Annotated in this window: 47 protein-coding genes, 1 tRNA gene and 2 pseudogenes; 22 read left to right on the forward strand and 28 right to left on the reverse strand. The window is 60.2% G+C overall.

What is annotated here, in order from left to right:
- Window positions 1-57: 57 nt before the first annotated feature.
- Window positions 58-133, forward strand: a tRNA-Lys gene (locus VGC33_RS08535).
- Window positions 134-489: 356 nt separating this feature from the next.
- Window positions 490-1506, forward strand: a complete 1017-nt coding sequence (locus tag VGC33_RS08540; protein WP_349256811.1) for an alpha/beta hydrolase — start codon at window positions 490-492, stop codon at window positions 1504-1506.
- Window positions 1507-1586: 80 nt separating this feature from the next.
- Here VGC33_RS08540 and VGC33_RS08545 read toward each other — a convergent pair.
- A pseudogene (locus tag VGC33_RS08545) lies at window positions 1587-2366 on the reverse strand (SDR family NAD(P)-dependent oxidoreductase).
- Between VGC33_RS08545 and VGC33_RS08550 the strand changes: the two are divergent.
- Both VGC33_RS08550 and VGC33_RS08555 read left to right on the forward strand, forming a co-directional pair.
- A pseudogene (locus tag VGC33_RS08550) lies at window positions 2365-2442 on the forward strand (LysR family transcriptional regulator); the annotation flags it as partial. The pseudogenes VGC33_RS08545 and VGC33_RS08550 sit on opposite strands and share 2 nt — an antisense overlap.
- A gap of 60 nt (window positions 2443-2502) precedes the next feature.
- Window positions 2503-3138 carry a LysR substrate-binding domain-containing protein gene (locus VGC33_RS08555; protein ID WP_331120372.1) on the forward strand — a complete coding sequence of 212 codons (636 nt, stop codon included), beginning with the start codon at window positions 2503-2505 and terminating at the stop codon, window positions 3136-3138.
- On the opposite strand, the gene VGC33_RS08560 is transcribed toward VGC33_RS08555, so the two are convergent.
- From VGC33_RS08560 to VGC33_RS08625, 14 genes are all read right to left on the reverse strand, one after another.
- Complete coding sequence (locus VGC33_RS08560; protein WP_331120329.1) at window positions 3039-4559, reverse strand: DHA2 family efflux MFS transporter permease subunit; 1521 nt, start codon at window positions 4557-4559, stop codon at window positions 3039-3041. The two genes, VGC33_RS08555 and VGC33_RS08560, sit on opposite strands and share 100 nt — an antisense overlap.
- A 12-nt stretch (window positions 4560-4571) precedes the next feature.
- A complete protein-coding gene (locus VGC33_RS08565) occupies window positions 4572-5792 on the reverse strand; it encodes an HlyD family secretion protein (protein WP_414636913.1) in 1221 nt (406 codons plus the stop codon).
- A gap of 10 nt (window positions 5793-5802) precedes the next feature.
- Window positions 5803-7266 (reverse strand): efflux transporter outer membrane subunit, encoded by a 1464-nt coding sequence (locus VGC33_RS08570; RefSeq protein WP_331120330.1) that lies wholly within the window; start codon window positions 7264-7266, stop codon window positions 5803-5805.
- A 15-nt stretch (window positions 7267-7281) separates the two neighbouring features.
- The gene (locus VGC33_RS08575) at window positions 7282-7728 is read right to left on the reverse strand and encodes a MarR family winged helix-turn-helix transcriptional regulator (RefSeq protein ID WP_331120331.1); all 447 of its coding nucleotides are present in this window, start codon (window positions 7726-7728) and stop codon (window positions 7282-7284) included.
- A gap of 225 nt (window positions 7729-7953) precedes the next feature.
- A complete protein-coding gene (locus VGC33_RS08580; RefSeq protein WP_331120332.1) occupies window positions 7954-8688 on the reverse strand; it encodes a 4'-phosphopantetheinyl transferase family protein in 735 nt (244 codons plus the stop codon).
- A gap of 62 nt (window positions 8689-8750) precedes the next feature.
- Window positions 8751-9596, reverse strand: coding sequence for an ethanolamine ammonia-lyase subunit EutC (eutC, locus tag VGC33_RS08585; RefSeq protein ID WP_331120333.1), 846 nt, complete (start codon window positions 9594-9596; stop codon window positions 8751-8753).
- 10 nt (window positions 9597-9606) lie between these two features.
- Window positions 9607-10983 carry an ethanolamine ammonia-lyase subunit EutB gene (locus VGC33_RS08590; protein WP_331120334.1) on the reverse strand — a complete coding sequence of 459 codons (1377 nt, stop codon included), beginning with the start codon at window positions 10981-10983 and terminating at the stop codon, window positions 9607-9609.
- A gap of 13 nt (window positions 10984-10996) precedes the next feature.
- Window positions 10997-12382: an ethanolamine permease gene (eat, locus tag VGC33_RS08595; protein ID WP_331120335.1), complete on the reverse strand. Its 1386-nt coding sequence runs from the start codon at window positions 12380-12382 to the stop codon at window positions 10997-10999.
- A gap of 238 nt (window positions 12383-12620) precedes the next feature.
- Window positions 12621-14135: an ABC transporter substrate-binding protein gene (locus VGC33_RS08600; RefSeq protein ID WP_331120336.1), complete on the reverse strand. Its 1515-nt coding sequence runs from the start codon at window positions 14133-14135 to the stop codon at window positions 12621-12623.
- Window positions 14136-14147: 12 nt separating this feature from the next.
- Window positions 14148-15158 carry an ABC transporter ATP-binding protein gene (locus tag VGC33_RS08605; RefSeq protein WP_331120337.1) on the reverse strand — a complete coding sequence of 337 codons (1011 nt, stop codon included), beginning with the start codon at window positions 15156-15158 and terminating at the stop codon, window positions 14148-14150.
- Window positions 15152-16147 carry an ABC transporter ATP-binding protein gene (locus VGC33_RS08610; protein WP_331120338.1) on the reverse strand — a complete coding sequence of 332 codons (996 nt, stop codon included), beginning with the start codon at window positions 16145-16147 and terminating at the stop codon, window positions 15152-15154. The genes VGC33_RS08605 and VGC33_RS08610 overlap by 7 nt, the downstream gene beginning before the upstream one ends.
- A complete protein-coding gene (locus tag VGC33_RS08615) occupies window positions 16144-16989 on the reverse strand; it encodes an ABC transporter permease (protein WP_331120339.1) in 846 nt (281 codons plus the stop codon). The genes VGC33_RS08610 and VGC33_RS08615 overlap by 4 nt, the downstream gene beginning before the upstream one ends.
- Window positions 16986-17924, reverse strand: coding sequence for an ABC transporter permease (locus VGC33_RS08620; RefSeq protein WP_331120340.1), 939 nt, complete (start codon window positions 17922-17924; stop codon window positions 16986-16988). Before VGC33_RS08620 ends, VGC33_RS08615 begins: the two co-directional genes overlap by 4 nt.
- Window positions 17925-17929: 5 nt before the next feature.
- The gene (locus VGC33_RS08625) at window positions 17930-18829 is read right to left on the reverse strand and encodes a proline iminopeptidase-family hydrolase (protein WP_331120341.1); all 900 of its coding nucleotides are present in this window, start codon (window positions 18827-18829) and stop codon (window positions 17930-17932) included.
- 254 nt (window positions 18830-19083) lie between these two features.
- Here VGC33_RS08625 and VGC33_RS08630 point away from each other — a divergent pair, with 254 nt between their 5' ends.
- Window positions 19084-19842, forward strand: a complete 759-nt coding sequence (locus VGC33_RS08630; protein WP_331120342.1) for a LuxR family transcriptional regulator — start codon at window positions 19084-19086, stop codon at window positions 19840-19842.
- Window positions 19843-19936: 94 nt separating this feature from the next.
- Window positions 19937-20839, forward strand: coding sequence for a proline iminopeptidase-family hydrolase (locus VGC33_RS08635; RefSeq protein ID WP_331120343.1), 903 nt, complete (start codon window positions 19937-19939; stop codon window positions 20837-20839).
- A 151-nt stretch (window positions 20840-20990) separates the two neighbouring features.
- Here VGC33_RS08635 and VGC33_RS08640 read toward each other — a convergent pair whose 3' ends face one another.
- Entirely contained in the window at window positions 20991-21419 is a 429-nt protein-coding gene (locus tag VGC33_RS08640; protein ID WP_331120344.1) for a hypothetical protein, read from the reverse strand.
- A gap of 117 nt (window positions 21420-21536) precedes the next feature.
- Between VGC33_RS08640 and VGC33_RS08645 the strand changes: the two genes are divergently transcribed.
- The 5 genes from VGC33_RS08645 (at window position 21537) to VGC33_RS08665 (ending at window position 26802) form a co-directional block, all read left to right on the forward strand.
- A complete protein-coding gene (locus VGC33_RS08645) occupies window positions 21537-22568 on the forward strand; it encodes a putative B6 ABC transporter substrate-binding protein (RefSeq protein ID WP_331120345.1) in 1032 nt (343 codons plus the stop codon).
- Between the two features lie 64 nt (window positions 22569-22632).
- Complete coding sequence (locus tag VGC33_RS08650) at window positions 22633-24207, forward strand: putative B6 ABC transporter ATP-binding protein (protein WP_331120346.1); 1575 nt, start codon at window positions 22633-22635, stop codon at window positions 24205-24207.
- Window positions 24204-25301, forward strand: a complete 1098-nt coding sequence (locus VGC33_RS08655; protein WP_331120347.1) for a putative B6 ABC transporter permease subunit 2 — start codon at window positions 24204-24206, stop codon at window positions 25299-25301. The genes VGC33_RS08650 and VGC33_RS08655 overlap by 4 nt, the downstream gene beginning before the upstream one ends.
- A gap of 1 nt (window position 25302) precedes the next feature.
- Entirely contained in the window at window positions 25303-26235 is a 933-nt protein-coding gene (locus VGC33_RS08660; RefSeq protein ID WP_331120348.1) for a putative B6 ABC transporter permease subunit 1, read from the forward strand.
- Window positions 26236-26361: 126 nt separating this feature from the next.
- On the forward strand, window positions 26362-26802 hold the full coding sequence (locus VGC33_RS08665; RefSeq protein WP_331120349.1) for an ImmA/IrrE family metallo-endopeptidase: 441 nt from the start codon (window positions 26362-26364) through the stop codon (window positions 26800-26802).
- A gap of 381 nt (window positions 26803-27183) precedes the next feature.
- Here the strand turns inward: VGC33_RS08665 and VGC33_RS08670 are convergent, their stop codons facing one another.
- The 3 genes from VGC33_RS08670 to zipA form a co-directional block, all read right to left on the reverse strand.
- Complete coding sequence (locus VGC33_RS08670; RefSeq protein WP_331120350.1) at window positions 27184-27402, reverse strand: DUF3820 family protein; 219 nt, start codon at window positions 27400-27402, stop codon at window positions 27184-27186.
- Window positions 27403-27431: 29 nt separating this feature from the next.
- The gene (gene ligA, locus VGC33_RS08675) at window positions 27432-29456 is read right to left on the reverse strand and encodes an NAD-dependent DNA ligase LigA (protein ID WP_331120351.1); all 2025 of its coding nucleotides are present in this window, start codon (window positions 29454-29456) and stop codon (window positions 27432-27434) included.
- Between the two features lie 73 nt (window positions 29457-29529).
- Window positions 29530-30540 (reverse strand): cell division protein ZipA, encoded by a 1011-nt coding sequence (zipA, locus tag VGC33_RS08680; RefSeq protein WP_331120352.1) that lies wholly within the window; start codon window positions 30538-30540, stop codon window positions 29530-29532.
- A 228-nt stretch (window positions 30541-30768) separates the two neighbouring features.
- Here zipA and cysZ point away from each other — a divergent pair, with 228 nt between their 5' ends.
- From cysZ to crr, 5 genes are all read left to right on the forward strand, one after another.
- Window positions 30769-31533 (forward strand): sulfate transporter CysZ, encoded by a 765-nt coding sequence (gene cysZ / locus VGC33_RS08685; protein ID WP_331120353.1) that lies wholly within the window; start codon window positions 30769-30771, stop codon window positions 31531-31533.
- 143 nt (window positions 31534-31676) lie between these two features.
- A complete protein-coding gene (gene cysK, locus VGC33_RS08690; RefSeq protein ID WP_331120354.1) occupies window positions 31677-32645 on the forward strand; it encodes a cysteine synthase A in 969 nt (322 codons plus the stop codon).
- Window positions 32646-33060: 415 nt separating this feature from the next.
- Window positions 33061-33318, forward strand: coding sequence for a phosphocarrier protein Hpr (ptsH, locus tag VGC33_RS08695; RefSeq protein WP_162368145.1), 258 nt, complete (start codon window positions 33061-33063; stop codon window positions 33316-33318).
- 53 nt (window positions 33319-33371) lie between these two features.
- The gene (gene ptsI / locus VGC33_RS08700; RefSeq protein ID WP_331120355.1) at window positions 33372-35099 is read left to right on the forward strand and encodes a phosphoenolpyruvate-protein phosphotransferase PtsI; all 1728 of its coding nucleotides are present in this window, start codon (window positions 33372-33374) and stop codon (window positions 35097-35099) included.
- A 41-nt stretch (window positions 35100-35140) separates the two neighbouring features.
- On the forward strand, window positions 35141-35650 hold the full coding sequence (gene crr / locus VGC33_RS08705) for a PTS glucose transporter subunit IIA (RefSeq protein ID WP_162368143.1): 510 nt from the start codon (window positions 35141-35143) through the stop codon (window positions 35648-35650).
- Between the two features lie 472 nt (window positions 35651-36122).
- Here crr and VGC33_RS08710 read toward each other — a convergent pair whose 3' ends face one another.
- The 8 genes from VGC33_RS08710 to VGC33_RS08745 all read right to left on the reverse strand — a co-directional run bounded on the left by VGC33_RS08710 (window position 36123) and on the right by VGC33_RS08745 (window position 43734).
- Complete coding sequence (locus tag VGC33_RS08710; RefSeq protein WP_331120356.1) at window positions 36123-37439, reverse strand: ATP-binding protein; 1317 nt, start codon at window positions 37437-37439, stop codon at window positions 36123-36125.
- Window positions 37439-38119, reverse strand: a complete 681-nt coding sequence (locus VGC33_RS08715) for a response regulator transcription factor (RefSeq protein ID WP_331120357.1) — start codon at window positions 38117-38119, stop codon at window positions 37439-37441. Before VGC33_RS08715 ends, VGC33_RS08710 begins: the two co-directional genes overlap by 1 nt.
- A gap of 110 nt (window positions 38120-38229) precedes the next feature.
- Window positions 38230-39117, reverse strand: coding sequence for a cysteine synthase CysM (gene cysM / locus VGC33_RS08720; protein WP_331120358.1), 888 nt, complete (start codon window positions 39115-39117; stop codon window positions 38230-38232).
- Between the two features lie 72 nt (window positions 39118-39189).
- On the reverse strand, window positions 39190-40281 hold the full coding sequence (gene cysA, locus VGC33_RS08725; protein WP_331120359.1) for a sulfate/thiosulfate ABC transporter ATP-binding protein CysA: 1092 nt from the start codon (window positions 40279-40281) through the stop codon (window positions 39190-39192).
- Window positions 40278-41147 (reverse strand): sulfate/thiosulfate ABC transporter permease CysW, encoded by an 870-nt coding sequence (cysW, locus tag VGC33_RS08730; protein ID WP_331120360.1) that lies wholly within the window; start codon window positions 41145-41147, stop codon window positions 40278-40280. The genes cysA and cysW overlap by 4 nt, the downstream gene beginning before the upstream one ends.
- The gene (gene cysT, locus VGC33_RS08735; protein ID WP_331120361.1) at window positions 41147-41980 is read right to left on the reverse strand and encodes a sulfate/thiosulfate ABC transporter permease CysT; all 834 of its coding nucleotides are present in this window, start codon (window positions 41978-41980) and stop codon (window positions 41147-41149) included. The genes cysW and cysT overlap by 1 nt, the downstream gene beginning before the upstream one ends.
- Window positions 41980-43002 carry a sulfate ABC transporter substrate-binding protein gene (gene cysP, locus VGC33_RS08740; RefSeq protein WP_331120362.1) on the reverse strand — a complete coding sequence of 341 codons (1023 nt, stop codon included), beginning with the start codon at window positions 43000-43002 and terminating at the stop codon, window positions 41980-41982. Before cysP ends, cysT begins: the two co-directional genes overlap by 1 nt.
- Before the next feature lie 147 nt (window positions 43003-43149).
- Window positions 43150-43734, reverse strand: a complete 585-nt coding sequence (locus tag VGC33_RS08745) for an RpoE-regulated lipoprotein (RefSeq protein ID WP_331120363.1) — start codon at window positions 43732-43734, stop codon at window positions 43150-43152.
- A gap of 313 nt (window positions 43735-44047) precedes the next feature.
- On the opposite strand from VGC33_RS08745, the gene VGC33_RS08750 reads away from it, so the two are divergent.
- Entirely contained in the window at window positions 44048-44440 is a 393-nt protein-coding gene (locus tag VGC33_RS08750) for a YgiW/YdeI family stress tolerance OB fold protein (RefSeq protein WP_331120364.1), read from the forward strand.
- 46 nt (window positions 44441-44486) lie between these two features.
- Here VGC33_RS08750 and VGC33_RS08755 read toward each other — a convergent pair whose 3' ends face one another.
- Window positions 44487-44912 carry a GNAT family acetyltransferase gene (locus VGC33_RS08755; RefSeq protein WP_331120365.1) on the reverse strand — a complete coding sequence of 142 codons (426 nt, stop codon included), beginning with the start codon at window positions 44910-44912 and terminating at the stop codon, window positions 44487-44489.
- Between the two features lie 245 nt (window positions 44913-45157).
- Between VGC33_RS08755 and amiA the strand changes: the two genes are divergently transcribed.
- From amiA to tkt, 5 genes are all read left to right on the forward strand, one after another.
- Window positions 45158-46033 carry an N-acetylmuramoyl-L-alanine amidase AmiA gene (amiA, locus tag VGC33_RS08760; RefSeq protein WP_331120366.1) on the forward strand — a complete coding sequence of 292 codons (876 nt, stop codon included), beginning with the start codon at window positions 45158-45160 and terminating at the stop codon, window positions 46031-46033.
- A gap of 107 nt (window positions 46034-46140) precedes the next feature.
- Window positions 46141-47061 (forward strand): oxygen-dependent coproporphyrinogen oxidase, encoded by a 921-nt coding sequence (hemF, locus tag VGC33_RS08765; protein ID WP_331120367.1) that lies wholly within the window; start codon window positions 46141-46143, stop codon window positions 47059-47061.
- Window positions 47061-47540, forward strand: a complete 480-nt coding sequence (locus VGC33_RS08770) for a YaiI/YqxD family protein (RefSeq protein ID WP_331120368.1) — start codon at window positions 47061-47063, stop codon at window positions 47538-47540. The genes hemF and VGC33_RS08770 overlap by 1 nt, the downstream gene beginning before the upstream one ends.
- A 204-nt stretch (window positions 47541-47744) precedes the next feature.
- Window positions 47745-48695 carry a transaldolase gene (gene tal / locus VGC33_RS08775; protein ID WP_331120369.1) on the forward strand — a complete coding sequence of 317 codons (951 nt, stop codon included), beginning with the start codon at window positions 47745-47747 and terminating at the stop codon, window positions 48693-48695.
- A 15-nt stretch (window positions 48696-48710) separates the two neighbouring features.
- Window positions 48711-50691 (forward strand): transketolase (tkt, locus tag VGC33_RS08780; RefSeq protein WP_331120370.1); only part of this gene is annotated, 1981 nt, incomplete at its 3' end.

A 50691-nucleotide genomic window follows, 5' to 3' on the forward strand; every position in this document is an offset into this window, starting at 1 on the left:
AAGGAGAGGGTCGGCGGTTCGATCCCGTCATCACCCACCATTTCTGATCTTTTAAGTGGGTCGTTAGCTCAGTTGGTAGAGCAGTTGACTTTTAATCAATTGGTCGCAGGTTCGAATCCTGCACGACCCACCACTTTCAAAAAAAACCTCTTTTCCAATGCCAGACTCCATTCAAAATAATCCCCCAATCATACGGCATACGAACCTGCGCAGGGTCGGATCGCGCGTTGTCCAAAAAAAAATATCAATTTCTAATTAAATAGCTTGCTATTTAATATCGAATTAACTAAATTACCCTCTATCCGCCGTCGCTGCATCCGGCGTACCCGCATAGCGAACAGTACGTCCCAGATGTGCTAAAGTTTGCTGGACGGAAATCTGGTTAATTAAATAGTGCGCTATATATTATCAAACTACTTAATTACCATCATGAGGTAACCGAACCATCGCCCCGGCGATAGTATTTTTAATGATGTAAGGAGAAACGCCATGAACACATTTTCCACCCTGTTTACCGCCTCGTTGTTGACCATGGGCATGAGCAGCGCTTTTGCCGCCCCCCAGGCCCCCGCCGCCGATCGCCAGGTGCAAGAGTTCCTTAACGTGCTCAACGGCTCGGGCGCCAAACCCATGGAACAGCTGTCGCCGCAAAACGCGCGCCAGGCATTGGCCAATGCCCAGGCCAACGCCACGCTGCCGCCGGCCGATGTGAGTGAAAAAACCATTAACGTCGATGGCAAGGATATTTCCCTGACCATTGTTAAACCAAACGGCGCCACCGGTACGCTGCCGGTGTTTATGTTCTTTCACGGCGGCGGCTGGATTCTGGGGGACTTCCCCACCCATGAACGTCTGGTCCGTGATTTAGTGGTGGAATCCGGCGCGGCGGCGGTATTTGTCAATTATACCCCTTCCCCCGAGGCGCATTATCCGGTCGCCATCAACCAGGCGTATGACGCCACCCGCTGGGTCGCGGAACATGGCGATGAAATCGGCGTCGACGGTTCACGCCTGGCCGTGGCCGGTAACAGCGTCGGCGGCAATATGGCGACGGTGGTGTCCTTGATGGCAAAAGAGAAAGGCGCGCCGAAAATCCGTTTTGAAGCCCTGTTGTGGCCGGTGACCAACGCTAATTTTGACACCGTATCCTATAAAACCTATGCCAACGGCCATTTCCTGACCCGTAATATGATGAAATGGTTCTGGGATGCCTATACCAAGGACGTCGGCCAGCGCAAGGATATACACGCTTCGCCGCTGATGGCCACCACGTCCCAGTTGAAAGGGCTGCCACCGACCCTGATCCAGACCGCCGAACTGGACGTGCTGCGCGACGAGGGCGAAGCCTACGGGCGTAAGCTGGATGCCGCCGGCGTCGACGTGACCGTCACCCGCTACAACGGCATGATCCATGACTTTGGCTTGCTGAACCCGTTAAGCCAGGTGCCGGCGGTGCGTTCTCAAATCCTGCAGGCCGCCACCGAGCTGAAAACCCATTTGCAATAACCGGCTGATTGATGACAACCAGGGAGCCTTGGCGCTTCCTGGGCACGCCTTTCGCCACCCCGGAGTTGGCAACCGGGTTTTCAACAGAATGTCCCCCGCATAAAAGCGATATACTCCTCCTCGGGCAATTCCCGCCGGGCATGGATAAACCCCCGGCTATCGTCGCCAATCAGATAACGCAAACGATCCGACCCGTCGGTTGCCGCCTGGTGGATGACCTTGGCCACATCCAGCGCACTGATGGTGCTGGCCGCGCCCATGGCGGCAAAGGCGCGCCGCGTCTTGTCGATAAATGGCGCGTAATCGGTTAATTTCCCCTCGTTGGCCCGGCCCTCGGCCTGGCGCACGCTAAAGCGGGTTTCCGTTACCCCGCCGTGCGGAATAACCAGTTTCACGCCGATATTCACGGCCGCAAGCTCATAGGCCAGCGCCTCGGTAAATCTCTCCAGGGCGAATTTACTGGCGCAGTACAGCGAAATCATCGGCAGGGTAAACACACCGGCGCCGGAGCTGAGATTGATAACCCTACCCTGTCCCCGCCGGCGAAAATGTGGCAATAGCGCCCGCGTTACCGCCATTACCCCGAAGACATTGACCGCGAACTGTTACTGGACTTGCGCCTCGCTGACCGCTTCAAACAGGCCGAACTGGCCGTAGCCGGCGTTATTGACCAGCACGTCGATAGCGCCAAAACGCGAGATGCCCGCCGCGATGGCGGTGGCGATGCTGGCCGCGTCCCCGACGTCCAGCCTGGTTATCAGCACATTATCCCGCCCCGCCAGGACCGCGCTCGGCTGTGGATGGCGCTGGGTTGCCACCACATTGTAGCCTTGATCGGCAAAATAACCGGCGGCGCTCAGCCATCGGGTGGCAACGCTGGAAAGCCAGCTTGGGGTACGTCTGTTTAACCGCACCACCCGCAGCGTTTCCTTGTCCCAGGCGGGCGAGCAATTGCTTGATCGGGTACGTCCCGCGCTCACTGAAATCGATGCGGCCATGGAGGGCGTCAACCAATTTCGCCTCACGCCTTCCAGGCGGCTGAGGCTCAATACCTCCGAGGCGGCGGCCAGGATGATCCTGCAACCCATGGTGCTGGAATATCTGCGGCGCTACCCCGATATGACGGTGGAAATCGTGGCCGACAGCCGGCTGGTGGATATCGTTGCCGACGGATTTGACGCCGGCATCCGGCTGGCGGAAAGCGTGCCGCTTGATATGATCGCCGTGCCGTGCTCTGCGCCGCTGCGTTTCCTGGTGGTGGGCGCGCCCGGGTATTTCGCCTTACATGGCCGTCCGGCGGAACCGGGCGAACTGGCGCGGCATCATTGTATCCGCAGCCTGCTTCCCAGCGGCGCGCCGTTGCACTGGCAATTTGAACGTCAGGGCGTAAAAAGGCTTATCAATGTGACCGGCGCGCTGACGCTGGACAATCCGCCCCTGATGATCGACGCCGCTTTGGCCGGCGCCGGTCTGGCCTGGGTAAATGAATCGGCGGCGCCGGGACGCCGCCATAACGCATGCGGGCAAGGGCGTCAGTGTCCCCCGCCGCCGCCCTGGGCGCTGAACGGCGGCTTCGCCAGGAAGATAACCAGGATCAGCGCAAAAAACATCCAGCCCAATAGGGTGAAATAGTCGACGGTGGACAGCATATAGGCCTGTCCTTCCACCAGTTTATCCAGCTGCGCCATGGTGGTCTGGCCGACCCCGCCCATCCTGGCGATATAGTCCTGGGTGTTGGCGCTGTAGGGCGTAATATTTTCCGTTAGCTGGGCGTGGTGGAAAATTTCCCGTCGTTGCCAAATCCAGGTGGTGAGCGAAGAGGCGAAGCTGCCGCCCAATACGCGCAGGAACGTGGCCAGTCCCGAACCGTCGGCAATCTCCCTTGGCGACAGGCTGGACAGCAGAATACTGGTGGTCGGCATAAAAAACAGCGCTACGCCGATACCCATAAAGCCCTGGATCATCGCGATGTGGTAATAATCCACCTGGGTATTAAAATCGGCGCGCATAAAGCAGCTGACGCCTATCACCAGGAAGGATCCGCCCGCCAGCAGCCTGAGATCGAACTTATGGGCGTAACGTCCCACCAGCGGCGACATAAAGACCGGCAGGATGCCAATCGGCGCCGCCGCCAGTCCCGCCCATACCGGCGTATAGCCCAATTGGGTTTGCAGCCACTGCGGCAGCAGCAGGTTGATGCCGAAAAAGCCCGAATACCCCAAGACCAGGGCCAGGGTGCCGAAGGAAAAGTTGCGATAGCGGAACAGCCGCAGGTTAACGATGGGGTGTTTATCGGTGAATTCCCAGATAACCAGCGCTATCAGCGCGATAGTGGCAATCAGCGCGCCGATGATGATAAAGTTGGATCCGAACCAGTCCAGATCGTTACCTTTATCCAGCACCACCTGCAGCAGCCCGACGCCCACCACCAGCAGGCCCAGGCCGATATAATCGATGGGCTGATGCTCCTGCTCCTCCGGGCGCCCCTTTAACTGGGCGAACACCAGCATGGCGGCGAATATCCCAATCGGCACGTTGATAAAAAAGATCCACGGCCAGGTGTAGTTATCGGTAATCCAGCCGCCCGCCAGCGGACCGACGATCGGCGCCACCACCGTCACCATGGCCAGCAGCGACAACGCCATCCCCCGTTTGGCCGGGGGATAGATCGACAGCAGCAGGGTCTGCGCCATGGGATACAGCGGACCGGCGAAGAATCCCTGCAAGGCGCGGAAAATCACCAGTTGCGTCATGCTTTGCGAAATGCCGCACAAAAACGAGGTGATGATAAACAGCAATACCGATGCCAGGAACAGTTTGGTCTGGCCGAAACGGCGCGACATCCAGCCGGTCAGCGGCAGCGCGATGGCGTTGGAAACCGCGAACGAGGTAATAACCCAGGTCCCCTGCTCCGAACTGACGCCCAGGTTGCCGGAAATGGTCGGCAACGCCACGTTGGCAATCGTGGTATCCAGCACCTGCATAAATGTCGCCAGCGACAGTCCGATGGTAGCCAGGACCAGGCTGGGCGGACGAAACGATTGTTCACTCATGGCGACTCCGCATCAATTTTTAACCTGGCCGGCGGCCATGGCCTGCTCGCCATTTTCATGAATAATGCGCGCCACCAGCTTATCGGCTTCCACCAGCTGATGGTCATAGACATCGGTGGCAAACCGCGGCTGCTGTTGAGGATTGACCGCCAGCACCGGTCCGTCCTGGTTATGCAGGTTTACCGTGACGTTGGTGGACAGGCCGATGCGCAGCGGGAACTTATCCAGATGGTCCGGTTCCAGGCGAATACGCACCGGTAAACGCTGGACAATCTTGATCCAGTTGCCGCTGGCGTTTTGCGCCGGCAACAGCGAGAAGGCGCTGCCGGTGCCGACGCCGAGGCTTTCCACCTTGCCGCGGTAGGTGATATCGCCGCCGTACAGGTCGGCGTCAATGTCCACCGGCTGGCCGATACGCATTTTGACCAGTTGGGTTTCCTTGAAATTGGCGTCGATCCAGATTTGATCCAGCGGCACGACCGCCATCAGGGCGCTGCCCGGCTGCACGCGGCTGCCGACCTGCACTGAACGCTTGGCCACATAACCGCTGACCGGCGCCACCATGGTGCTGCGCACGTTGTTAAGATAGGCCTGGCGCAGCTGGGCGGCGGCGGCCTTCACATCGGGATGGGAACTGATGGTGGTGTCGTCCACCAGGGCGAACGTCGTGCTTAACTGCTGCTGGGCCGAGGTCAGCGAGGTCTCCGCCGAGGTCAGCGCGTCGCGTGAATGCGACAGCTCTTCCTGGGATATCGCCCCGTCGCGCGCCAGATTAGCCCGGCGCTGGTAGTCGTCCCGGGCGCGCTGCAGCTGGATCTTGCTTGCCGCCACCATGGCCTTATAGTTATCCACGTTGCTGTATAAACCGCGAACCTGGCGCACCACCTTGGCCAGATTGGCCTCGGCGCTTTCCTGGCCGACGATGGTATCGCTGGGATCAAGACGCACCAATACCTGGCCTTGCCGGACAAAGTCGCCGTCATCGGCGGCGATGGCGGTAACCGTGCCCGACACCTGCGGCGTGATCTGCACCAGGTTGCCGGAGACATAGGCATCATCGGTGGATTCAAAAAACCGGCCGTGCAACCAATAATAGAGGCCGAAAGCAATAGCGGCCACAATAATTATCGCCAGTAAAATCAATAACATCAGTTTACGTTTGCCTGACTTCGCCGGCGGATTGACCGGCGCGGCGTTGTTATCTGTTTGAGCGTTAGTGGAATTCTCAGCCATAAAATAGTTCTCAGTGTGCTTGATTCATGGCCACGTTTTGCGCGGCATCGGAAGAAACGGAAGTATGAAAGCCGCCGCCCATGGCCTGCATCAGCAGGATGGCGGTATCGGTACGATCGGCATTCAACGCGGCCAGTTGGCGCTCGGCCTGGATAAGCTGTTGTTCTACGCTCAGGGCGTCAAGGTAGTTGCCGACGCCCGCGCTGTAGCGCTGCATGGCGTTACCCCATGAATCATTGGCGATATCGCGCGCGCGCATCTGCTGCTGGATTTGAATATCCAGGGAATCCAGACGGGTTATGGCGTCGCCGATGTCTCCCAGCGCCGACACCAGCGCCTGGTTGTATTGCGCCACCGCCAGATCGTAATCGGCATTGCTGCCGGCCAGATCGGCGCGGCGGCGGCCGCCGTCAAAGATGGGCAGCGACAGGGCCGGTCCAATGCTGAAATAGCGCTCCGGCGCGCCAAAGAACGCGTCGCCCACCAGCGATTTGCTGCCGGCGGCGGCGGTCAGGTTAATATTGGGATAAAAGGCGGTACGGCTGACCTTGATATCCTTGGTCGCCGCCTCCACCCGCCAGCGCGCGGCCACCAGATCCGGGCGGCGACCGAGCAGCTGGGCCGGAAGCGTCGGCGGCAGGCTGACGGCGGAGGGCGCAATCAGCTTGGGCCGAGGCAACCCGGCGGCGCGATCCGGCCCTTGTCCCAGCAGGACCGCCAGCCGGATGCCGGCGGCGCGCACCTGCTGCTGGCTATCGGTCAGGCTGGCTTCGGCCGAGGCCTCCAGGCTTTCGGTCTGCTGATACTGGAATTTACTGTCCAGCCCGGCGTTAAGACGCTTGGAGGCCAGATCCAGCATGGTGCGCGTGCGTTCCAGGTCTTTTTGCGCCAGATCGTGCATCGCCCAGGCCTGGCCCAACGTGTTGTAGGCGCGCGCCACATCCGCGGATAACGTCAGCCTGGCGGCCTGGCGATCCACGTCGGCGGCGTTGGCCCGGCCGACCGCGGCTTCCCAGGCGGCGCGCTGCCCGCCCCATAAATCGAAGCTATAGTCGAAGTTCACCGACAGCGTGCGCAGCGTGGCATATCTTTTGCCTTGCCCGGTGGGATCGTCCACCGCGGACATCCGTTCACGCGAGATGCCGGCGTTGGCGTCGAGAGTCGGCATACGGTCGGCCTCGGCCGCCAGGACCGTGGCGCTGGCCTGGCGCGCGCGCGCGTCCGCCACCTGCAGGTCGGGGCTGGAGCGCAAGGCTTGCTGGATAAGCAGGTTAAGCTGCGGGTCGCCAAGGCTGTTCCACCAGTCGGAGGCCGGCCAGCCGGCGCTGGACAGGGTATTGGCCTTTAGGGTGTTCTCGCTGTGCAGGCTTGCGACATCAAGCGTCCGGCCTTCGGTATGTAAACCATTCGGCAGGGCGCACCCCGCCAGGATCAGCGAGCAGAGCAACGGTAATAAACGAATGCGCAACGGCATGGTAAAATGTACTCCTTAAATACCGGCAGGGATGACCAGCTTTTTCAGCAGGCGATCGAGTTCATTGAGTTCGGAGGGAGTCAGGGGCGCCAGTAATTCATTAAATGACTTGAGCGCTATCAGCGGGATCTGCCGGCAGAAGTCATGCCCTTGCTCGGTCAGCGCCAGATGGAACTGACGCCGATCGGTGGTGCTGCGTACCCGCATGATCATTTTCTTGTTTTGCAGCCGGTCGAGCATGCGCGACATGGCGCCGCTGTCCAGGCTGATGCAGCGACAGAGATCCGCCGACGTGGTTAAACCGTCCCGGTTCATCATCAACATGACTTTAAACTGGGCGGCGGTAATCTCGTAAGGCGCAAGGTAAAGTTCCAGGATGCGATCCTTGCACAGGTTCAACCGGTGGATTTGCCGTCCCCAGGCATAGACCTCATCAATATCGTCAGTGGAAAAATGGTCCATGATAATCTTTGCCTAGGCAGCTATTAGGCGGGCGACTATACTGCGGCTAAAGTACGTAAACAACAGTCAACTTTGTAACCAGATGTTTACACATGGAGAAATCAGCCGGCGTAAGCCTTGCGGCATGGACGCAAGCGCACTTTTTGGTAATATTGCCGGTTATCCGCCGGGTAAACCGGGCCGCGCCCGCGCCGGCCGAAATCCATTCCCGGCGCGCATGGCCACCTAGTCGTTACCAATGGCCAGTACCGTCAGCACATCATAGTCAGTGACGGCATAACCGCATTCAAACAGCATGCCCACCGGCAGATCGGGCGTCAGTTCCACCACCAGCTCCAGGGTGATGCGGTTGCCGGCTAAGCGCACCACGCGCGCGTCCAGAAAATCGAAATAACGCCTGACCGAAGGATACAGCGCCTTGAACAGGCTTTCCTTGGCGGAAAACGCCAGCGTCAGGGCGACGGTGAAAGGCAGCGGGAGGGTGGCGAAATACTCATGTTCCCAGGCGCTGATGATACCGGGCCACAGCTCCAGCGTGCGCGGACCGTTAATCAGGGTTTCGATATCGATGCCCAGCCCGGATAACCGGCGATCGGGACGCCGCCAGCCTATACCGACGGCCAGGGTGGCGTGATGGGTCAGCGCGCCCTGCACGTCGTCCGGCCAGCCCGGCGCCCGGTCTTCGCCGGCCAGCAAATCGAAATGCGGATAACCCACATCCTGTAATACCCGTCCGGCGACGATGCGCCCCGCCAGGTACTCCCCGCGCCGTTTTACCGCGGCGCCGGCGATTGACGGCGGCAGCCTGACGCCCTGGGCGGCAAAATCCTCATTCCGGTATAGGGCAATGTCGAAGCGGCAGGACCAGGCCCGCGCCGGCGCAATCAGGGTCAGCAGATCGGCGGGGCCGAACGGTAGCCCTTGGTCCACGGATAAAATACAGGAAACGGGGTCGCTCATATCGTGAAGGTATCCTTATCGGGCCAAACGCTCTGGAAACCGGCGCTGTCCGCTAAGTATAATCATATTTCGCCGCCCAGGCGTTCAGCCTGTTTAAACAATGGCTTAACCAGACCGTATAACGCCGGATTGTCGCTTTCGTCCTTCAGTTCGATGCCCGATAACCTCCGCTGTCCGGCATGCTCCAGCAGCCATGCCAGTTTAAAGGCCGCCTGGGGATAATCCAGCCCTTCGGGGCGGATATTGGAGATACAGTTGCGCTCCGACTCCAGGCGTCGGGTATGGGGCTCCCAGGTAAAATAGATGCCCAAGCTGTCCGGCGAGGATAAACCGGGCCTCTCGCCTATCAGGATAGCCACCGCCCGCGCCCGCAGGCACGCGCCGATATCATCCCCCAGGGCCACCCGCGACTGGTGGGCCAGCACCACCGGCGCCAATTTCAGCCCCAGCAGCGACAGGTAGGGGAGCAACGCCCGGATAAACGGCACCGCCTGGCGATGCACCGCCTTTGAGGACAGGCCGTCGCCGATCACCAGCAGGATATCGGCCTGCTTGTCCGGATAGGCGTTGAGCATGCGCCGGCTATCGTCGCCGAGACGGCGGCCCAGGTCCGGCCGGCAGAGATAGGTTTCCCGGTTTTGCGCCCGGCTTTGCACCCTGAGCGTGGTCATGCCGTCCGCTTCCAGTTGCTGCGCCAGCGATTCGCTGTCAAAGGGAAGATGCACCGCGTCGCGCGCCTGGGCGTGCGCCAGGCCGAATTTCAGCAGTTCACGGGTCGGCAGGCTGGAGCCGGCGCGGCCAAGGGCAATGCGCGCCGCGGTAAATTCCCGCAGGCTTTCCCAAGGGTTGGCATGAACGCTACTGCCTACCGGATATTTGCCGGCCGGGGGCTGAACAGGTTTACTCATGGCTCGATACTCATGTGGAAAAATGTTGCAGCAGAGGATGCTGGCCGGTGGTGTCGCGCAGCATGCCGTCGGCGTTGATAATCTGCATGCGCTGGAGCCAGGCGGAAAATTCCGGCGCATGCTTTAGCCCGAACAGCTCTCGCACATACAAGGCGTCATGGAACGAGGTGCTCTGGTAATTCAGCATGATATCGTCGGCGCCGGGCACGCCCATCATAAAGGTCAATCCGGCGGCGGCCAGCAGGGTCAACAGTGTATCCATGTCGTCCTGATCGGCCTCGGCGTGATTGGTATAGCAGACATCGCACCCCAACGGCACCCCCAACAGCTTGCCGCAAAAATGATCTTCCAGCCCGGCGCGGATGATCTGTTTGCCGTCGTACAGGTATTCCGGTCCGATAAAGCCCACCACGGTATTGATAAGCAAGGGTTTAAAGTGACGCGCGATGGCATAGGCGCGGGCCTCGCAGGTTTGCTGGTCTACCCCATGATGAGCGTCGGCCGACAGACAACTGCCCTGCCCGGTTTCAAAATACATCAGGTTATCACCCAGCGTGCCGCGTTTAAGGCTTAGCGCCGCCTGCCGGGCTTCATCAAGCAGCGCGAGGTTGATGCCGAAGCCGGCGTTGGCCGCCTCGGTGCCGGCGATGGACTGGAATACCAGATCCACCGGCGCGCCGCGCTCAATCAGCTTGATGGTATTGGTGACATGGGTCAGCACGCAGGATTGGGTGGGAATCTCAAAGCTTGCTATCACATCGTCCAGCATATAGTTAAGCTTTTCCAGCAGCGGCAGGCTGTCGCTGGCGGGATTGATGCCGATTACCGCGTCGCCGCTGCCGTACAGCAAACCGTCCAGCATGCTGGCGGCGATGCCTTTAAGGTCGTCGGTGGGATGGTTGGGCTGCAAACGCACGCTCAGATGGCCGGGCAGGCCGATGGTATTGCGAAAGCGGGTAATGACCCGGCATTTCTTCGCCACCAGGATCAGGTCCTGGTTGCGCATGATTTTACTGACCGCCGCGGCCATTTCCGGCATGATGCCCGGCGCGACCTGTGTGAGCCGGGCGCTGTCGGTACGCTCGGACAGCAGCCAGTCGCGAAAATCCCCCACCGTCAGATGTGCTACCGGCGCAAAGGCCGCCGCGTCGTGGCCGTCGATAATCAGCCTCGTCACCTCATCCTCTTCGTAGGGGATGAGCGGCTGCTGCAAAAACGCCTTGAGCGGCAGATCCGCCAGGGCCATGCGCGCCGCCATGCGCTCTTCCGCGCTGCCGGCCGCCACCCCGGCCAGGTAATCACCGGAGCGCGCGGGCGACGCCTTGGCCATCAGCTCGCGCAAATCGGCAAAGCGGTAATTTCGATCACTTAACGTGGCGTGAAACATTCACCCTCCGGGATCAGTCCGTTAGCGTCAGCTGCGGATCCGGCGCCGCCGCGTCGCGGGCATAACGCGTCAGGCGGAAATAGGCATAGCCCAGCAACATCATGACGGCGAAGATCATAAACAGCATTTGGTTGTAATAAATCATCGCCACCAGGCAAATCACCGCCATCACCAGCGCCAGCGCCGGGGCAAACGGATAGAGCGGCGCGCGGAACGGGCGGATAAGCTTCGGTTCCAGGCGGCGCAGTTTAAACAGCGACGCCATGGAGATGATATACATTACAATAGCACCGAATACCGACATGGTGACGATGTTGGCGGTTAATGGCTGGCCGCCGATGATAATCAGGGAATCGGAGAAAATCGCCGCGATGCCCACGGCCCCGCCGGCAATAATCGCCAGATGCGGCGTGCGGAAGCGGCGGTTCACCCTGGCGAGGGGGCTCGGCAGGTAACCGGCGCGCGCCAGCGCGAAAATCTGCCGCGAATAGCCCATGATAATGCCGTGGAACGAGGCAATCAGTCCGAACAGCCCCAGCCAGACCAGCATATGCAGCCAGCCGCTGTTGCCGCCGACGATGATTTTCATCGCCTGCGGCAGCGGGTCGTTGATATTGGCAAGTTTAGTCCAGTCGCCCACCCCGCCGGCGAACACCATCACGCCGAGCGCCAGTACCGTCAGGGTCAGGATGCCGCCGATAAAGGCGCGGGGAATGGTGCGTTGCGGATCCTTGGCTTCCTCCGCCGCCATGGATGCGCCCTCGATGGCCAGGAAAAACCAGATGGCGAACGGGATGGCGGCAAAAATGCCGGAAAACGCGCCGACGCTGAAATGTTCCGCGCCGGACCAGCCGCCGCGGGTAAAGTTGTCCAGTTCAAAACCCGGCGCCACCACCCCCATGAACACCAGCAGTTCAAATATCGCCAGCAGGGTGACCAGCAGTTCGAAAGTAGCGGCGATGCTGACGCCGAGGATATTGAGCGTCATGAATACCAGATAGGCCGCCAGGGCCACCCAGCGCGGCTCCAGCGCCGGGAACTGGACGTTAAGATAGGCGCCGATGGCCATGGCGATCGCCGGCGGGGCAAAGACAAACTCCACCAGGGTGGCGAAACCGGCGATAAAACCGCCGGTGGGACCAAACGCGCGATGGGCATAGGCAAAGGGACCGCCCGCATGGGGTATGGAGGTGGTCAGCTCGGTAAAACTGAAGATGAAGGCGCAGTACATGGCCGCCACCGCCACCGCCGTCACCAGAAAGCCTAGCGTGCCCGCCTGTGCCCAGCCATAGCTCCAGCCGAAATACTCGCCGGAAATCACCAGTCCCACGGCGATTCCCCACAAATGGAAGCTCCCCAACGTACGTTTCAATACCGGTGCCACTTTAGTATTTTGCATGACGGTGCCCTATGCGGTGTAAGTATTTGTAAAGGTGCAAAGGTCATACCACATCGGCAGGTCGGGATAAAAAGCCGCTATGCTGCTGATTAAGCGGGCAATGTGGAACAGGAAGCCGCGGTCGGGACCGGACATCTACCGCGGGGCGTCACTTTTTGGTGCAAGCGCTTACGCGTTGACCTGCCGCTGACGCCTGCCGGTGCAGGGGGCGCGCCGGCGCGGGCCCCCTGCCCTTCGGCTAGAGCTTATCGGTATCCTCAAGGGCGAAACGTCCCAGCGGATTTTGATAGAAGCCCTTGATATTCTTACGGCTGACGTTGCGATAGGGACTGTAATATAAATCGATCCAGTTCACGTCCGCCTTGGCCATTTTTTGCAGGTCGATATACATCTGCTGGCGTTTGCCGACGTTCATTTCCACGCGCGCGGCGGCCACCAGATCCTTGACCTTATCGTTATGATAACGGGTCATATAGTTCATGTTGGCGTCATGGCCCAGTACGAAGGTGGTTTTCTGATCCGGGTCGAGAATATCGTTGGTCCAGTACATCACCGAAATATCATATTCGCCCGCCACCAGCATATCCCAGCTCTGGCTCGGGTCGACCTTTTGCAGGTTAACCGTCACCCCGGCCTTGGCCAGCTGCTGTTGCAGCAATATGGCGATCTGCTCATCCACCTCATCGCCGGCGTTGACCACATAATTCAATTTCAGGTCCGACGCGCCGGCGGCCTTCAGCATCTCTTTGGCTTTCACGGGATCGTACGGACGCTGTAGATTATCCGCATAATGGAACAGCGCGCCCTCGGGAATATACGAGTTGGCTATATGACCGAAACCGAAGGTGACGGTGTCGACAATGGCCTTTTTATCGATGGCGAAATCCAGCGCCTGGCGCACCTCGACCTTGGCCAACGCGCCGTGTTCGTGGTTAATCAGCAGATGATCCTCGCGGGTGGAACGATCCAGATGGACGTCCAGGTTAGGGTCTTTCTGCAACGCGCTGATACGCGAGAACGGCACCGACAGCGCGGCGTCCAGCTCTCCCGCCTGCACTTTCAGCATGCGCGTATTGTCGTCCGGCAGCGTCAGCCATTCCACGCCGTCCAGCTTGACGCGATCCGCCTGCCAGTAAAAGGGGTTTTTTACCAGCACCACCTTCTCGCCACGGGTCCAGGACTTGACGCTAAACGCGCCCGACCCCACCGGTTTTTCGGCAAACGCCTCTTCGCCCATGGCTTTCACCACTTTTTCCGGCAACACCGATACGTTGGGCAACGCCAGTTGCGACAGGAACGGCGCCGACGGCGTTTTCAGCGTCACCACCAGGGTATGGGGGTCGGTGGCTTCGGCTTTAGCGATAACGCTATAAGAGTCGCGCCATAGGGATCCCTCGTTATCGCGGATGCGCAGCAGGCTGAACACCGCATCCTGGGCGGTCACCGGCGATCCGTCGGAAAATTTGGCGTCGCGCATCTTAAAGGTATAGACCTTGCCGTCGGGAGAAATTTCCCAGCTTTCCGCCAGCCCCGGCTCCAGCCGGGTGCCGTTTTTATCCACCCGCACCAGCACGTCGAAGACATTGGAAAAGACCCAGTTATCGGCGTTTTGCGCCGACTTGATCGGGTCGAAGGTGGTGGAATCCTCGCGCCGGCCGATGCTTAATACCCCGGCGGCTTCGGCGATTTGGCCGGCGGCGCTGAGCGCCAGAAAGACCGCGGCGGCGACAACGTTAAAATGCTTAGGCTTCATGGTTAACATACCTCATTGAAAAGGAAGGTCGGCTTCGCCGGTATTTCTGTCGAGCACACAGGCAAAAGCATGGTCGGCAACATGCCGGGTATCAGGGGTGGAACCGGTACGGCAAGAGGGTCGGGCATAACGGCAGCGGGGATGAAAAGCGCACCCCGGCGCAATGGCAATCGGGCTGGGCGGTTCGCCGGCCAGCGGCTCGGCGGGCAGCGGCAGGTCGGGATTGATTTGCGGGATCGCCGCCATAAGCGAGGCGGTATAGGGATGGCGCGGCAGGCGGAACACCGATTCCACCGGACCTTCCTCGACAATGCGCCCCAGGTACATTACCGCGACCCGATCGCACAGGCGGCGGACAATGGCCAAATCGTGGGCGATAAACAGTATCGCCAGCCCCATGCGCTCACGCAGATCCATCAGCAGGTTGATAATCTGTCCCTGTATGGAAACATCCAGCGCGGCCACGCATTCATCCGCCACCATCAGCCGCGGCTCCAGCGCCAGCGCGCGGGCGATGCCGGCCCGCTGGCACTGCCCGCCGCTCAGGGCGCCCGGCCGCTTATCCGCCTGCGCCGGGCGCAACCCCACCAGCGTGAGCAACTCGGCCACCCGGGCCGCTATCGCCGCCGGCGGCACTTTGCGATGCACGCGCAGTACTTCGGCGATGGCGGCGCCGATGGTCTGGCGGGGATTGAGCGATGAAAACGGGTCCTGGAAAATCATCGCCGTTTGCCGGCGCAGGCGGGCGATATCGCTCGACAGGCCATGGGTCACGTCGCGGCCGTCAAAACGTACGCTGCCGCCGGTGCTTTTCTCCAATTGCAGGATGGCGCGGCCGAGGGTGCTTTTACCGCTGCCGGACTCGCCCACCAGTCCCAGGGTTTCGCCGGGGTGGATACGCAGCGATACGCCATTCACCGCCTGGACCCGCGGCCGGTTCCAACGCAGCGGGTTGCCGCCCGACAAGGGAAAAGACACCCGCAGTTCATCGACTTCCAGCAATGGATAAGCCTTGGTCACCATGGTCCCTCCCGGTGGGATAACGCGTGAAATGGATAAAAACAGGCCGCGCCGTGGGCGTTATCATCTTGTGCGGTCAACAGGGCGGGCTGCCGCTCGGGGCATGCCTGCCCGGCGCGCGCGCAACGCGGATGGAACCGGCACCCCGGGGCAAAACCATCCGCCGACGGCGGCTGGCCCGCGATGGTCTTCAGCGGGCCGTTGCCGCCGTCGCCCGCCGGCTGGCAATCGATTAAACCCTGGGTATAGGGATGCAGCGGCCGCGCCAATACCTGGCGTTTATCGCCGACCTCACACAGCCTGCCGGCATACATCACCGCGATACGGTCGCAGGTTTGCGCCACCACGCCCAGATCGTGGGTGATCATAACGATGGCCAGTCCCAGGCGGTCGCGCAGATCCATTAACAAGCGCAGGATCTGCACCTGCACCGTCACGTCCAGCGCGGTGGTCGGCTCGTCGGCAATCAGGATCCTGGGTTCGCAGGCCAGCGCCACGGCGATCATCGCCCGCTGGCGCATGCCGCCGGAAAACTCGTGCGGGTAATGGTCCACCCGCCGTTCGGGGTCGGGAATACCCACCTGGCGCAGCAGGTGGACTGCCGCCGCGCGCGCTTCCCGCCGCCCGTCGCCGAAATGGGCGCGGCGGCTTTCGGCTATCTGGCCGCCGACGGTCATCACCGGGTTAAGATGGCTGGCGGGATTCTGGAAAATCATGCCCAACCGATGGCCGCGCACCCGCGTCATCTGCCGTGGGTCAAGGGTCATGATATTGGTCTCGCCCAGCCATGCTTCGCCGCCGGCCAGGGTTAATCCTTCCCCGGGCAACAGCCGCATCAGCGCCCGGCAGGTCACGGTTTTGCCCGAACCGCTTTCGCCCACCAGTCCGAGCATTTCCCCCGCCGCCAGGCTAAAGGAAACATCATCCACCAGGGCGATGCCCTGGCGATTGTTGACGGTCAGGTGGCTGACCCGCAGCACCGGCGCGCTCATGGCCGCTCCCCCAGCGTATCGCCCAGGCCGTCGGCCAGCAGGCTAAAGCCCATCGCCAGCAGCACGATGGCCAGCCCCGGGAAAGCGGTTATCCACCAGGCGCTGGTGATAAAACTCTGCCCTTCGGCGATCATCACCCCCCACTCCGCCACCGGCGGCTGCACGCCAAGGCCGAGATAACTCACCGCCGCGCCGTTTAGCAGCACCAGCACGCAGTCCGACATGGCGAACACGATGGAACCGGTCAGGGCGTTGGGCAACAAATGGGCGAACAGGATGCGTCGGTGGCCAAAGCCCAGGCTGCGCGCCGCCAGCATAAAGTCGCTGTGCTTGAGGATCAGTACCTGGGAACGCACCAGACGGGCGTAGGATACCCAGCCCACCAGCGCCATGGCGATATAAAAGCTGCCCAGCCCCGGTCCGATAATGGCGATGATCGACAGCATCAGCACCAGGAATGGAAACGCCAGCACGATATCGATACAGCGCATGATAAGCGCGTCGACGGGACCGCCGAGATAGCCGGACAGCGCCCCGACGATAGTGCCGATGACAAACGGAAACACCACGCCCATAAGGCAGATCTGCAAATCGACGCGCGCGCCCCAGATGATTCTGGCGAAGATATCGCGGCCAAAGTTATCGGTGCCGAACAGATGCGGCAGGCCAGGAGCCAGCAGGCGCGCATCCGCGTCCTGGTAAAGCGGATCGAAGAACGCGATCCAGGGGGCGAGCGCCGCCAGCGAAAACCAGATGAGCAGGATAACCATCCCGGCGCGCAGCGCCGCGCGCCGCGGTAGCCAGCGCAGGGTAAATCGGCGCGCGGACTGGGCGGACATCATAATGTGACCCTCGGGTCCAGGGCCACCGTCAGCAGATCGGCCAGCAGGTTGACCACAACCGTCGCCAGGGCGAACACCATCACCACGCCCTGCACCACCATATAGTCGCGGCTGAATATCGCCTTGACCAACAACTGCCCCATGCCGGGAATGGCAAAGACGCTTTCTATCACCACCGTGCTGCCGATAAGCCAGCCGATATTCACCGCCAGCAAATTCACCGTCGGCACCAGCGAGTTGGGCATGACATGGCGCCAGAAAATACGGCCCTCCTCCTGGCCGCGCGCCCTGGCGGCGGTCACGTAATCCGCCTTCAGTTCCGCCAGCAGGCTGGCGCGCAGGTTGCGGGTCAGCACCGCCGACAGCGCCAGCGCCACCGTCAGGCAGGGCAGCACCAGATGATGCAGCCTTTCGCTCCACCCGTCGCCATAGCCGGAGACGGGAAACCAGCCCAGGGTGACGCTGAACAGCAGGATCATCATGATGCCCAGCCAGAACGCCGGGAAACCCAGTCCGGCGGTGGAAAGCAGCCGGATAACCATATCGACGGCGCCTCCCCGCATGCGCGCGGCGGCGGCGGCCAGCGGCACGGTGAGCAGCAGCGCCAGCAGCACGCTGCCCGCCACCAGGCACAGCGTGGGTTCGATGCGGGTCATGATAAGTTTCAGGGTATCGATGCGATACACGATGGAGCGGCCCAGCTCGCCGTGCAGCAGGTTGTTGAGAAAATAGCCGTATTGTACCCACAGCGGTTGGTCCAGCGCGTACTGGGCGCGAATGCGCGCAATCGCCGCCGGGGTGCTGCGCACGCCCAGCAGGATGCGGGCCGGATCGCCCGGAATGGCGCGCACCAGCATAAAGGTGATGATGCTGATGCCCAGCAGTACCGGCACCAGTTGCAGCGGACGAAACAGCACGAAACGATAGCGATGCATGGTCCCTACCCCCTGCCGCGTTGACGCTGGCGGTCGAGAAAATCCAGCAGCACCGGATAGTAGGCCTGCGGCTCTTCATAAAACGGCATATGGCTGCTGTTGGGGAACACATGCAGTTCCGCCTGCGGCAGCCCTTGTTTCATGCGCATGGCGCAGGCCGGGGTCAGCTCATCGTGCAGGCCGGTGGTGATAAGGCAGGGCACCCGGATGGCGGGCAAATCCGCCGTGCGATCCCAGTCTTTCAGAAGACCGGTATACAGAAATTCATTCGGCCCCTGCAGGGCGACATACGGCCCCATATTCCAGTCTTCCAGGGAGCGTTTTACCGGCGCCGGCCAGTCGTCCAGCCGGCAGACATGGCGGTAATTAAGCAAGGTGATCGCCGCCTGGTAGGCCGGATGATCCAGGCTACCCATGGCCTCATGCCGTTGCATCATGGCCACGGTTTCATGCCCCAGCGCGGCGCGCAGGCGCTGCAGCTCCTGGATCAAATGGGGCATATCCGCCACGGTATTTTCCAGAATCAGGCTTTTGATTGCCCCGGGATGGTGCAAAGCCACCTCGATGCCCAGCCAGCCGCCCCAGGAATGACCAAGCAGATGCACCCGGTCAAGGCCCATGGCCCGGCGTACGGTGTCCACTTCACCCACATAGCGCTCCATGGTCCATAGTCCGGGCAGATCCGGCCGGTCGGATTTGCCGGTGCCCAACTGATCAAACGCCACCACCCGGTAGCCGTGGTTCTTAAGGCAGGAATGGGCTTCGCGCAGGTAGTCGCAGGGCAGTCCCGGGCCGCCGTTCAGGCACAGCACCGTCTCGTCGCCGTCGCCGAACTCGTATGCCACCACCCGGTAGCCGTCCACCTCGATATCCTGTTGCCGGTCAGGCCCGATCTCACTCCACATACTTCCCCCGGTGCTTTACCGGCGGCCCGCGCTGCGCCGCCATGGTGATGTCTTTACGCTACGCATAAGCCGCGGCGCTGAACAGTTAGTAAAAATGCTAGGTTTCGCCCGCGGGGGCGCAGGTTTGGTGGCATTCAAATTGCATGCCATCAGGTAGCGCCGGCGGACCGTCATGATGGCCGAAAGGGATACGGTAACGTCTGCGCAAAATCCATGCCCGGCGCCTTGGACGCCGGGTAAGAGAAGGAGGGGCGATGAGCATTGTGATAACAGAATTATTGCCGGCGCCGCAGGCCGACTGCGGTCTTGACGACGCCTTTTCCGCCCTGTACCGGCAAAGCGCCCGGCTGGGCATGGAGGCGCTGATTTATGACTACACGCCGGTGCCGCGTTCGCTGGAGGGCGAATTGATTACGCCATCGGTGCTGCGCATGAGCAATGTGCCGCAGGATATGCGACGGTTATGGACCGAAAGCGGCTACTACCAGGTGGACCCGGTACAGCTGTACGCCCTGGGGAGCTGCGCGCCCTTCGTCTGGTCCTATCAGCGTCCGGACACCACTTTGCTGCGCGATATCATTAGTGAACGGCACCAGCCGGTAACCCTCTATATGCGTGATAACAATATGCCCTGCGGCGCCACGGTGCCCCTGCACCTGCCGCAGGGTGGCTTCGCCACCCTGACCGGCATCGTCAGCGGCAGCGGTCGGGAGCGTGATTTATCCCAGACGCTGGCGGAGCTGGGCCTGCTGGCCCATACCTTCCAGGAGCGGGTTTATCCGTTATTCGACCGCCAGATGCTGACCTGCCAGTATGTGCGCCTGAGCAAACGCGAACGGGAGTGCCTGAGCTGGTCGGCCGAGGGCCTGACCGCCAAGGAGATTGCCCGCAAGCTGTCGCGTTCGATTGCCACCGTGACGCTGCATCTCAATTCGGCGGCGCGCAAGCTGGGCGCCAGCAACCGGGTCCAGGCGGTGGTGCGGGCGATGCATTACCGCCTGCTCGACAGCTGAGACGCACGGCGCAATACCTAGCATTTTCTCTAGCTATCCGCCGCCCGGCGCGCTGTTTTACCCTAGGTTATCCTTAACCGACAGGTAACCCCTTATGTACAGCATCACCGAAGGCTACGCGCCGTTTCAGCAATACCAAACCTGGTACCGCGTCTGCGGCGATCTTCACAATGGCCGCACGCCGCTGGTGGTGGCGCACGGCGGCCCGGGCTGCACCCATGATTATGTCGACGCGTTCCGCGATATCGCCCGCGGCGGCCGGGCGGTCATTCATTACGATCAGCTCGGCAACGGCCGTTCCACCCATCTGCCGGAACAGGGGCCGGATTTCTGGCGGGTGCCGCTGTTCCTGGCGGAACTGGATAACCTGCTGGCGCATCTGGGCATCAGCCGAAACTATGCGCTGCTCGGCCAGTCATGGGGCGGCATGCTGACGGCGGAGCATGCCGTGCTGCGCCCTGAAGGCCTCAAGGCCATCATTATCGCCAATTCACCGGCGTCGATGGCGCTGTGGCTCCAGGCGGCGGCCAGGCTGCGCGCCGGGCTGCCGCCCGAGGTACAGCGCTGCCTGCAGGAGCACGAGGCCGCGGGCACCCTGAACAGCGATGCTTATCGCCAGGCCACCCAGGTATTTTACCAGCGGCACGTCTGCCGCCTTACGCCCTGGCCGGAGGAAGTCACGCGCACCTTCGCCGCCATGGACGCCGACCCGACGGTATACCATGCCATGAACGGCCCGACTGAATTCCATGTCATCGGCACCATGAAAGACTGGAGCATTATCGACCGGCTGGCGCAAATCCAGGTGCCGACGCTGCTGATATCCGGGCGCTACGACGAGGCGGCGCCGGAAGTGGTGCAGCCGTTCAAGGATCAGATCGCCGGCGCCGAATGGGTAATATTCGAGCAATCAAGCCATATGCCGCACGTGGAGGAGCGCGACGCCTGCATGCGGACGGTGGAAAGCTTTCTGGACCGGCAACCGACCGTGCTGTAAGGCATCGTCAGGCCATAAACACCATGCTATCGTGGCCCGCGGGCCCGGCGCGACCTGTTCGGGTCATCTGGACAGCGTTGGCGTCGGGCCCGTTTTTTTACCTGGCTGATAAAGCGATCGCCCGATTTCCGGCAAAAACCGGCCCCGGGGATTACAGACCGCTCGGCGCGGTTCGGCACTGCACGGCATCAGCATCAGCGCCGCCGGCGCAGTCGAGCGTCATGGATCGCGGGCTTTCGTCCTTGTGTGTTGATATGACCACGTCATAGCGGGTTTGCCAGGAGCGCCCCGGTTCGCCGCACCAGAAACGCTGAACCGGCATGTGATCCCGCCGGCTGTTGAGGATAAACACCTCGCCGCTGGCGATATTCTTCCACAAGCCGGTGGACAGCGTCGCGCCGGCGGCAACGGTGCCCAACGGCACCGAATACCAGTGGGCGGTGGTGATTTCACAGTCCAAGGGATGATGGCCGGTGTTGTTTACCACCACCAGGAAAGGGGTTAATCCTTGCGTACCGCGTTGATAATTTGTTGATTCCCCTGCGCAGATTGCGGTGGTGAAAAAAAACAAACAGGACAATACTAGCCCCTTTAGTGTCATATAGTGCTCCAGTGAACAGGTGCTACCCGGTAGGGATGCATCAGAAAAGATTTAAACAGCCGTATTGTCAACATTAAAATGTATCGAGGACAGAACATGATGGGAAAAGGTTGGTTAAAACACGCAGCCGCGATATCGGTATTGTCGGTGCTATGTTCCGCGGCCTTTGCCGCCGATATAAAAGCTATCGCCATAGTCACGCCCGAACCCGGCACCGATTTCGGCTGGAACCAACAGGGCATCACCGCCGCCAGGGAGGCCGGTGCCAAAGAGGGGGTCAAGGTCATGGTGGCGGAGAACCTCGGCTACGGCGATATTCGCCCCACGCTGCGCGATCTGACGGAAGACGGGGCGCAGCTTATCATCGCCCACGCCAGCGGCTATAACCAGTCGGGGCCGGAAATCGGCGCCCAGGCCAACGTGCCGGTGGCCATTACCGACAGCCCGTCGTCGTTAAAAGCCGGCAAAGTGGCCGACTATACGGTCAGCGGCCAGGAAGGGGCCTATCTGGCCGGCGCGCTGGCGGCAAAAATGACGCGCAGCGGCACCGTCGGCATCGTGGTGTCCGGCGAACCGCCGGCCTGGAACGCGCAATCCTCGGCGTTTATCCTCGGCGCGCGGGCGACCAGGGGAGATATTAAAATCCGTTATGCGGTCATCGGCCCGGCGGCGTACAGCGATGCCGCGGGCGGTAAACGCGTGACGGCCTCGGTTATCGCCGCCGGCGCCGATATTATTTTCGGCCAGGGCAACGGATCGAGCTTCGGCATGCTCCAGGCGGTGGAAACCACGCCGGCGCCGGACGGCGGCAAAGTCTACTTTATCGATGTGATCGGCGACAAATCCCCCATCGATAAAGGCAACCTGCTCAGTTCAGTCCTATGGAACCTGACGCCGGTCTACACCGCCATGATAGACGATCTCCGGCAGGACAAGTTCGGCTTGCATAACTATAAAACCTCGCTGGCGGACGGCTCGATAAGCCTGCTGAAAACCGCCCATATCCCGGAGGATACCTGGAAGAGCGTCAATGCGGTGCGCGACGACATCATCAGCGGTAAAATCACCGTGCCGGCGGATTACGACGCAAAATCACTGCACGTCCTGCTGGCCGCCGGCGGCAAATAGCCCGGCGCAAGCGGCCAGGGCCTGAGCGCACGCGCGCGCTCCGCTTAACGTTATAGAGAACATGATGAGCCAGAATCCGTCTTCATTGGCCTGCCCGGTGGTGACCGTCAGCCAGGTTACCAAGCGATATCCCGGCGTTATCGCCAATAACCAGGTCGATCTGGCGCTGTGGGCCGGGGAGGTTCACGTGCTGCTCGGGGAAAACGGCGCCGGCAAATCCACCCTGGTCGCCATGCTGTCCGGCCTTCAGCAGCCGGATGAGGGCCATATCGCGGTGGACGGACGCGTGGTATCACTGTCCTCCCCGCGCCGCGCCCACGCGTTGGGCATCGGCACCGTGTTCCAGCACGCCATGATGGTGCCGGGATTGAGCGTGGTGGATAATATCGCCCTCGGCGATCCCTGGTGGCAACGTCCCGCCCGCCGCCGCTATGCCCTACGGGTCAACGATATCGCCCGGGATATCGGCGTTAGGGTCAACCCGTTCGCCCTGGCGGGGTCGCTGTCGCTTGGCGAACTGCAGCAGGCGGAAATCGTGTGTACCCTGCTGCGCGGCAGCCGGGTGTTGATCCTTGACGAAGCCACCGCCATGCTGACGCCCGACAACGCCCACGAACTGGGGCAACTGATGCGCCGGCTGGTGGCGCAGGGGCTGGCGGTGGTCTTTATCACCCATAAGCTTAACGAGGCGCTGGCCTGGGGCGATCGCATCTCGGTGCTGCGGCGCGGGCGCAAAGTGGGCGAAATCGGGCCTGAACGGCTTAAATCACTCACCGCCCGGCAGGCAACCCAAGAGGTGGTTGGATTGATGTTCGACCTTTCCGGGCAGGCAGATGCGGCAACCACCGTTGAACCGGCGCCCGGGACGCGGGTTTCGGCGAGCACAACCGCCGGTGAAACGGTGCTCGAGGCGCAGGCGCTGGCGGTGGACGATCCGCTGATGCCGGTGGCCGGCATCGGGCTTAGGATCCGCGCCGGCGAAATCGTCGGTATCGCCGGCATCGACGGCAACGGGCAGCAACAGCTGGCCGAGGCGCTGGCCGGCCAGCGCCCCCTGGCCGCGGGCCGCATCTATCTCTGCGGCGAATCAATCGAGCATTGCAGTATCGGCCAGCGGCGCAAGCGCGGGCTGCGTTACGTCACCGACGACCGGCTGGGCGAAGGCACCGTCGGCACTTTTCCGGTGTCAGTCAACCTGCTGCTCAAGCAAATAGGCGACGCGCCCTTCTGGCGGCGGGGCATGGTGCGGCCGGCGGCTATCGCGCGGCACGCGCTCGCGCAAATCATCGAATACGATATCCGCACCCCGGCAATCGATACGCCGCTGGGCAAATTATCCGGCGGCAATATTCAAAAGGCGCTGCTGGCGCGCGAACTTGGCGGCCTGGCCAAGGCGGTAATCTTTGCCAAGCCGACCCATGGGCTCGACGTGCAGAACAGTAAATCGATCCGCGGGCGGATACGCCTGGCGGCCGGGGCGGGTCTGGCGGTATTGCTTATCTCCACCGACCTGGACGAGTTGCTTGAGCTGGCGGACCGCATCGCGGTGATGTCCCAGGGCAGGATTGTCGGCATGGTCGACAATACCCCCGCGGCCCGCGGCCGCATCGGCGAACTGATGAGCGGAGCCCCGGCATGAGCGGTCTATCCAATCCTAGCCTGGGGCGATGGCTAACGGCGGACCTGCTGAAAGCCGCCCTGGCGCGCGCCGCGATGTCGGTGGGCCCGGTGGTCATCGCCCTGTGTATCACCGGCGGCCTGCTGCTGGTCATGGGCGTCAATCCGCTGGCGTATTACGGCTTTATCCTGCAAAAAGGGCTGATGACGCCCTCGGGACTGCAGGCGACGCTGACGCGCATGGGCCCCCTATTGCTTATTGCCGCCAGCCTGATGGTGGCGTTTCGCGCCGGTCTATGGAATTTGGGCGGCGACGGCCAGTTTTTACTGGGCGCGGTGATCGCCTCGGCGGTGGCGGCCCCGCTGAACCAGCTCGGCGCGCCATCCTGGCTGACGCTATCGGCGGCGATGGCGGCCGGCGCGGTAATGGGCGGGGTCTGGGCCATATTGCCGGCCATGTTGAAGGCCTGGCGGAATATAAACGAAATCATCACCACCATGATGATGTCGTTTTTAGGCATTTCATTGGCCAACGTGCTGGTAAAACTGGTGTTCGCCGATCCCGCCACCACCGTGCCGGAAACCCGCACCCTGCCCTATGAGCAGCGGTTGCCGCCGCTGTTCGGCACCCATACCTCAAGCGGGCTGCTGATCGGCCTGTTTGCCGTGATCGCGGTGCATTGGCTGATGAACCGCACCGCTTTCGGCCTGCGGCTGCGCACCGTCGGCGCCAATCCGCGCGCGGCGCTGCATGTCGGCCTGCCGGTCGGGGCGCTGACCATCGCGGTATTCGCCTTATCCGCCGCGCTGGCGGGCCTGGCGGGCGCGGTGGAGGTTATCGGCATCGAAGGCAATGTGCGCGCCGATTGGAACCCGGCCTATAGCCTGCTGGTGGTGCCGCTGGTGTTTTTGGCCCGTTTTAACGGTTTCGCCGCCATCGCCTTTGTATTTATATTTTCGGTGTTGTCCATCGGCAGCGAAAGCGCGGCCAGGCGGATGGATGTTCCCAATCATTTTACCCTGGTCACGGTGGCCGTGCTGCTTATCGTGCTCGGCGTGACGGAACGGGTTGCGCAGCGGCGGCAACAGCGCTCCGGCGCGCCAGAAGGCAAATAATATGGATTTACTGACGCAAGGTTTTCTCTCGTCCCTGCTGCTGGGCACGATTATCGCCGGCATGCCGTTGCTGTTAACCGGCCTGGGCGAGCAGTTATCGGAAAAGGCCGGGGTGTTGAATATCGGCCTGGAGGGCATGATGCTTTCCGGCGCCTACCTGGGCTTTTATATCGCCTGGCGAAGCCAGTCCATGGGACTGGGGCTGGTGGGCGGCGCCGCCGGCGGGATTATCGTCGCCGTGCTGATGGCCGCGCTGTGCGTATGGCTGCGCCTGAACCAGATTGTCATCGGCATTGCGCTGACCCTCGGCGCGCAGGGCGCCACCGCGCTGCTGCACTACCTGCAGTTCAGCCGCACCTATCCCCGCCTGGGCGGTATCGATACCCTGGCGCTGCCGCTGCTGTCCCGCATTCCATTTATCGGGCGCATCCTGTTCAACCAGCCGCTGGTGGTCTATCTGGCGGTAGGCTGCGTGGCGCTGTTTGCCGCGCTGTATCGCCATACCAACCTCGGGCTGTATCTCCGGGCCGCCGGCGACAAGCCCGCCGCCCTTGACGCCGCAGGCGTAAGCGTACTGTGGACGCGCACGGCGGCGGTACTGGTCACGGGCGCGCTGGCCGGGTTGGGCGGAGCCTTTATGTCGCAGGTCGGCGCCGGTATTTTTGTCCCCTTCATGACCCAGGGCAACGGCTTTATCGGCATCGTGCTGGCGATGCTGGCGCGCGGCAAGCCGCTGTGGGTACTGGGCGGTGCGTTGTTGTTCGGCGCCTGCCTGTCGTTGACCACCGCCTTGCAGGTGCTGGGCGTGGACATGCCCACCGACGTTATCCAGATGCTGCCTTTTATGGCGGTGATGGTGGTGCTTATCATTTTCGGCCGACGCGCCAGCCTGCCCGACGCGCTGGGAACGGCCTATAACCGGGGCGAGCGTTAATTGATTGAATATAATATACTTATAAACGCATAGAATGCCCGTCTCAGGCCAGGATGGGCGGCCCAAAACACGGGTAATCTATGTTGCGATGAGGATACTTCGCCCAGAGGCGAGCATTATGTCGTTGTGAGCTCTGCCGACATCTGGGGATTGAATATTGCGCCCATTTCGGATTTGTTGTTAGTAATGGAAAACGCCGGGGTGGTCTGTTCCAGATTTGAACAGGGCGGCGCATTAATGGATGGCTATTCTCAATGGAACGAGCGGGAAAAACGGCCCTATGTGATTCTTGCCAGTGATAAAAATAATTTTTTCAGAAGTCGTTTTGATGCTGCCCATGAACTGGGCCATCTGGTGTTACACCGCTATATTGAACGCCTTGACTGCATCAATTTCAAACCGATTGAATCCCAGGCACACAAATTTGCCGCTTGCTTCATGTTACCCGAAGAATCATTTTCTGTAGAGCTGTCTACCCATCCTACTCTTGAGAACTTTATTGCACTCAAAAATCGTTGGGGTATGTCGGCGCAATCTATGATTTGCGTGCAAAAGAACTGCAATTGATCTCACCTGAGGACTATCAGCGGCTATATAAAGGGATCTCCGCCCGAGGTTGGCGTAAAGGAGAACCTTTGGATGATATAAAAAGACCCGAATCAGTGCGCTTAATGCCCCGATGTATAACTCTGCTATTAGAATCAGGAACCTTTACCAAAAGTAGTTTGATTGAAAAGCTCAAGTTCCCTAAGGGGATCTTGAAGAAATTTGCTCATTGCCGAAAGGATTTTTATCAGAACCGGCTTTGCTAAGTTTTAATGCAAAAATTCAACTTAAAAACAGCCTTGGCGTGGCTCAGATGCCATCAGTTCGCTCAAATGTTATCGATATGTTTTCCAAAAAATAACTCTTTTAAACGAAAATACGATGTTTCTGCAATTGACGAGATCATTTTTTTTGCTTTAGCGGCTTGATAAGCCCTTCGAGTCCTTCGATTTTAATGGCAAGCGTTATTGACATCAGTTCCCCCAGCCGGCCCTGGGGGAATTCACCTTTACGGGCAAACCACAGCAGGTAGGGCTCGGGCAGATCGATAAGCGCCCGGCCCTGGTATTTGCCGAACGGCATTTCGGTATTGGCGATGGCCACCAGATCTTCTTTTTCCATGGTTTATTCCTCTTGGGCCGGCCTGTGTTTCATTCGCCCAGCAGACGCATCATTTCCGCCTCGTCAATGACCGGTATATTCAGCTGCTGCGCCTTGGTCAGCTTGGAGCCGGCCGCCCCGCCCGCAATCACCAGATTGGTCTTGGCCGAGACGCTGCCGCTGACCTTGGCGCCGAGCGCCATCAGGCGATCCTTGGCTTCGTCCCTTGAAAGTCCGGTCAAGGAGCCGGTCAGCACGATGGTCTTGCCGGCGAACGGGTTGCCCTCCCCGGCCGGCGCCGACGCCGGCGCCGGCCAGTGTATACCTATGGCGGGGCTGACCAGCTCGGCGATCACGTCCAGGTTATGCTGCTCGTCAAAAAAATTGCGTACATGGGTGGCCACCACTTTGCCGATATCCTGTACGCTCACCAGTTGGTCGATATCAGCGGCGTACAGCGCATCCAGGGTCTTGAATTCCGCCGCCAGATTGGCGGCGGTGGCCTCCCCCACCTCGCGAATGCCCAAGGCATAAAGAAAACGGGCAAAGGTGGTCTGCTTGGCGGTCTCCAGGGCGGTCAGCAGGTTCTGCGCCGATTTTGGCCCCATGCGCTCGAGCCGGGCCAGGATCTCTTTATTCAGGCGGAACAGATCGGCCGGGGTCTTGACCAGCTCGCGCTCGACCAGCTGATCGATGATTTTATCGCCCATGCCGTCGACGTCCAGCGCCCGGCGCGATACAAAATGCTTCAACGCCTCCTTGCGCTGGGCGCCGCAGACCAGGCCGGCGGTACAGCGCACCACCGCTTCCCCTTCCACCCGCTCGACGTCGGAGCCGCACACCGGGCAATGGGTGGGAAAAACGATCGGGCGCGCGTCGCCCGGACGCCGCTCCAGCACCACGCCCACCACCTGCGGGATCACGTCGCCGGCGCGGCGGATAATCACCGTATCACCGATTTTAAGCCCCAGCCGTTCGATTTCGTCGGCATTATGCAACGTGGCGTTGCTGACCATGGCGCCGGACACCAATACCGGCTCAAGGCGCGCCACCGGCGTCACCGCGCCGGTGCGGCCGACCTGGAACTCAACGTCGCGCACCCGGGTCAGCTGTTCCTGCGCCGGGAATTTATAGGCAATGGCCCAGCGCGGCGCGCGGGCGACAAAACCCAGCCGCTGCTGGAGCGCCAGTGAGTCAACCTTGATAACCACGCCGTCGATATCAAAACCCAGCGCGGCGCGTTGTTCCTGGACGTGGCGATAAAACGCCAGCACCTGTTCGGCGCCGGTGCATAGCGTGATACGGTCGCTGACCGGCACGCCCCAGGATTTGAACAGCTGCAGGCGTTGCCAATGGCTGGCGGGCAGTTCCCCGCCTTCCAGCAGGCCGACGCCGTAGGAGAAAAAGGTCAGCGGCCGCCTGGCGGTGATGGCCGGATCCAGTTGGCGCAGCGAGCCGGCGGCGGCGTTGCGGGGGTTGGCGAATACCTTGCCGCCCTCGCGTTTGGCATCGTCGTTTAACCGCTGGAAACCGGCTTCCGACATAAACACTTCGCCGCGGATCTCCAGCCGCTCGGGGATCGGGCCGTTACCGTCCTGTAAGCGCAGGGGTATGGTGCGGATGGTGCGCACGTTGGCGGTAATGTCTTCCCCGGTGGCGCCGTCGCCCCGGGTGGCGGCGCGGGTCAGCCGACCGTTTTCGTACAGCAGGCTGACCGCCAGGCCGTCGAGCTTCAGCTCGCAGCAGAATACCAGGTCGTCATCGTTTTTCAGGCGATCGCGCACCCGCTTGTCAAACGCCAGGAACCCGGCTTCATCAAACACATTATCCAGCGACAGCATCGGCACTTCATGGCGGATCTGGTTAAACGCGGTCAGCGGCGCGCCGCCGACGCGCTGGGTGGGAGAATCGGCGGTAAGCAGATCGGGATGCTGCGTTTCCAGCTCGCGCAGTCGCGCCATCAGCCGATCGTACTCGGCATCCGGCACCTGCGGCTCGTCCATCACATGATAATAATATTCATAGCGACGCAGCAGGACGCGCAGGGCGTCAATTTGTTGATCGATTGGTTCCATTGCCCACCATCAGCGAAAAAAACCCCCCGCAAGCGGGGGGCGGGAAAATCAGGCGCAGCGGCGGCCGTTAGCGTCAGGCGCCGGCATTGACATCAAGTACGTCGCGAATGCGCGCCTTATAGATATCAAGTTTCTGCGGCGTCATCATCCGGCGCTCATCGTCAAGCACTACGCCGCCGCAGTCGTCCGCAATGCGCTGCGCTGACTGCAGCATCAGCTTGAAGTTCTGATGAGCGTCGCCATAGGAAGGCACCATCATGAACATGGAGACGCCAGGCGTGGTGAAAGCCGCCATTTCTTCGGGATCAAAGGATCCGGGTTTGACCATATTCGCCAGGCTGAAGAGCACCGGCCCACTGCCCGCCGGATTCAGGTGGCGATGGAAGATATTCATTTCACCAAACTGGAAGCCGGCCTGCAGCACGCTTTGCAGCAGTTCCTCGCCGCCAATGACGGTGCCGTTATGGGCCGCGACATGCAGCACCAGGACGGTTTCCTTGCGCTTGACCGGTTGGGCGGGCTGCGCCGGCGCGTCCGGCGCCTGTAGTGGGTCTTCGTCGCGCTCTTCCTCGTGGGAACCGAACGAAACGGGAGCCGCCGGCGGTTCGTCAGGCAACACCGCCTGGCGCCGCTTTTTGAAAAACGAGGTTTTCGGCCGCGGCGCCGGGACGGGATCGGTTATCTCCTCCTCCTGCCCGCGGTCGGCATCCTCGTCATCAAGCAGGGGATCGTAATGATTGCCCGCACGGGTTTCCGGCCTGTTGCCGAAACCCGGTTCTTGCGGGGCGCGCGGTCCGCGCGCATGGCCGCCCGGGACACGAATATCGGGCTCCCGCGCGTCATAACGCCCCAAGGCGGGCTCGTCGGTACGGACCTTCGTTACCCTGACTTCGCCCACACCTTCGTCGCGCTCTTCCAGCGGAGGCTCGTCTCGATCCTGGCGGTCTTGTTTCAGTCGTTTAACCGGGCGATCGCGGAAAACCGATGAGCGTTCTTTACGGCTGGTCCACAGGCCGTGTAGTAGCAACGCTATGATAGCGATCGCACCAACAACGATTAATATCAGACGCAAATCCTGCATCATTGCCATCTCAGTTGTTCTAATTCATTGCCACGGCGGCAAACATTTACTCTCTTAACTCTATTGGCCTGCGTAGACAAGTGCAAGTCCGCACGGTACTTTCTGACAATAAAGATAGCATCGGCACAGTTTTTTGCTGTTTTTTCATCCAAAAGTGCTAAAACCACAAACGGCCGGGGTGGCCGTTGCGTCCGTTTCCCTTTTTATCCGTATAAAAAATGGCCGAAAAAAATGATTAACAACACAAAATCCCGTAGCGGTTTCCATTATTTTGTTCGCGGCTGGCATTTAATCACGCTGCCGGGCATCAAACGCTACGTTGTACTGCCGCTTATCATGAACATCGTACTGCTGGGCGGCGCGTTCTGGTGGCTGTATTCCCGCCTGAATATCTGGATCCCCCGGCTGCTGGAACATATCCCCGGCTGGCTGCAATGGCTGGGCTATTTGCTATGGCCGCTCTGCGTCCTGGCGGTGCTGCTGGTGTTCAGCTATTTTTTCAGCACCATCGCCAACTGGATTGCCGCGCCGTTCAGCGGCCTGCTGGCGGAACAGCTTGAAGCGCGGCTTACCGGCCATACCCCGCCCGACGGCGGGATAATGAGCATAATCCGGGATACGCCGCGCATCCTGCGCCGCGAATGGCTTAAACTGGCGTATTACCTGCCGCGGGCGCTGGCGCTGCTGCTGTTGCACCTGATACCGGCCTTCGGCCAGACCGTGGCGCCGTTGCTCTGGTTTTTGTTCGGTGCCTGGATGATGGCCATCCAGTACAGCGATTATCCCTTCGATAACCATAAAGTTCCTTTTGTGACCATGCGCCGCGCATTGGCGCGCCATAAAACCCAGAATATGCAGTTCGGCGCCCTGGTGTATCTCTGTACGGTTATCCCGTTGCTCAACCTGGTGATTATGCCGGTGGCGGTATGCGGCGCCACCGCGATGTGGGTCGACAGGTATCGTGCCGATTTCGCGCTATCGCCGCCGGTGAAGTGACGCCCGGCCCGGAGCGGTATGTTCTTAAAACTTATGTCTTAATAACATATCGATATACTATTCTTTTACTTCCGTCGGCCATGCGAAAGGGTATGCTTTGGTTATCTTTCCCCCTGATTTGCACTTACAGTAAAGGACTGGCCATGAGCAATATTTACGAAGACAATTCCTACACCATCGGCCATACGCCGCTTGTTCGCCTAAACCGCATCGGCAACGGTCGTATTCTGGCGAAAGTGGAATCCCGTAATCCGAGCTTCAGCGTGAAATGCCGCATCGGCGCGAATATGATTTGGGACGCGGAAAAACGCGGCGTGCTGAAACCGGGTGTGGAACTGGTGGAGCCCACCAGCGGCAATACCGGTATCGCCCTGGCCTATGTCGCGGCGGCCCGCGGCTACAAGCTGACCCTGACCATGCCGGAAACCATGAGCACCGAACGCCGTAAATTGCTCAAGGCCCTGGGCGCCAGCCTGGTGCTGACCGAGGGACCAAAAGGCATGAAGGGAGCCATCGCCAAGGCTGAAGAAATCGTGGCCACCGATCCCAAGCGTTTCCTGATGCTGCAGCAGTTCAGCAACCCGGCCAACCCGGCCATCCACGAACAGACCACCGGTCCGGAAATCTGGGAAGACACCGACGGCGACGTTGACGTGTTTATCGCCGGCGTCGGCACCGGCGGCACCCTGACCGGGGTTAGCCGTTATCTGAAAAACACCAAGGGTAAAGCGGTAATTTCGGTGGCGGTTGAACCCACCGACTCACCGGTTATCACCCAGGCGCTGGCCGGTGACGAAATCAAGCCGGGCCCGCATAAAATCCAGGGCATCGGCGCCGGGTTTATCCCGGAAAACCTCGATTTAAGCCTGATTGACCGGGTGGTGAAGATTACCAACGACGAGGCTATTTCCACCGCCCGTCGCCTGATGGAAGAAGAAGGCATCCTTGCCGGTATCTCCTCCGGCGCCGCGGTTGCCGCCGCGCTGAAATTGCAGGAAGATCCGGCTTTCGCCGACAAGACCATCGTCGTGGTGCTGCCCTCCTCCGGCGAACGTTATCTCAGCACCGCGCTGTTTGCCGACGTGTTTACCGAAAAAGAGCTGCAGCAGTAAAATCCATCGTCGCTTATGTGCGCTTCGACCACAAAAAAGCACCCGCTCGGGTGCTTTTTTGTGGAGTAGATCAAACTTTTGCCCCCTGCATAATTGATTTTGTTGGCTCTGTCTTGTATTTAAGCAGACAATTATTTCGATGTATGAAATTAATCAGGCTATTAATTGTTCTGCTAGCTGAATCGATTAACGCCCTATGGATTTTTGCTGAAAAGCGGCATAATGGCAGATGGCGGCACGGCATAACAAAGCCATCACAAGATTTAGCCGGAAATGCTTTTATACCGTTTTTTACTCGCATACATCTTTGTCTTTGTAACATACTCAGGCACGAACCATATAGGCTAAAGTCCATGTTTTACGCTAAACTTTAGCCCCACAACACTGATATCATCTAATAAGTTGGGGAAACATAATGTTCCAGCAAGAAGTTACGATTACCGCACCTAATGGTCTGCACACCCGCCCTGCCGCTCAGTTTGTCAAGGAAGCCAAAGGCTTCGTTTCCGATATCACCGTGAGCTCCAACGGCAAAAGCGCCAGCGCCAAAAGTCTGTTCAAACTGCAAACGCTGGGCCTGACCCAAGGTACCGTGGTCGCTATTATCGCCGAAGGGGAAGACGAGCAAAAAGCTGTGGAACATCTGGTCAAACTGATGGCAGAGCTTGAGTAATCAAGGCCCGTTTTTTTACGTTAACGCGAGTCACGAGTGAGTAAGGTAGGGTTATGATATCAGGCATATTAGCATCACCGGGCATCGCCTTTGGTAAGGCGCTCTTGCTAAAGGAAGATGACATCGTCATCAACCGGAAAAAGATCTCTGCAAGCCAAGTTGAGCAGGAAGTCGAGCGTTTTCTGGCTGGGCGAACCAAAGCATCCGCGCAGCTGGAAGCGATCAAAACCAAAGCTGGCGAAACCTTCGGTGAAGAAAAGGAAGCAATCTTCGAAGGCCATATCATGTTATTGGAAGACGAAGAGCTTGAGCAGGATATCATAGCCCTTATCAAAGAAGACCTGGCCACGGCGGACGCCGCCGTTTACAGCGTTATCGAGACCCAGGCCAAGGCGCTGGAAGAGCTTGACGACGAATATTTGAAGGAACGCGCCACGGACGTGCGCGATATCGGCAAGCGCCTGCTGCGCAATATCCTCGATATGCCGATCATTGATTTAAGCGCCATCGCCGACGAAGTGGTGCTGGTGGCAACCGATTTAACGCCTTCCGAGACGGCCCAGCTCAATCTTGACAAAGTGCTGGGTTTTGTCACCGATCTGGGCGGGCGTACCTCCCATACGTCCATTATGGCCCGCTCTCTCGAGCTGCCGGCCATCGTGGGCACCGGCAACGTGACCAAAAGCGTGGTCAACGGCGATTATCTGATTCTTGATGCCGTTAACAACCAGGTGTACGTCAATCCGACCCCTGATCAAATCGAAGAACTCAAGGCGCTGCACAGCCAGTATGTGCTGGAAAAGACCGAGCTGGCCAAGCTGAAAGACCTGCCGGCCATTACCCTCGACGGCCATCAGGTGGAAGTGTGCGCGAACATAGGCACCGTGCGCGACGTTGCCGGGGCCGAGCGCAACGGCGCCGAAGGCGTGGGCCTTTATCGCACCGAGTTCCTGTTTATGGACCGCGACTCGCTGCCGACCGAGGAAGAACAGTTCCAGGCGTATAAAGCCGTGGCGGAATCCCTGAGCACCGGTTCGATTATCGTGCGCACCATGGATATCGGCGGCGATAAAGATTTGCCATATATGAACCTGCCGAAAGAAGACAATCCGTTCCTGGGCTGGCGCGCCATCCGCATCGGCCTGGATCGCAAGGAAATGCTGCACGCGCAGCTGCGCGCCATCCTGCGCGCGTCGTCCTTCGGTAAGCTGCGCATCATGTACCCGATGATCATCTCGGTGGAAGAGGTGCGTGAGCTGAAGGTGGAACTGGACCTGCTGAAAGCGCAGCTGCGCGAGGAAGGCAAATCGTTCGACGAGGCTATCGAAGTGGGCGTGATGGTGGAAACGCCGGCCGCGGCGACCATTGCCCATCACCTGGCAAAAGAAGTTGATTTCTTTAGTATTGGGACAAACGACTTAACTCAGTATACTCTTGCGGTGGATCGCGGTAACGAGTTAATTTCGCATCTTTATAACCCTATGGCACCGGCGGTGCTGACGCTGATTAAACAGGTTATCGACGCATCTCACGCGGAAGGTAAATGGACTGGTATGTGTGGCGAGCTGGCAGGTGATGAACGTGCTACACTACTGTTATTAGGGATGGGACTGGATGAATTCAGCATGAGTGCTATCTCTATCCCGCGCATCAAGAAAATTATTCGTAATACGAATTTTGGCGATGCAAAGGCGTTAGCAGAGGAAGCTTTAGCTCAGCCGACCGCGGACGAGCTGATGAATCTGATAAACAAATTCATTGAAGAAAAAACGCTCTGCTGATTTCACGACGCTGACCCGCTATAAATGCTTAGGAGAAGATCATGGGTTTGTTCGATAAACTGAAATCTCTGGTTTCCGATGATAAGAAAGACATGGGAAGCATAGAAATTGTTGCACCCCTTTCAGGTGAAATTGTTAACATTGAAGATGTGCCTGACGTTGTTTTTGCCGAAAAGATCGTGGGCGACGGCATTGCCATTAAACCCAGCGGTAACAAAATGGTGGCACCGGTTGACGGCACCATTGGGAAAATTTTTGAAACCAACCATGCTTTTTCCATCGAATCCGATAGCGGGATCGAGCTTTTTGTCCATTTCGGCATCGACACCGTCGAACTGAAGGGCGAAGGCTTCAAGCGTATCGCACAGGAAGGTCAGCGCGTCAAGAAAGGCGACGTGGTGATAGAGTTTGATCTGCCGTTACTGGAAGAGAAAGCCAAATCCACTTTGACTCCGGTCGTGATTTCCAATATGGATGAAATCAAGGAACTGATTAAGCTGACCGGCAGTGTTGTTGTAGGTGAAACACCCATTATTCGTATAAAGAAATAATACCAGGCAACCCAGTCCCCTCCGGGCGCTACGGCGTCCGGCGCAAACGGCACCCAGGCGGGCGCCGTTTCTCTTTGCTAAATCCGCTGTTGCCATGATTTCCCTTTTACACGTTTGCATTGAGACCGGTTATCACGGGTCTACCGCGCCATTGGACTGATGTGGTCTGGCAATATCAAGCCCTGTGGAAGTGAATGTCGCCGCGATGAGGTTTATGCCGCCCACAAGCGCCAACGAAAACCCGCGACAACATAAGCCCCCCGCCAAGGCCGGCCGCTTCACATTTCCATCCAGGATAAAAGACGCGTCCGTTTATGTACTAGCACGCGGCCTATGCAGCAGCCACAGGATAAACATTCCGCAATCACGCCAGGCTGAAACAATTGGCCGGCAAGACAGTTGCTCAATTGGGCAAAAAAAACCTACCTGATTCAACGCCATCTGCACAATCGTCCGTAAACAGGCGTCGCATTTAGGCCCAGCGGGGGATGCGGATGCGGATAATCAGGCCGCCGTTGGCGCCGTTAAATGCCTCCACCTGGCCGTTGTGGACCAGTACCGCCTTGCGGGCAATAGCCAGTCCCAGCCCGTAGCCTTTGCCGTTGAGCGGCGAATTCACCCGCACGAAGGGGTCGAAAATACTGGAGAGTTTGCTCTCCTCCACGCCCGGTCCCTGATCGGCGACGGTGATATCCAACTGGCTATCCACCCGCGCCAGCGTCACGCTGACGCGCTGTCCGTGGGTAGAAAAACGCACGGCGTTGCGAACGATATTTTCCACCGCGCGCCGCAGCATTTCCGCATTGCCTTTTACGGTATAGTCCTCCGGCTGGGCGGCGCTTAGCGCAATCGCCACCCCTGGCACCTGCGCTTCATAGCGCGCGTCGTTGACCACCGCCTCCACCAGTCCGTAGAGATCAAAATAGTCTTCGCCGGGGGATCCCTGGTGCTCGGCGCGGGTTAACGCCAGCAGTTCGCCAATCATCCGGTCCAGCCGGCCGGCCTCATGTTCGATGCGGTCCAGGGACGCATAGACGTTTTTCGGATTCTGGTGCGCCAGGCCGATGGCCAGCTGCAGGCGCGCCAGCGGCGAGCGCAACTCGTGTGAAACGTCATGCAGCAACGCTTCCCGGTCGCTGACCAGGACCTGCAGCCGTTCGGCCATGGCGTCAAAATCTCGGGCCACATCGGTAATTTCGTCGTGGCGCCGCCGCATCACCGGCAGCAGGCGGATACTTAAATCGCCGCGGGACACCCGTTCAAACGCCCGTCGGAGCATCAGCATCGGCCGGGTCAGGTTCCAGGCCAGCAGCATGCTGAACAGCAATCCTCCCGTCAGGCCCAGCCAGAACAGCGGGCTTGGCATATGCAGAATGCTGCTGCGGCGTCCCTGGCGCGATTCATGGCGCAGGCCGACCAGATCGTAGCTGAGCAGATAATGGCGTCCGTCGGCGGCGGTGACCTGCCGGCTATCGATGTCGGGCGGTCCAAAGCGGATGGTGTCGTCCGCCACCGGCCCGGCGTCGTCCGGAACGATGGTGAAAAACTGCCGATCGGCGCCCGACCATCCGGCGCGCAGGGAGTCAAGCGCCGGCATTCCGCCGCTGGCCAGCACCGAGGCGGCGGAGTTGAGCTGCAGATTGGCGATGCGGCGGGCGATGCTTTCCTCCGGCGGTTCATGGTGGCTGCCGTAGAGGGAAAACACCACCCAGAGCAGTTGGGTAATGAGCAGGAAAATCAGCCAGAATCCCAGCAGGATCTTCCAGAACAGACGACCGCGAACCGCCATCAGCGAATCCGGTAACCGATGCTGCGCACGGTTTCAATGCTCAGGGTACTGCCGGGCAAAACGGATAATTTTTGGCGGATATTGCTGATATGCACATCGACGCTGCGATCGTAGGCTTCGCGGCGGCGGCCCAGCCCCTTCTCCGACAGATCGTCCTTCGAGACCACGCGATCGGGCGTGCGCATCAGCAGTTCCAGTAAGTTGAACTCAGAGGCCGTCAGGTCAAACGCCACCCCCTGCCATTGGCTGGCGCGCGTGGCGGGGTTGAGGGTCAGTTCGCCGTAGCGTACCGTCCCCGCCTCTGCCGGCTCGTTGCGCTGCTCGTCAAACCGGCGCATCACGGCGCGCAGCCGCGCCACCAGTTCGCGGGGATAACAGGGTTTGGGCATATAGTCGTCGGCGCCCATTTCCAGCCCGATGACCCGGTCGATATTATCGCCCTTGGCGGTCAGCATGATTATCGGGATGCGGCTGCTTTTGCGCACCTGGCGCAGCACGTCGGTGCCGCTCATATCCGGCAGCATGATATCCAGCACCATGGCGGTATAGTCGCCGGACAACGCGCCGATGATGCCCTCCTTCCCGGTCAGGGCCAGCGACGTGGCAAATCCTTCCGCGCCCAGGTATTCGCTGAGCATCTTGCCCAGTTCCTGATCATCGTCAACCAGCAAAATTTTCATGTTTTTCTCCATAACAACGGCGTCTCGTCTCATCGGGCCTAAGCATGGCATAAATCCGCGCCCGGCAGGCGAATTATCCCCTTATGAAGACCGTTAATCCGGAAAGTCGTTCAGGCCTGGTCGAATACGCCGGTGGAAAGATAGCGATCGCCGCGATCGCAGATAATCGCCACAATCAGGCGGCCCGGCGCCTCACGTGCGATACGCAGCGCGCCGGCCACCGCGCCGCCGGAGCTGACGCCGCAGAAAATCCCCTCCTCGCGCGCCAGTCGGCGCATGGTGGTCTCGGCTTCCTGCTGGCTGATATCCATAATAGCGTCAACCGCTTCGGGGCGGTAGATACCCGGCAGATAGGCCTGCGGCCAGCGGCGGATGCCGGGAATGGCGCTGCCTTCGGCGGGCTGGAGTCCAATCACCCGCACGCCGTCGTTGCGGCTTTTCAGGAACTGGCCGACGCCGGTGATCGTGCCGGTGGTGCCCATGGAAGAGACAAAGTGGGTAATGCCGCCGGCGGTTTGCCGCCAGATTTCCGGACCGGTGGTGGTAAAGTGGGCATATGAATTATCGGGATTATTAAACTGATCCAGCACTTTGCCTTCACCGGCCCGCCCCATCTCCTGCGCCAGGTCGCGCGCGCCTTCCATGCCCGCCTCCCGGCTGACCAGCACCAGCTCGGCGCCATAGGCGCGCATCGCCGCCTGCCGCTCCATGCTCATGTTCTCCGGCATCAACAGCCGCAGCCGATAGCCCTTTATGGCGGCTATCATGGCCAGCGCAATGCCGGTATTGCCGCTGGTGGCTTCGATAAGCCGATCGCCGGGCGCGATTTCGCCGCGCAGCTCCGCTTGCCCGATCATCGCAAGCGCGGCGCGATCCTTGACCGAACCGGCCGGGTTGTTGCCTTCGAGCTTAACCCGGATCTCGCAGCCGGTGTCCGCGCCCATACGGTTTAAGGTTACCAGGGGGGTATTGCCGATGCATTGCTCAAGGGTGGTCACGTTTTTATTCCATAATAAAACAGGCGGCCACCGGGCCGCCTGTTGCGAGAAGTGGGGATGGTAAAGAACTTATCAAGCGCTTTCGGCGAAAGCAACCGGTTGCAGCGCCTTATCGCCCACATACAGGCGGGCGTTTTGCGCGCCGAGGTAATAACGCTCGCCGCGCTGGGGCGGCGTGACGCCCGGGCCGGACAGCACCACGCTAAGCGGCTCCGGGTGCCAGCCGACGGGTTGTACCAGCAATTGCCAATAATGACCGCGCGGGCTGATATCAATCACCTGCACCGGCAGCGGGCAACGGTCGCTGGCCTGCCCGCCGATGTCCATTTCCCAGGGGCGCAGGAACAAGTCCACGTGGCCCTGGTGGATGGGCGCATAATACAGCGGCCAATGGTACTGGCCGATATACAGTTGCGACCCGCGGATTTCGCCGTCCAGCCGGTTTACCTCGCCCATGAACTCCAGCACGAAGCGGGTTGCCGGCTCGCGCCAGACTTCCTGGGGCGTACCGACCTGCTCGATATTGCCCTGGCTCATCACCACCACCCGATCGGCCACTTCCATCGCTTCTTCCTGGTCGTGGGTGACAAACACGCTGGTGAATTTCAGCTCTTCGTGCAGCTGGCGCAGCCAGCGGCGCAGCTCCTTGCGCACCTGGGCATCCAGCGCGCCGAACGGCTCGTCGAGCAGCAGGATTTCAGGTTCCACCGCCAGCGCGCGCGCCAGCGCCACCCGCTGTTTTTGTCCGCCGGACAGCTGGGAAGGGAAACGGTTGGCCAGGTGGCCGAGCTGCACCATCTCAAGCAACTGCGCCACCTTCTGTTTTATGGCGCCGCCGCCGGGACGCGCGCGCCGCGGCAATACCGTCAGGCCGAAGGCGATATTATCGGCAACCGTCATATGGCGGAACAGCGCATAATGCTGGAACACAAAGCCGACGTGGCGATCGCGGGCATGGCGATGGCTGACATCCTGCCCGCCAAAACGCAGGTGGCCGCTGTTATGATGTTCAAGACCGGCGATGATGCGCAGCAGGGTGGTTTTGCCGGAGCCGGACGGCCCCAATAGCGCCACCATCTCGCCGGTGGGGATATCGAGTGAAATATTGTTCAGCACCTTGGTGCTGTCGAAATATTTGCTGATATTGTCGATTTCGATGCTCATAACGGCTCCCCTTGCCGAAGATGCGCCTGCTGGCGCGCCAGGCGCCACTGCAAACCGCTCTTCAGGAATAATGTGACGATAGCCATCAGCGTCAGCAGCGCGGCGGCGGTAAAGGCCCCCACGGTGTTGTAATCCTGATGTAATAATTCAACTTGCAACGGCAAGGTGTAGGTCTCGCCGCGAATCGAGCCGGAGACCACCGACACCGCGCCGAATTCGCCGATGGTGCGCGCGTTGGTCAGTATGACGCCGTATAATAGCGCCCAGCGGATATTGGGCAGCGTCACCCGGCGGAACATTTGCCAGCCGGAGGCGCCGAGCAAAATCGCCGCCTCATCCTCTTCGCTGCCCTGGCTGAGCATCACCGGCACCAGTTCGCGCACCACGAACGGACAGGTAACGAATACCGTCACCAGCACCATGCCCGGCCAGGCGAACATCAACTGGATGTTGTGCGCGTCCATCCAGCCGGCCAGCGGACCGTTCGAGCCGTAGAACAGCAGGTATAACAGGCCGGCCACCACCGGCGAGACGGCAAACGGCACATCCATCAGCGTCAGCAGCAACTGCCGGCCGCGGAAGTTGAAACGCGTCACCAGCCAGGCCATCAGGGTGCCGAACACCACGTTGACCGGCACGGCGATCAACGCCACCAGCACCGTCAGCCAGATGGCGTGCAGCATGTCCGAATCATTCAGGTTGCGCCATACCGGCGCCAACCCGTCCGCCAGGGCGGTGACGAAGATATAGCCCATGGGGATCACCAGGAACAACAGTGAAATCACCATGCCGGTGCCTACCAGTAGCCATTTGACCCAGTCGATGCGCACACGCTCGGCGCCGTTGAAAGTGGAAATATCCGCCATCAATGCCCTCCCAGGCGCCTGCCGAAGCGCGATTGCAAGACGTTAATGGCGAACAGCAACAGCAGCGACGCCGCCAGGATCACCGAGGCGATGGCGCTGGCGGCCGGATAATCGAACTCCTGCAGCCGGATAAAAATCATCAGCGAGGTGACCTCGGTTTTCCAGGCGATATTGCCGGCGATAAAAATCACCGCGCCAAACTCGCCCAGGCTGCGGGTAAACGACAGCGCGGTGCCGGCCAGCAGCGCCGGCGCCACCTCCGGCAACACCACGCGGCGAAACGATTGCCAGCGGCTGGCGCCCAGGGTCTGCGCCGCTTCCTCGTATTCCGGCCCCAGTTCCTCCAGCACCGGCTGCACCGTGCGCACCACGAACGGTATACTGGTAAAGGCCATGGCCACGGTTATGCCCAGCCAGGTGTAGGATACCTTGATGCCGAACTGCGCCAGCCAGGCGCCATAGAAGCCGGTGGTGGAAAACAGCGTCGCCAGGGTCAGGCCCGCCACCGCCGTGGGCAGGGCGAAAGGCAAATCCATCAGGCCGTCGAGCAGCCGGCGGCCGGGAAAGTCATAACGCGTCAGGATCCAGGCCATCAGCATGCCGAACGCGGCGTTGAACAACGAGGCCACGCCCGCCGACAGCAACGTGACCTTATAAGCCGCCAGCAGTTGCGGACTGGAGATCACCTCCCAATACTGCAGCCAGCTCATCTGCGCCAGCTGCATCACCAGCGCGCTTAACGGCAGTAACAAAATCAGGCAGACAAACAGCAAACTGCTGCCCAGGCTCAAGCCGAAGCCGGGCAGCACGCGTTTGCTTTGCAGGGCAAACATCAATGATGTCCCGCCGCGATGAGTTTATCGAGCTCGCCGCCGTTGCCGAAATGGGTGGTCATCACCTGCGGCCAGCCGCCGAACTGGTCTTCCACCCGGAACAGCTTGATGGCCGGGAATTTATCCTTTGCCGCGGTCATGATGGCGTCATTATTGACCCGGTAGTAAAAGTTGGCGATGGTCTGCTGCGCCGCCGGGCTGTAAAGGTAATTCAGATAAGCTTTCGCCGCCTCCAGGGTGCCGTTTTTCTCGACGTTTTTATCTACCCAGGCTACCGGGAACTCCGCCAGGATATTCACCGCCGGCACGATCACGTCATATTTGTCGGCGCCATACTGGTTACGAATATTATTGACCTCCGACTCAAAGGAAATCAGCACGTCACCCTGGCCCCGCTCGGCAAAGGTGGTGGTGGCGCCGCGTCCGCCGGTATCGAATACCTCGACGTTGCCGATGAACTTCTGCATCCAGGCGCGGGTTTTGGCTTCGTCCCCGCCGTCCGCCAGGCTGGCGGCGCCCCAGGCGCCCAGATAGGTATAGCGCCCGTTGCCGGAGGTCTTCGGGTTGGGAAACACCAGCTTCACGTCGTCGCGCACCAGATCGTTCCAGTCATGGATATTTTTGGGGTTGCCCTTGCGCACCAGGAACGCCATGGTTGAATAGAACGGAGAGCTGTTGTTGGGCAGCCGGCTTTGCCAGTCCGCCGGGATAAGATCGCCGCGGTCGTGCAGGATTTGCACGTCGGTGACCTGGTTATAGGTCACCACGTCCGCTTTCAGGCCCTGCAATATCGCCAGCGCCTGTTTGGAGGAGCCGGCGTGGGATTGTTTGATGGTCAGCTTGTCGCCGGGATGCTGCGTTTCCCACTGCTGTTCAAACCCTGGGTTCAGGGCCGCGAACAGCTCGCGCGACACGTCATAGGAGCTGTTGAGCAGTTCGGTCGCGTGCGCCGGCCCGCAGGCCAGCAATACCGCGGCGATGCAACTCTTGACTGCACGGCTTGAAACCAGCGTTCGATTCATGGAATACCTATGTGTTGGTGATAAAACCCGCCTTATGGTGATACAGTTTATTTATAACAGGCCTATAACCTGTAACGGTTTTTTATACCTTTTTCTGCTTTGAGAGCAGGAAAAGCTATAAGCACGCGCATGGTGCATAAAAGCGTATTATCCGGCGTTCCCGGCGTGCCAGACAATCTTGCTGACCTGCCAGCTTTTCAGCGTATCGTCGGAAGGCATCAGCTCGTCGGGACCATGCCAGGTACCGGAAAACACATAACTGACATGGCTGCTCTGCGGCGCGGCGCACACCACCTGGTCCTCGCCGGCGCCCCGCGCGCAGGCGCCGAAGGCTTTGGGATACAGGCTGCTGAACGGCGTGCCGATTTTGACGCCCCAGGCGCTGGCGACGGCGCTGTCGGTCACTTCCACGCGTTCGACCTTGCCCGCCTGCGGGCCGTAAAACGTCATCATGACCCGGTCGTCTTTCAACGCCTGGTAAAACGCGACGATGCCGCCGTTGCGCGTCTCCATGCCGCCGCGCAGACGGTAACCGCCGCCCAGGGCACTATCCAGCGCTTCGTGATCAAGGGGCGTGGCGGCGGTCACCTTGCCGACGCCGCTATCGCCGACGGTGGTGCTCCCGCCGAACCAGTTGAACGGTGACAGGCTGGACCAGGAGACATTGGACAGGGTCGAACAGCCCGCCAAAAGAATGGGAAGCCCGATAATCAACGGGCGCAGCTGCTTCATGTATAACTCCTTAACAAAAAATTCCGCTAAGCGTTTGCGGTATTGGCTACCTCAAGCGTCTTAAAGTGCCATTAATCGGGTTTTGTGACAAACCCCCGTGGTTGATCCGGCGGCATGGCGCCCGGTCGTTATGGGCTGGCGCGCCAAACGGCGCGTTAATGTCTGATTTACCGGACCCGTTATGGCTTCAGGCTCGCAATTCACGCGCCCTGTGCCATGCTTTACTCTTGATGGTAAAAATACATTATCAGGATTTTACCCGGCCCGCGCCGCCGTTTCCGGCGCATGGGCCGATGTAAAAGGAGAACTCGGGATGAAAAAGATGACGATTGCCGCGCTTTTTGCTTTATGCAGCCTGCCGGCGCTGGCCGAAACCGGCGGTTTCCACGGCGACGAGCCGCCGCCGCCCCCGGACAAGCAGCAAAGCGGCTTTAAAGGCTCAAGCGATGCCAAACAGGTCACCATCAAGCAGGCCAAGGGGATGAAAGACAATACCTGGGTTACCCTGCAGGGCAATATCGAGAAGAAGCTGGGCGGGGATAACTATTTGTTCCGCGACCATACCGGCAGTATCGAGCTTGAAATCGACAAGGATAAATGGAATGGGCAGGATGTCTCTCCCAAGGATTTAGTGGTTATCAGCGGCAAGCTGGATAAAGACCATCACAGCATTAACGTGGATGTGGAACATCTCCTGAAACAATAAGCCGCCTGGGGCCGGTATATGCCCGCCGGCCCCTTCCCCGCCGCGCTCAGTACTCCTGATCCTCGATAAGCCGCTTGCCCAGGGTCACGCTTTCGACCAGTTCGTATTCCAGCTTCTCGTACATGCCGATCACCGCCTCGTTATCCTCGCGCACCATCAGGTGCACCTTCGGGCAGCCGCGCGCGATAAGCTTTTTCTCCAGGCGGCTTATCAGCGCGTTGGCAATGCCGCGGCCGCGAAAATCAGGATGCACGCCGAGATAATAGGCCGAGCCGCGATGGCCGTCGTAGCCGCCCATGATTGAGCCGACCACTTCTCCCGCCACTTCGGCCACCATAAACAGATCGGCGCCGCACTGCATCTTGCGCTCGATATCCATTTCAGGATCATTCCAGGGACGCAGCAAATCGCAGCGTTCCCAAAGCGTGATCACTTCCTCAAAATCATCTTGGCGAAATACACGGATTTCCATAGCTGACCGCCGTAATGTCATGCAAATAAAACTAATAGCCTGATTATCGCGTTATTTCCCCTGAAGGCAAATAACATCGTCGCCGGCGGGACCATTTATTGTTTATTAACCTGATAACCGGTCTTTTCAGCGTCATGGCGGGTAATAGATGGACATAGTTCCGCCATCGATCGCCGGCGGTTCTTATGTTATACCCTAACATTTGGCGCCAGCCTCTTCGCATTTGGTCTGTTTTTGTTATGGTCATGAAAAAAGTCATACCCCCCGCACCCCTGAATATCCTGCAAACCCGTCGTCAGATGTTGCTGTCGTGCCTGGCGCTGGCCTCGCTGACCAGCCGGCCGGGTTTTGCCGCAGGCAGGCTGCTGCCGGCAAGCCAAGGCGCGCCCCGACCCGCCGGCGCGCCGCACTGCGTTATGATCGATCCCGGCCATGGCGGCATCGATCCCGGCGCCATCGGCCATCAGGGCGCCAAGGAGAAACACGTGGTATTGGCGATAGCCAATAGGGTGCGCGATAACCTGGCGCGGCACGGCCACATCCAGACCCGGCTGACCCGCGAGCAGGACGAATTCATCCCCCTGTTCCGGCGCGTCGAGCTTGCCCACGAGCACCGGGCGGATCTGTTCGTCTCCATTCACGCCGACGGTTTTACCAGCCCTGAGGCCGCGGGCGCATCGGTATTCGCCCTGTCCAATCGCGGCGCCAGCAGCGCCATGGCCGGTTATCTGTCGCAAAAGGAAAACGCCGCCGACGACGTGGCCGGCGGTCAGTACCGACAGCAGGATAACTATCTGCAACAGGTATTGTTTGATCTGGTGCAGACCGATACCATTAAAAACAGCCTGACGCTGGGCCGCCACCTGCTCAACCATATCCGGCCGGTGCATCAGTTGCACAGCCAGCATACCGAGCAGGCGGCGTTCGCGGTGCTGAAATCCGCCTCAATCCCGTCGGTGCTGGTGGAAACCTCCTTTATCACCAACCACCGGGAGGAGCAGTTGCTGGAAACGTCGGCGTTCCAGGACCGTATCGCGCTGGCCATCAGCGGCGGCATCCTGGACTTCTTCGCCTATTTCGACGCCCATGAGCGTCATGCGGCCGGCACCCCGCGCCGTTAAGGATAGCCGCGGCGGTTGGTACCGGGAGCCGACGCGGTTATACTGCTCGGGCCTCCATATCTCCGCGCGGGCACGACGCCCGCGCGCAACCAACCAGGGCTTGCGACATGATTTCACCTGATATCGGACACATCAAGGGCTTCCTGCTGGATCTGCAGGACAGAATCTGCGATGCCCTGGCCGGCGAAGACGGCGGTGCCTTCAGGGAAGACCTGTGGACGCGCGAAGAGGGCGGCGGCGGACGCACCCGCGTACTGCGCCAGGGCCGGGTATTTGAACAGGCCGGGGTCAATTTTTCCCATGTCGCGGGCGCCCGCCTGCCGGCCTCCGCCAGTGCGCACCGGCCCGAGCTGGCCGGACGGACATTCCAGGCGCTGGGCGTGTCGCTGGTGGTACATCCACTCAATCCGTATGTCCCCACCAGCCATGCCAACGTGCGTTTTTTCCTCGCCGAGAAACCCGGCGCCGATCCGGTGTGGTGGTTTGGCGGCGGTTTCGATCTGACGCCGTTTTATGGTTTTCAGGAAGACGCGGTGCACTGGCACCAGACCGCCCATGACCTCTGCCGTCCGTTTGGCGACCATGTTTATTCCCGCTACAAAGCCTGGTGCGACGACTACTTCTTCCTGAAACACCGTAACGAGGCGCGCGGCATCGGCGGACTGTTTTTCGATGACCTCAACACGCCTGATTTTGAGCGGGCCTATGCCTTTACCCGCGCGGTGGGCGAGGGCTATCTGGATGCCTACCTGCCGATTGTCCGGCGGCGCAAGGCCGTGGCGTGGGGCGACCGGGAGCGCCAGTTCCAGCTCTATCGGCGCGGGCGCTATGTCGAATTCAACCTGGTCTGGGATCGCGGCACGCAGTTTGGGCTGCATTCGGGCGGGCGCACGGAATCCATCCTGATGTCGCTGCCCCCCGAGGTCAGGTGGGAATATGATTATCAACCAAGGCCGGATAGCCCGGAGGCGGCGCTGTATCGCGACTTCCTGCCGGTGCGCGACTGGCTGTCCCGAGGAGAACGCTGATGGCGATATGGGTCGACGCAGATGCCTGCCCCAAGGTCATCAAGGAGATTTTATTCCGCGCCGCGCAGCGTTTGTCGGTAATGGTGACGCTTGTGGCCAACCAGACTCTGGCGGTGCCGCCCTCGCCCTTTATCCGTACCCTGCGCGTTGCCGCCGGCTTTGACGTGGCGGACAATGAAATTGTCCGGCGCGTCGGCCCCGGGGATCTGGTGATCACCGCCGATATCCCGCTGGCGGCGGAAGTGCTGGAAAAAGGCGCGGTCGCGCTCAACCCGCGCGGCGAGCTGTACCGGCCCGAGACCATTCGCGAGCGGCTGACCATGCGCGATTTTATGGATACCCTGCGTTCCAGCGGCATCCAGACCGGCGGACCGCCGCCCCTCAGCCAGCGCGAACGGCAGGAATTCGCCCGCGAGCTGGACAAGTGGCTGGCAGGCAACAGGCTGGTTGGCGCGCCGTCCGCGCCCGGCGCGCGATAGCGCCGGCATCGATTGCCGGCGGCGGCCTGCCCGGCGCGCCCTGGTCCGCCCCTGGACTCAATGCCGATGCGGGTTGGGCATCGTTTTTGTCCATCATAATAATCAGAAAAAGCGCATTTCATTCTGCGTCTTGTTGAGGCAGTGTTATCCTTAGGTTAACTGTTACTTAGATCAGATGTATTATTTTCTTCATGGAGTTGAGAAATGAATCAGTTAGAAGCGCTAAAGCAATTCACTACCGTCGTGGCAGACAGCGGCGATATCGAATCGATTCGCCACTATACCCCGCAGGATGCCACCACCAACCCGTCGCTGATCCTCAAGGCCGCCAGCCTGACCGCCTACCAGCCGTTGTTTGAAGACGCGCTGGCGTATGCCCGCAAGCAGGGCGGCACCCGGGAAACGCAGATCATCAACGCCAGCGATAAGCTGGCAGTGAATATCGGCGTCGAAATCCTGAAAAGCGTGCCGGGACGCGTGTCCACCGAAGTGGACGCCCGTCTGTCGTTCGATCGCGGTATGTGTGTTGCCAAGGCGCGCAAACTGGTCGGCCTTTATCAGGGCCAGGGTATCGATAAATCCCGGATCCTGATCAAACTCGCCTCCACCTGGGAAGGGATCAAGGCGGCGGAAGAGCTGGAACGCGAAGGCATCAACTGCAACCTGACGCTGCTGTTCTCCTTCGCCCAGGCCCGCGCCTGCGCTGAAGCCGGGGTTTACCTGATTTCCCCCTTCGTCGGACGCATTTATGACTGGTATAACCAGCGTAAACCGATGAATCCGTACGACGTGGAACAGGATCCGGGCGTGAAATCGGTGCGCGCCATCTATGATTATTATAAAGAACATCGCTACCAGACGGTGATCATGGGCGCCAGCTTCCGCAAGACCGAACAGATCCTGGCGCTGGCCGGCTGCGATCGCCTGACCATTTCACCGGCGCTGCTGGAAGAACTGCATAATAGCGAGGAGCCGCTGGAACGTAAGCTCTCCCCTTCCACCGAAGGTTTTCACCAGCCCGCCCCGTTGTCCGAACCCGAATTCCGTTGGGAACACAACCAGGATCCGATGGCCGTTGATAAACTGGCCGAAGGCATTCGTCAGTTTGCGGTGGACCAGCAAAGCCTGGAAGACCTCCTGTCGGCCAAACTGTAATCTGTGGAGCATTCAATGACCTCTCGTAAAGTGCTTGCCAATGCCATCCGCGCCCTGAGCATGGATGCGGTACAAAAAGCCAATTCCGGCCACCCCGGCGCCCCGATGGGCATGGCGGATATCGCGGAAGTATTGTGGCGTGATTATTTGAACCATAATCCGGCCAACCCGAAATGGATGGACCGCGATCGTTTTATCCTGTCCAACGGCCACGGTTCCATGCTGCTCTACAGCCTGCTGCACCTGACCGGCTATAACCTGCCGATGGAGGAGTTGAAAAACTTCCGCCAGCTGCATTCCAAGACGCCGGGACATCCGGAGTACGGTTATACCGACGGCGTGGAGACCACCACCGGCCCGCTGGGCCAGGGCCTCGCCAACGCGGTGGGCATGGCGATCGCCGAACGCACCCTGGCGGCGCAGTTCAACCGTCCGGGCCATGACATCGTCGATCATCATACCTATGTCTTTTTAGGCGACGGCTGCATGATGGAAGGCATCTCCCATGAGGTGTCGTCGCTTGCCGGCACCATGAAGCTGGGTAAGCTGGTGGCGTTCTACGACGACAACGGCATTTCCATCGACGGTCATGTGGAAGGCTGGTTTAACGACGATACCGCCAAACGTTTCGAGGCTTACGGCTGGCACGTGGTGCGCGGCGTTGACGGCCACGACAGCGACGCGGTGAAAGCGGCGATCGAAAAAGCGCGCGCGGTGACCGATAAGCCGTCGCTGCTGATGTGCAAGACGGTTATCGCCTTTGGCTCGCCGAATAAGGCCGGTACCCACGGCGCGCACGGCGCGCCGCTGGGCGCTGACGAAATAGCCGCCACCCGCAAGGCCATCGGCTGGAACGAGCCGCCGTTTGTCATCCCGCAGGACGTGTATGACGGCTGGGATGCCAAAAAAGCCGGCGCGGCCAAAGAGTCGGCCTGGAATGACAAATTCGCCGCCTACGAAACCGCCTTTCCGGAACTGGCTGCGGAGTTCACACGCCGTACCCAGGGCCAGCTGCCCGCCGACTGGCAGGCGCAGAGCAAGGCGTATATCGAGAAACTGCAGGCCAATCCGGCCAGTATCGCCAGCCGCAAAGCGTCGCAAAACGCCCTGGAAGCATTTGGCCCGCTGCTGCCGGAGCTGCTGGGCGGCTCCGCCGACCTGGCGCCGAGCAACCTGACCCTCTGGTCGAAATCGGTGTCCATCGCCGACGACGCCGCGGGCAACTATATTCACTACGGCGTGCGCGAGTTCGGCATGACCGCGATCGGCAACGGTATCGCCCATCACGGCGGTTTTGTGCCCTATACCGCCACTTTCCTGATGTTTGTGGAATACGCGCGTAACGCGGTGCGTATGGCGGCGCTGATGAAGGCGCGGCAGATCATGGTCTATACCCATGACTCCATCGGCCTGGGCGAGGACGGCCCGACGCATCAGCCGGTGGAACAGCTGGCCAGCCTGCGCCTGACGCCGAACATGAGCAACTGGCGTCCTTGTGATCAGGTGGAAACCGCCGTGGCCTGGCAGCAGGCGCTTGAACGCCATGACGGCCCCACCGCGCTTATCCTGTCGCGGCAGAATCTGGCGCAGCAGGATCGCAGCGCGCGGCAGCTGGCCGATATTGCCCGCGGCGGTTATATCCTGAAAGAGAGCGACGGCACGCCTGAGCTGATAATTATCTCTACCGGCTCGGAGGTGGCGCTGGCGGTGGCCGCGTGGGAAAAACTGAGCGGCGAGGGCCGTAAGGTGCGGGTGGTGTCGCTGCCGTCAACCGACGTGTTCGATAAGCAGGATGAGGCGTATCGTGAAGCGGTGCTGCCGCGCGGGGTACCGGCGCGCCTGGCCATCGAGGCCGGCATCGCCGATTACTGGTATAAATATGTCGGCCTGAACGGCGCGATTGTCGGCATGACCACCTTTGGTGAATCGGCCCCGGCCGAGGAACTGTTTAAAGTGTTTGGTTTTACCGTTGAGAATGTGCTGGAAAAAGCGCGCG

It is taken from the genome of Acerihabitans sp., from assembly GCF_036398755.1.
Taxonomy (GTDB): domain Bacteria; phylum Pseudomonadota; class Gammaproteobacteria; order Enterobacterales; family Enterobacteriaceae; genus Acerihabitans.

Coding starts and splice junctions, on each gene's coding strand:
- VGC33_RS08610 (WP_331120338.1), bottom strand. CDS start 16,147: ATGAGCGCGCCGGTGCTGCGGGTCAGCCACCTGACCGTCAACAATCGC.
- VGC33_RS08710 (WP_331120356.1), bottom strand. CDS start 37,439: ATGGCGGTTCGCGGTCGTCTGTTCTGGAAGATCCTGCTGGGATTCTGG.
- VGC33_RS08560 (WP_331120329.1), bottom strand. CDS start 4,559: ATGAGTGAACAATCGTTTCGTCCGCCCAGCCTGGTCCTGGCTACCATC.
- cysT (WP_331120361.1), bottom strand. CDS start 41,980: ATGTTTGCCCTGCAAAGCAAACGCGTGCTGCCCGGCTTCGGCTTGAGC.
- VGC33_RS08570 (WP_331120330.1), bottom strand. CDS start 7,266: ATGCCGTTGCGCATTCGTTTATTACCGTTGCTCTGCTCGCTGATCCTG.
- cysW (WP_331120360.1), bottom strand. CDS start 41,147: ATGGCGGATATTTCCACTTTCAACGGCGCCGAGCGTGTGCGCATCGAC.
- eat (WP_331120335.1), bottom strand. CDS start 12,382: ATGCAAAATACTAAAGTGGCACCGGTATTGAAACGTACGTTGGGGAGC.
- cysK (WP_331120354.1), top strand. CDS start 31,677: ATGAGCAATATTTACGAAGACAATTCCTACACCATCGGCCATACGCCG.
- VGC33_RS08590 (WP_331120334.1), bottom strand. CDS start 10,983: ATGTTTCACGCCACGTTAAGTGATCGAAATTACCGCTTTGCCGATTTG.
- VGC33_RS08750 (WP_331120364.1), top strand. CDS start 44,048: ATGAAAAAGATGACGATTGCCGCGCTTTTTGCTTTATGCAGCCTGCCG.
- VGC33_RS08755 (WP_331120365.1), bottom strand. CDS start 44,912: ATGGAAATCCGTGTATTTCGCCAAGATGATTTTGAGGAAGTGATCACG.
- amiA (WP_331120366.1), top strand. CDS start 45,158: ATGAAAAAAGTCATACCCCCCGCACCCCTGAATATCCTGCAAACCCGT.
- VGC33_RS08660 (WP_331120348.1), top strand. CDS start 25,303: ATGGATTTACTGACGCAAGGTTTTCTCTCGTCCCTGCTGCTGGGCACG.
- ligA (WP_331120351.1), bottom strand. CDS start 29,456: ATGGAACCAATCGATCAACAAATTGACGCCCTGCGCGTCCTGCTGCGT.
- VGC33_RS08645 (WP_331120345.1), top strand. CDS start 21,537: ATGATGGGAAAAGGTTGGTTAAAACACGCAGCCGCGATATCGGTATTG.
- zipA (WP_331120352.1), bottom strand. CDS start 30,540: ATGATGCAGGATTTGCGTCTGATATTAATCGTTGTTGGTGCGATCGCT.
- VGC33_RS08635 (WP_331120343.1), top strand. CDS start 19,937: ATGTACAGCATCACCGAAGGCTACGCGCCGTTTCAGCAATACCAAACC.
- VGC33_RS08540 (WP_349256811.1), top strand. CDS start 490: ATGAACACATTTTCCACCCTGTTTACCGCCTCGTTGTTGACCATGGGC.
- VGC33_RS08745 (WP_331120363.1), bottom strand. CDS start 43,734: ATGAAGCAGCTGCGCCCGTTGATTATCGGGCTTCCCATTCTTTTGGCG.
- crr (WP_162368143.1), top strand. CDS start 35,141: ATGGGTTTGTTCGATAAACTGAAATCTCTGGTTTCCGATGATAAGAAA.
- VGC33_RS08620 (WP_331120340.1), bottom strand. CDS start 17,924: ATGCATCGCTATCGTTTCGTGCTGTTTCGTCCGCTGCAACTGGTGCCG.
- VGC33_RS08770 (WP_331120368.1), top strand. CDS start 47,061: ATGGCGATATGGGTCGACGCAGATGCCTGCCCCAAGGTCATCAAGGAG.
- ptsI (WP_331120355.1), top strand. CDS start 33,372: ATGATATCAGGCATATTAGCATCACCGGGCATCGCCTTTGGTAAGGCG.
- cysP (WP_331120362.1), bottom strand. CDS start 43,002: ATGAATCGAACGCTGGTTTCAAGCCGTGCAGTCAAGAGTTGCATCGCC.
- VGC33_RS08625 (WP_331120341.1), bottom strand. CDS start 18,829: ATGTGGAGTGAGATCGGGCCTGACCGGCAACAGGATATCGAGGTGGAC.
- eutC (WP_331120333.1), bottom strand. CDS start 9,596: ATGAGTAAACCTGTTCAGCCCCCGGCCGGCAAATATCCGGTAGGCAGT.
- ptsH (WP_162368145.1), top strand. CDS start 33,061: ATGTTCCAGCAAGAAGTTACGATTACCGCACCTAATGGTCTGCACACC.
- cysZ (WP_331120353.1), top strand. CDS start 30,769: ATGATTAACAACACAAAATCCCGTAGCGGTTTCCATTATTTTGTTCGC.
- VGC33_RS08670 (WP_331120350.1), bottom strand. CDS start 27,402: ATGGAAAAAGAAGATCTGGTGGCCATCGCCAATACCGAAATGCCGTTC.
- VGC33_RS08580 (WP_331120332.1), bottom strand. CDS start 8,688: ATGAGCGACCCCGTTTCCTGTATTTTATCCGTGGACCAAGGGCTACCG.
- VGC33_RS08575 (WP_331120331.1), bottom strand. CDS start 7,728: ATGGACCATTTTTCCACTGACGATATTGATGAGGTCTATGCCTGGGGA.
- VGC33_RS08655 (WP_331120347.1), top strand. CDS start 24,204: ATGAGCGGTCTATCCAATCCTAGCCTGGGGCGATGGCTAACGGCGGAC.
- VGC33_RS08605 (WP_331120337.1), bottom strand. CDS start 15,158: ATGGTGACCAAGGCTTATCCATTGCTGGAAGTCGATGAACTGCGGGTG.
- VGC33_RS08600 (WP_331120336.1), bottom strand. CDS start 14,135: ATGAAGCCTAAGCATTTTAACGTTGTCGCCGCCGCGGTCTTTCTGGCG.
- VGC33_RS08615 (WP_331120339.1), bottom strand. CDS start 16,989: ATGATGTCCGCCCAGTCCGCGCGCCGATTTACCCTGCGCTGGCTACCG.
- VGC33_RS08555 (WP_331120372.1), top strand. CDS start 2,503: ATGGAGGGCGTCAACCAATTTCGCCTCACGCCTTCCAGGCGGCTGAGG.
- VGC33_RS08715 (WP_331120357.1), bottom strand. CDS start 38,119: ATGAAAATTTTGCTGGTTGACGATGATCAGGAACTGGGCAAGATGCTC.
- hemF (WP_331120367.1), top strand. CDS start 46,141: ATGATTTCACCTGATATCGGACACATCAAGGGCTTCCTGCTGGATCTG.
- tal (WP_331120369.1), top strand. CDS start 47,745: ATGAATCAGTTAGAAGCGCTAAAGCAATTCACTACCGTCGTGGCAGAC.
- cysA (WP_331120359.1), bottom strand. CDS start 40,281: ATGAGCATCGAAATCGACAATATCAGCAAATATTTCGACAGCACCAAG.
- VGC33_RS08565 (WP_414636913.1), bottom strand. CDS start 5,792: ATGGCTGAGAATTCCACTAACGCTCAAACAGATAACAACGCCGCGCCG.
- VGC33_RS08650 (WP_331120346.1), top strand. CDS start 22,633: ATGAGCCAGAATCCGTCTTCATTGGCCTGCCCGGTGGTGACCGTCAGC.
- VGC33_RS08630 (WP_331120342.1), top strand. CDS start 19,084: ATGAGCATTGTGATAACAGAATTATTGCCGGCGCCGCAGGCCGACTGC.